This is a genomic window from Gryllotalpicola ginsengisoli DSM 22003 (genome assembly GCF_000419445.1).
In the GTDB taxonomy this organism is placed as follows: Bacteria; Actinomycetota; Actinomycetes; order Actinomycetales; family Microbacteriaceae; genus Gryllotalpicola; species Gryllotalpicola ginsengisoli.
Genome location: NZ_AULK01000002.1, coordinates 341220 through 396993 on the forward strand (window position 1 = coordinate 341220; position 55774 = coordinate 396993).

At 71.5% G+C, this 55774-nt stretch carries 55 protein-coding genes (2 of these 55 only partly in view); 33 read left to right on the plus strand and 22 right to left on the minus strand.

Features of this window, described 5'->3' with window-relative positions:
• A protein-coding gene (locus H563_RS0106115; protein WP_022881721.1) for an NAD-dependent epimerase/dehydratase family protein crosses the window boundary here: on the minus strand, window positions 1-802 show its 5' portion. Its footprint begins 137 nt before the window's first position; 802 of the gene's 939 nt are visible here — the first part of the coding sequence; it begins with the start codon at window positions 800-802; its stop codon lies off the left edge, out of view.
• A gap of 44 nt (window positions 803-846) precedes the next feature.
• The gene (locus H563_RS15310) at window positions 847-1767 is read right to left on the minus strand and encodes a DsbA family protein (RefSeq protein ID WP_022881722.1); all 921 of its coding nucleotides are present in this window, start codon (window positions 1765-1767) and stop codon (window positions 847-849) included.
• Between the two features lie 103 nt (window positions 1768-1870).
• On the opposite strand from H563_RS15310, the gene H563_RS0106125 reads away from it, so the two are divergent.
• Window positions 1871-3169 (plus strand): M50 family metallopeptidase, encoded by a 1299-nt coding sequence (locus H563_RS0106125; protein ID WP_022881723.1) that lies wholly within the window; start codon window positions 1871-1873, stop codon window positions 3167-3169.
• A 63-nt stretch (window positions 3170-3232) separates the two neighbouring features.
• Window positions 3233-4366 (plus strand): flavodoxin-dependent (E)-4-hydroxy-3-methylbut-2-enyl-diphosphate synthase, encoded by a 1134-nt coding sequence (gene ispG, locus H563_RS0106130; protein WP_027479165.1) that lies wholly within the window; start codon window positions 3233-3235, stop codon window positions 4364-4366.
• A 60-nt stretch (window positions 4367-4426) separates the two neighbouring features.
• Here the strand turns inward: ispG and H563_RS0106135 are convergent, their stop codons facing one another.
• Complete coding sequence (locus tag H563_RS0106135; RefSeq protein WP_022881725.1) at window positions 4427-4807, minus strand: type II toxin-antitoxin system death-on-curing family toxin; 381 nt, start codon at window positions 4805-4807, stop codon at window positions 4427-4429.
• Complete coding sequence (locus tag H563_RS0106140) at window positions 4804-5013, minus strand: DUF6290 family protein (protein ID WP_022881726.1); 210 nt, start codon at window positions 5011-5013, stop codon at window positions 4804-4806. The genes H563_RS0106135 and H563_RS0106140 overlap by 4 nt, the downstream gene beginning before the upstream one ends.
• 64 nt (window positions 5014-5077) lie before the next feature.
• On the opposite strand from H563_RS0106140, the gene H563_RS0106145 reads away from it, so the two are divergent.
• From H563_RS0106145 to rbfA, 6 genes are all read left to right on the plus strand, one after another.
• Window positions 5078-6844, plus strand: a complete 1767-nt coding sequence (locus tag H563_RS0106145; RefSeq protein ID WP_022881727.1) for a proline--tRNA ligase — start codon at window positions 5078-5080, stop codon at window positions 6842-6844.
• Between the two features lie 28 nt (window positions 6845-6872).
• Window positions 6873-7895 (plus strand): LLM class flavin-dependent oxidoreductase, encoded by a 1023-nt coding sequence (locus H563_RS0106150; RefSeq protein ID WP_022881728.1) that lies wholly within the window; start codon window positions 6873-6875, stop codon window positions 7893-7895.
• A 166-nt stretch (window positions 7896-8061) separates the two neighbouring features.
• Window positions 8062-9099 carry a transcription termination factor NusA gene (gene nusA, locus H563_RS0106155; protein ID WP_022881729.1) on the plus strand — a complete coding sequence of 346 codons (1038 nt, stop codon included), beginning with the start codon at window positions 8062-8064 and terminating at the stop codon, window positions 9097-9099.
• 51 nt (window positions 9100-9150) lie between these two features.
• The gene (locus H563_RS17620; protein WP_081416162.1) at window positions 9151-9396 is read left to right on the plus strand and encodes a YlxR family protein; all 246 of its coding nucleotides are present in this window, start codon (window positions 9151-9153) and stop codon (window positions 9394-9396) included.
• A 90-nt stretch (window positions 9397-9486) separates the two neighbouring features.
• On the plus strand, window positions 9487-12249 hold the full coding sequence (gene infB, locus H563_RS0106165; RefSeq protein WP_022881731.1) for a translation initiation factor IF-2: 2763 nt from the start codon (window positions 9487-9489) through the stop codon (window positions 12247-12249).
• On the plus strand, window positions 12249-12695 hold the full coding sequence (rbfA, locus tag H563_RS0106170; protein WP_022881732.1) for a 30S ribosome-binding factor RbfA: 447 nt from the start codon (window positions 12249-12251) through the stop codon (window positions 12693-12695). Before infB ends, rbfA begins: the two co-directional genes overlap by 1 nt.
• Window positions 12696-12793: 98 nt before the next feature.
• On the opposite strand, the gene H563_RS0106175 is transcribed toward rbfA, so the two are convergent.
• The 8 genes from H563_RS0106175 to H563_RS0106210 are packed head-to-tail and all read right to left on the minus strand — an operon-like array spanning window position 12794 to window position 20197.
• A complete protein-coding gene (locus tag H563_RS0106175; protein WP_022881733.1) occupies window positions 12794-13825 on the minus strand; it encodes an iron-siderophore ABC transporter substrate-binding protein in 1032 nt (343 codons plus the stop codon).
• Complete coding sequence (locus H563_RS15315; protein ID WP_022881734.1) at window positions 13822-14658, minus strand: ABC transporter ATP-binding protein; 837 nt, start codon at window positions 14656-14658, stop codon at window positions 13822-13824. The genes H563_RS0106175 and H563_RS15315 overlap by 4 nt, the downstream gene beginning before the upstream one ends.
• Window positions 14655-15707 carry a FecCD family ABC transporter permease gene (locus tag H563_RS0106185; protein WP_022881735.1) on the minus strand — a complete coding sequence of 351 codons (1053 nt, stop codon included), beginning with the start codon at window positions 15705-15707 and terminating at the stop codon, window positions 14655-14657. The genes H563_RS15315 and H563_RS0106185 overlap by 4 nt, the downstream gene beginning before the upstream one ends.
• Window positions 15704-16708: a FecCD family ABC transporter permease gene (locus H563_RS0106190; RefSeq protein WP_022881736.1), complete on the minus strand. Its 1005-nt coding sequence runs from the start codon at window positions 16706-16708 to the stop codon at window positions 15704-15706. The genes H563_RS0106185 and H563_RS0106190 overlap by 4 nt, the downstream gene beginning before the upstream one ends.
• Before the next feature lies 1 nt (window position 16709).
• On the minus strand, window positions 16710-17693 hold the full coding sequence (locus tag H563_RS0106195; protein ID WP_033209743.1) for a siderophore-interacting protein: 984 nt from the start codon (window positions 17691-17693) through the stop codon (window positions 16710-16712).
• 53 nt (window positions 17694-17746) lie between these two features.
• Entirely contained in the window at window positions 17747-18685 is a 939-nt protein-coding gene (locus H563_RS0106200) for a J domain-containing protein (RefSeq protein ID WP_022881738.1), read from the minus strand.
• 9 nt (window positions 18686-18694) lie between these two features.
• Window positions 18695-19273 carry a GNAT family N-acetyltransferase gene (locus tag H563_RS0106205; RefSeq protein WP_022881739.1) on the minus strand — a complete coding sequence of 193 codons (579 nt, stop codon included), beginning with the start codon at window positions 19271-19273 and terminating at the stop codon, window positions 18695-18697.
• A gap of 33 nt (window positions 19274-19306) precedes the next feature.
• Window positions 19307-20197 (minus strand): HhH-GPD family protein, encoded by an 891-nt coding sequence (locus H563_RS0106210; RefSeq protein ID WP_022881740.1) that lies wholly within the window; start codon window positions 20195-20197, stop codon window positions 19307-19309.
• A gap of 212 nt (window positions 20198-20409) precedes the next feature.
• On the opposite strand from H563_RS0106210, the gene H563_RS17080 reads away from it, so the two are divergent.
• On the plus strand, window positions 20410-20793 hold the full coding sequence (locus H563_RS17080) for a nucleoside/nucleotide kinase family protein (RefSeq protein WP_022881741.1): 384 nt from the start codon (window positions 20410-20412) through the stop codon (window positions 20791-20793).
• Here the strand turns inward: H563_RS17080 and H563_RS0106220 are convergent.
• Complete coding sequence (locus H563_RS0106220) at window positions 20777-21775, minus strand: ketopantoate reductase family protein (protein WP_022881742.1); 999 nt, start codon at window positions 21773-21775, stop codon at window positions 20777-20779. The two genes, H563_RS17080 and H563_RS0106220, sit on opposite strands and share 17 nt — an antisense overlap.
• Here H563_RS0106220 and truB point away from each other — a divergent pair.
• The 4 genes from truB to H563_RS0106240 are packed head-to-tail and all read left to right on the plus strand — an operon-like array spanning window position 21774 to window position 24564.
• Entirely contained in the window at window positions 21774-22745 is a 972-nt protein-coding gene (gene truB, locus H563_RS15325) for a tRNA pseudouridine(55) synthase TruB (RefSeq protein ID WP_051142671.1), read from the plus strand. The two genes, H563_RS0106220 and truB, sit on opposite strands and share 2 nt — an antisense overlap.
• Complete coding sequence (locus tag H563_RS0106230; RefSeq protein ID WP_022881744.1) at window positions 22742-23110, plus strand: hypothetical protein; 369 nt, start codon at window positions 22742-22744, stop codon at window positions 23108-23110. Before truB ends, H563_RS0106230 begins: the two co-directional genes overlap by 4 nt.
• Before the next feature lie 33 nt (window positions 23111-23143).
• The gene (locus tag H563_RS0106235) at window positions 23144-23602 is read left to right on the plus strand and encodes a hypothetical protein (RefSeq protein WP_022881745.1); all 459 of its coding nucleotides are present in this window, start codon (window positions 23144-23146) and stop codon (window positions 23600-23602) included.
• Window positions 23599-24564, plus strand: a complete 966-nt coding sequence (locus H563_RS0106240) for a bifunctional riboflavin kinase/FAD synthetase (protein ID WP_027479169.1) — start codon at window positions 23599-23601, stop codon at window positions 24562-24564. Before H563_RS0106235 ends, H563_RS0106240 begins: the two co-directional genes overlap by 4 nt.
• A gap of 33 nt (window positions 24565-24597) precedes the next feature.
• On the opposite strand, the gene H563_RS0106245 is transcribed toward H563_RS0106240, so the two are convergent.
• On the minus strand, window positions 24598-25551 hold the full coding sequence (locus H563_RS0106245) for an ROK family protein (protein WP_022881747.1): 954 nt from the start codon (window positions 25549-25551) through the stop codon (window positions 24598-24600).
• Between the two features lie 47 nt (window positions 25552-25598).
• Window positions 25599-26909 (minus strand): MFS transporter, encoded by a 1311-nt coding sequence (locus H563_RS0106250; protein WP_027479170.1) that lies wholly within the window; start codon window positions 26907-26909, stop codon window positions 25599-25601.
• 97 nt (window positions 26910-27006) lie between these two features.
• On the opposite strand from H563_RS0106250, the gene H563_RS0106255 reads away from it, so the two are divergent.
• The 5 genes from H563_RS0106255 to H563_RS0106275 all read left to right on the plus strand — a co-directional run bounded on the left by H563_RS0106255 (window position 27007) and on the right by H563_RS0106275 (window position 31736).
• A complete protein-coding gene (locus H563_RS0106255; protein WP_022881749.1) occupies window positions 27007-27855 on the plus strand; it encodes a LysR substrate-binding domain-containing protein in 849 nt (282 codons plus the stop codon).
• A 26-nt stretch (window positions 27856-27881) separates the two neighbouring features.
• Entirely contained in the window at window positions 27882-28472 is a 591-nt protein-coding gene (locus tag H563_RS0106260; RefSeq protein ID WP_022881750.1) for a GDSL-type esterase/lipase family protein, read from the plus strand.
• 117 nt (window positions 28473-28589) lie between these two features.
• The gene (locus H563_RS0106265; protein ID WP_022881751.1) at window positions 28590-29027 is read left to right on the plus strand and encodes an RbsD or FucU transport; all 438 of its coding nucleotides are present in this window, start codon (window positions 28590-28592) and stop codon (window positions 29025-29027) included.
• 24 nt (window positions 29028-29051) lie between these two features.
• Entirely contained in the window at window positions 29052-29387 is a 336-nt protein-coding gene (locus tag H563_RS0106270; protein ID WP_022881752.1) for a DUF6804 family protein, read from the plus strand.
• Window positions 29388-29567: 180 nt separating this feature from the next.
• Window positions 29568-31736, plus strand: a complete 2169-nt coding sequence (locus H563_RS0106275; RefSeq protein ID WP_022881753.1) for a DEAD/DEAH box helicase — start codon at window positions 29568-29570, stop codon at window positions 31734-31736.
• On the opposite strand, the gene H563_RS15330 is transcribed toward H563_RS0106275, so the two are convergent.
• Window positions 31733-31963, minus strand: a complete 231-nt coding sequence (locus tag H563_RS15330) for a hypothetical protein (protein ID WP_022881754.1) — start codon at window positions 31961-31963, stop codon at window positions 31733-31735. The genes H563_RS0106275 and H563_RS15330 overlap by 4 nt on opposite strands.
• 80 nt (window positions 31964-32043) lie before the next feature.
• Here H563_RS15330 and H563_RS0106285 point away from each other — a divergent pair, with 80 nt between their 5' ends.
• Together H563_RS0106285 and H563_RS0106290 are read left to right on the plus strand one after the other, a co-directional pair.
• A complete protein-coding gene (locus tag H563_RS0106285; protein WP_022881755.1) occupies window positions 32044-32667 on the plus strand; it encodes a CYTH domain-containing protein in 624 nt (207 codons plus the stop codon).
• A 40-nt stretch (window positions 32668-32707) separates the two neighbouring features.
• The gene (locus H563_RS0106290) at window positions 32708-33733 is read left to right on the plus strand and encodes a 6-phosphofructokinase (protein ID WP_022881756.1); all 1026 of its coding nucleotides are present in this window, start codon (window positions 32708-32710) and stop codon (window positions 33731-33733) included.
• 18 nt (window positions 33734-33751) lie between these two features.
• Here H563_RS0106290 and H563_RS0106295 read toward each other — a convergent pair whose 3' ends face one another.
• A complete protein-coding gene (locus H563_RS0106295) occupies window positions 33752-35878 on the minus strand; it encodes a S9 family peptidase (RefSeq protein ID WP_022881757.1) in 2127 nt (708 codons plus the stop codon).
• Window positions 35879-35895: 17 nt separating this feature from the next.
• Between H563_RS0106295 and H563_RS0106300 the strand changes: the two genes are divergently transcribed.
• Window positions 35896-36810, plus strand: a complete 915-nt coding sequence (locus H563_RS0106300; RefSeq protein WP_022881758.1) for an NADP-dependent oxidoreductase — start codon at window positions 35896-35898, stop codon at window positions 36808-36810.
• Window positions 36811-36873: 63 nt separating this feature from the next.
• Here the strand turns inward: H563_RS0106300 and H563_RS0106305 are convergent, their stop codons facing one another.
• Complete coding sequence (locus H563_RS0106305; protein ID WP_027479172.1) at window positions 36874-37380, minus strand: Hsp20/alpha crystallin family protein; 507 nt, start codon at window positions 37378-37380, stop codon at window positions 36874-36876.
• 139 nt (window positions 37381-37519) lie between these two features.
• Here H563_RS0106305 and H563_RS0106310 point away from each other — a divergent pair, with 139 nt between their 5' ends.
• Together H563_RS0106310 and H563_RS0106315 are read left to right on the plus strand one after the other, a co-directional pair.
• Window positions 37520-37936 (plus strand): hypothetical protein, encoded by a 417-nt coding sequence (locus tag H563_RS0106310; protein WP_022881760.1) that lies wholly within the window; start codon window positions 37520-37522, stop codon window positions 37934-37936.
• The gene (locus tag H563_RS0106315) at window positions 37917-38915 is read left to right on the plus strand and encodes an alpha/beta hydrolase (protein WP_245556823.1); all 999 of its coding nucleotides are present in this window, start codon (window positions 37917-37919) and stop codon (window positions 38913-38915) included. The genes H563_RS0106310 and H563_RS0106315 overlap by 20 nt, the downstream gene beginning before the upstream one ends.
• Here H563_RS0106315 and H563_RS0106320 read toward each other — a convergent pair.
• Together H563_RS0106320 and H563_RS0106325 are read right to left on the minus strand one after the other, a co-directional pair.
• Window positions 38884-40878 (minus strand): APC family permease, encoded by a 1995-nt coding sequence (locus H563_RS0106320; protein ID WP_022881762.1) that lies wholly within the window; start codon window positions 40876-40878, stop codon window positions 38884-38886. The two genes, H563_RS0106315 and H563_RS0106320, sit on opposite strands and share 32 nt — an antisense overlap.
• A gap of 6 nt (window positions 40879-40884) precedes the next feature.
• Complete coding sequence (locus H563_RS0106325; protein ID WP_022881763.1) at window positions 40885-42180, minus strand: uracil-xanthine permease family protein; 1296 nt, start codon at window positions 42178-42180, stop codon at window positions 40885-40887.
• Between the two features lie 41 nt (window positions 42181-42221).
• Between H563_RS0106325 and H563_RS15335 the strand changes: the two genes are divergently transcribed.
• The 6 genes from H563_RS15335 (at window position 42222) to H563_RS0106355 (ending at window position 49555) form a co-directional block, all read left to right on the plus strand.
• Window positions 42222-43640: a serine hydrolase domain-containing protein gene (locus H563_RS15335; RefSeq protein ID WP_022881764.1), complete on the plus strand. Its 1419-nt coding sequence runs from the start codon at window positions 42222-42224 to the stop codon at window positions 43638-43640.
• 16 nt (window positions 43641-43656) lie between these two features.
• On the plus strand, window positions 43657-45075 hold the full coding sequence (locus tag H563_RS0106335; RefSeq protein ID WP_027479175.1) for an aldehyde dehydrogenase family protein: 1419 nt from the start codon (window positions 43657-43659) through the stop codon (window positions 45073-45075).
• An 85-nt stretch (window positions 45076-45160) separates the two neighbouring features.
• On the plus strand, window positions 45161-46333 hold the full coding sequence (locus tag H563_RS17285; RefSeq protein ID WP_022881766.1) for an HNH endonuclease signature motif containing protein: 1173 nt from the start codon (window positions 45161-45163) through the stop codon (window positions 46331-46333).
• 9 nt (window positions 46334-46342) lie between these two features.
• Window positions 46343-47737 carry an aspartate ammonia-lyase gene (locus tag H563_RS15345; RefSeq protein ID WP_022881767.1) on the plus strand — a complete coding sequence of 465 codons (1395 nt, stop codon included), beginning with the start codon at window positions 46343-46345 and terminating at the stop codon, window positions 47735-47737.
• 25 nt (window positions 47738-47762) lie between these two features.
• Window positions 47763-48659, plus strand: a complete 897-nt coding sequence (locus H563_RS0106350) for an alpha/beta fold hydrolase (protein WP_022881768.1) — start codon at window positions 47763-47765, stop codon at window positions 48657-48659.
• Complete coding sequence (locus H563_RS0106355) at window positions 48656-49555, plus strand: alpha/beta fold hydrolase (protein WP_022881769.1); 900 nt, start codon at window positions 48656-48658, stop codon at window positions 49553-49555. The genes H563_RS0106350 and H563_RS0106355 overlap by 4 nt, the downstream gene beginning before the upstream one ends.
• Here H563_RS0106355 and H563_RS0106360 read toward each other — a convergent pair.
• Window positions 49552-50316: a glycosyltransferase family 2 protein gene (locus H563_RS0106360; RefSeq protein ID WP_027479178.1), complete on the minus strand. Its 765-nt coding sequence runs from the start codon at window positions 50314-50316 to the stop codon at window positions 49552-49554. The two genes, H563_RS0106355 and H563_RS0106360, sit on opposite strands and share 4 nt — an antisense overlap.
• Before the next feature lie 48 nt (window positions 50317-50364).
• Between H563_RS0106360 and H563_RS0106365 the strand changes: the two genes are divergently transcribed.
• The 4 genes from H563_RS0106365 to H563_RS0106380 all read left to right on the plus strand — a co-directional run bounded on the left by H563_RS0106365 (window position 50365) and on the right by H563_RS0106380 (window position 54652).
• Window positions 50365-51744 carry an FAD-binding oxidoreductase gene (locus H563_RS0106365; protein ID WP_022881771.1) on the plus strand — a complete coding sequence of 460 codons (1380 nt, stop codon included), beginning with the start codon at window positions 50365-50367 and terminating at the stop codon, window positions 51742-51744.
• A complete protein-coding gene (locus H563_RS0106370) occupies window positions 51741-52919 on the plus strand; it encodes a PrsW family intramembrane metalloprotease (protein ID WP_022881772.1) in 1179 nt (392 codons plus the stop codon). Before H563_RS0106365 ends, H563_RS0106370 begins: the two co-directional genes overlap by 4 nt.
• 15 nt (window positions 52920-52934) lie before the next feature.
• Entirely contained in the window at window positions 52935-54107 is a 1173-nt protein-coding gene (locus H563_RS15350; protein WP_022881773.1) for a PrsW family intramembrane metalloprotease, read from the plus strand.
• A 170-nt stretch (window positions 54108-54277) separates the two neighbouring features.
• On the plus strand, window positions 54278-54652 hold the full coding sequence (locus H563_RS0106380; protein WP_022881774.1) for an FKBP-type peptidyl-prolyl cis-trans isomerase: 375 nt from the start codon (window positions 54278-54280) through the stop codon (window positions 54650-54652).
• Between the two features lie 12 nt (window positions 54653-54664).
• Here H563_RS0106380 and H563_RS0106385 read toward each other — a convergent pair whose 3' ends face one another.
• Window positions 54665-55774, minus strand: the 3' portion of a protein-coding gene (locus tag H563_RS0106385; RefSeq protein WP_022881775.1) for an MFS transporter. 222 nt of this gene lie beyond the right edge of the window; only the last 1110 of its 1332 coding nucleotides appear in the window; its start codon lies beyond the right edge, outside the window — the gene reads right to left on this strand; the stop codon is at window positions 54665-54667.

Consider the following 55774-nt stretch of genomic DNA (forward strand, 5'->3'; position numbering starts at 1 on the left):
CGCCCCGCCACTGCGGGCTGAACAGGCCGAGGCCCGCCAGCAGCCACTGCGGCACCCCGGCCGCCTTGCCGTGCGCGTCGAACCAGTCGTTCAGGGTGTCGGCGATCTCGTGCCGCGAGTGCGGCAGGCCCGACGGCACGTGCCACACCCGGCCCCACGGGCCGGTGTGGTCGGCGGCGGCGACGAGCGTCGCGGCGATGTCGGGCAGGTAGCTCCAGCTGTGCGGCATCGCCGGGTCGCCGACGACGTAGGCCGTCTTCGACGCCATGATCGGGCCGAAGAAGCGCTCGCCGAGATGCGCGGTGCCGCCCGCCCCCGGGCCGAAGTAGTCGCTCGCGCGCACCTCGACCGCGCGGATCTCGCCGGCGTCGTGCGCTGCCTTCACCGCCGCCCAGCCCTCCCTGCGCACCACGCCCTTGGCCTCGGTGGTCATCTCGGGCGAGCACTCGGTCATCGGCCCCTCGGGCTTGCCGTACGGGTACAGGTTGCCCATCACGACGAGCCCCGCACCGCTCGACCGGGCCGCCTGGATGGCGGCGCGGAAGATCGGCGGCCACACCCGCTGCCACTCGTCCGCCGCGTACACGGCCGGATTGCTGCACAGGAAGATCGTGTCCGCGCCTTCGGCGGCCCCGATCAGCGCGGCGGCATCGGATGCGTCGGCGGTCACCGCCTCGGCGAGCGGCAGCCGCGTGCCGCTGCGGGTGGCGACGAGCACCTGGTCGCCGCGCTCGGTGAGCTGGTGCACGAGCTCGCGGCCGATCGGGCCCGCGCCGATCACCAGGTGGTTGCCGCCCGTCATGCCTTGAGGCTAACGGGCGGCACCCCCGGTGTCAGCCCGCCGCGTCAGCCCGCGGACGACGCGCTCGGCGTCGGCGTCGCGGTCGCGCTGGTCGTGCCCTTCGCTACCGATTCGACGAAGGACTTGAACGCCGCGGCGTCGGTGATGCTGCCGGTGTACTTCTTCCCGTTGACGAGCACGGTCGGGGTGGCGAAACCGGTGGATGCGACCTTGACGGACGAGTTCGGGAACTTGGTGCCCACGGGCGTGATGCGGTCGGTCGCCTCGGTCACCCAGCCCTTGAACTTCTCGGACTTCACGCACGCGGTCACCTTCGACGAACTCACGCCGCCCGCTTTGATCTTGGCGATGATCTCCTTGTCGGTGGCGCCGCCCGTGTTCTCCTCGGGCTGGTCGTCGTAGAACGCCTTGTTGACGGCCCAGAACTTGCTCGGCTCGTACTGCGCGACGCAGGCGACCGCGTTCGCGGCGCGGGAGGAGTAGCGGTTGCCGCCCGACATGCGGTCGAGGATCGCGATCGGGTGGATCTCGATGGTGGCGGTGCCCGCGTCGAGCCACGACGCGATCTGGTCGTCGTTGGTCTCCTCGAACGACTGGCACGCCGGGCACTGCAGGTCCTCGTAGAGCAGGATGTGCGCCTTGCCGTCGTCGTTGTCCTGCTTGGTGGGGGTCGGCTTTCCGCCGTTCGGGATGGCGGGGGTCGAGACCGCCTTGGTGGTGCTGGTCAGCACGATGCCGTCGCTGGCCATGTTCTTGGGTCCGGCGGTCGAGGCCGGCTTGGCGATCTGCACGATGACGATCGCGGCGACCACGAGCACGACGAGGATGCCGGTTCCGACGCCCACCTGGGTGAAGATGCGCCGCCTGCGGGCCTTCTTCTTGGCCTCTTCGCGAAGCTGGCGGGCGTGCTCTCTGGCGGCGTTCTGCCGCTCCTTCTTGGTGGGGCGGGCGGATCCGTTCGTCATGACCTCAGAGCCTAGATGAGCAGCGGATGCTCGCGCCTCACGCGCGACGACCCGCATAGCCTGCTTACGGCACCTTCAAAGCCGGCGCGGTTATCGTCCCCGCGTGGTCTCCGCGCTCCTCTTCCTGTTCGGCATCGTCGTGATCGTCGCCGGCATCGGCATCTCGATCGGCCTGCACGAGCTCGGGCACCTGACCGCCGCCAAGATCTTCGGCGTCAAGGTCACCCAGTACTTCGTCGGCTTCGGCCCGACGCTGTGGAGCCGGAAGAAGGGCGAGACCGAATACGGGGTGAAGGCGCTGCCGTTCGGCGGCTACATCGCCATGACCGGCATGTTCCCGCCCGGGCCCGACGGCGAGCAGCCGCGCCGCGGCCGCCTCGCGGAGCTGATCGACAGCGCGCGCCAGACCAGCGCCGAGACCGTGCAGCCGGGTGAGGAGCACCGCGCCTTCTACGCCGCGGACCCGTGGAAGCGGATCATCATCATGTTCGCCGGCCCCGTGATGAACCTCGTCATCGCGGTCGTCGTCATCGGCATCATCACGGTGGGCGTCGGCGTTCCGGGGTCCTCGACGACCGTCGCATCCGTCGCCCAGTGCCTCAAACCCGCGACCTCCACCTCGCAGAGCTGCGACTCCTCCGACGCGGCCTCGCCCGCCGCCGCGGCCGGCCTGCGCGCGGGCGACAAGGTGCTGTCCGTCGACGGCACGCCCATCCGCACCTTCGACCAGCTCTCGAGCATGATCGAGAAGGCGGCGGGGCGCCGGCTCACGGTCGTCGTCGAGCGCGACGGCAAGCAGCGCACCCTGCACGTCACCCCGGTGCGCTCGAGTAAGGCCGTCTACGACGCAGAGGGCCACGAATCGATCGTCGAGACCGGCGTCGTGGGCATCACGCCGACCACGGCGTACATCCGCCAGCCGGTCTCCGCCGTGCCCGGCATGGTCGGCGACAACCTCGGCCGCGTCGCCGGCATCTTCCTCAACCTGCCCCAGCGGATGGTGCAGGTGTGGAACGCCGCCTTCGGCGCGGAGGCGCGCGACCCGAACGGCCCGGTCGGCCTGATCGGCGTGGGCCGCTTCGCGGGAGAGGTCGCCAGCGACACCTCGCTCGCGTTCACCGACCGCCTCGAGTGGCTGCTGTCGATCATCGCGGCGCTCAACATGTCGCTGTTCGTGTTCAACATGATCCCGCTGCTCCCGCTCGACGGCGGCCACATCCTCGGCGCCCTGTGGGAGCAGGGCAAGCGATGGTTCTTCGCCATCTTCCGCCGGGGCAAGACCCCGAAGCACGTCGACATGGCGCGGCTCATGCCGATCACCTTCGGCGTCGTCACGGTGCTCATCGCGATGGAGCTGCTGCTCGCCTACGCCGACATCGTGAAGCCCATTTCCGCGGGCTGAACATTCAGGTGCGGTTGCATCCGCATCCGTAGACTGCCCTTCGTGGCAGCAATCAATCTGGGCATGCCCAAGGTGCCCGAGACCCTCGCTCCTCGTCGCAAGTCCCGCCAGATCCGCGTGGGCAGCGTGCTGGTCGGCGGCGACGCCCCCGTCAGCGTGCAGTCGATGACGACGACGCCCACGACGAACATCAACGCCACGCTGCAGCAGATCGCCGAGCTGACCGCCTCGGGCTGCGACATCGTCCGTGTGGCCGTGCCGAGCCGCGACGACGCGGAGGCGCTGCCCATCATCGCGAAGAAGAGCCAGATCCCGGTCATCGCCGACATCCACTTCCAGCCCAACTACGTGTACGCCGCCATCGACGCCGGATGCGCGGGGGTGCGGGTCAACCCGGGCAACATCCGCAAGTTCGACGACCAGGTGGGCGAGATCGCCAAGCGCGCCGCCGCCGCCGGCGTCTCCCTGCGCATCGGCGTGAACGCCGGATCGCTCGAGCCGAGCATCCTGCAGAAGTACGGCAAGCCGACCGCCGAGGCCCTCGTCGAGTCGGCCGTGTGGGAGGCGTCGCTGTTCGAGGAGCACGACTTCCACGACTTCAAGATCTCCGTCAAGCACAACGATCCGGTCGTGATGGTGAAGGCCTACCGCATGCTCGCCGAGCGGGGCGACTGGCCGCTGCACCTCGGCGTGACCGAGGCGGGGCCCGCGTTCCAGGGCACCATCAAGTCGGCGACCGCGTTCGGCATCCTGCTCGGCGAGGGAATCGGAGACACCATCCGCGTCTCGCTCTCCGCCCCGCCCGTTGAGGAGGTCAAGGTCGGCCTGCAGATCCTACAGTCGCTGAACCTGCGCGAGCGCAAGCTCGAGATCGTCTCCTGCCCCTCCTGCGGCCGCGCCCAGGTCGACGTGTACTCGCTGGCGAACAACGTCACCGAGGGCCTGCAGGGCATGAGCGTGCCGCTGCGCGTCGCCGTGATGGGCTGCGTCGTGAACGGCCCCGGCGAGGCGCGCGAGGCCGACCTCGGCGTCGCCTCCGGCAACGGCAAGGGTCAGATCTTCGTGAAGGGCGAGGTCATCAAGACCGTGCCCGAGGCGGAGATCGTCGAGACGCTGATCGCCGAGGCGAACCGCATCGCCGCCGAGATGGGGGCCGACGCACCGCTCGGCGAGCCGACGGTCACCGTCGGCCACTGAGCCGGCGAGTCACAGCGGCTCGAAGTGCGGCGCTCTCGTCGCAACGGCTGCGTGACCCGTTCACCGACGCGATCGGATGTTCGCCTCCATCACCCCTGCGATGGCCTCCGCATCGTCAAGCACGCCCGACGCGACCTGCTTGGTGAAGACGTATGCCTCGTCATTGCTCATCGTCAGCTGGAATCCGTTCATCCAGAGGAACGTGAGCAGCGCCGACAACGCGAGCCGCTTGTTGCCGTCGACAAGCGCACGGTTCTTGGCGATGGAGTGCATCAATGCCGCGGCCTTCAACGGCACGGTCGGATACAGCTCTTCGCCGGCGTAGCTCGCCTGCGGCCTCGCGATCGCGGACTCGAGCAGACCGAGCTCGCGCACGGCCGCATCGCCGCCCAGCGCCACGGAGGCCAGCAAGAGGAGATCGTCGACGTCGTGGTAGATCACTCTTCCTCACCGAGCCGACGCAGAGCCTCGGCGTACCGCGTCAGCTCGCTGTCCATGGCCTGCTGCAGCAGCTCCCGCTTGCTCGTGGTCTCGATGTAGCGGCGCACGGCCTCGCGTGCGACCTCCTGCATGGAACGGCCCTCGAGTTCTGCGCGCTTGCGCAGGGCTTCGGTCTCGTCATCCGTCAAGCGCAGCGTCATGGCCATGGAGGATATGGTATCGCGGATGATACCAGTCAGGCTGCTCGGCGGACTGTGGAAAAATCGTCCCGTGCCCACTCGTCTCTCCACGTACTTCCTGCGCACGCTGCGCGAAGACCCCTCCGACGCCGAAGTCGCGAGCCACCGGCTGCTCGTGAGGGCGGGATACATCCGCCGGCAGGCGCCGGGCATCTTCGCCTGGCTGCCGCTCGGGCTGAAGGTCAAGGAGCGCATCGAGCGGATCATCCGTGAGGAGATGGCCGCGGCCGGCGCGTTCGAAGTGCACTTCCCGGCGCTGCTGCCGCGCGAACCCTACGAGGCCAGCGGCCGCTGGGAGAAGTACGGCGACACCATCTTCCGGCTCAAGGACCGCCGCGGCGCGGACTACCTGCTGGCGCCGACGCACGAGGAGATGTTCACGCTGCTCGTCAAGGACCTGTACTCGAGCTACAAGGACCTGCCGCTGCAGATCTTCCAGATCCAGGACAAGTACCGCGACGAGGCCCGGCCGCGCGCCGGCCTGCTGCGCGGCCGCGAGTTCACGATGAAGGACGCCTACTCCTTCGACTACACCGACGCGGGCCTCGACGCCTCCTACCAGAAGCAGCGCGACGCCTACGAGCGCATCTTCCAGCGCCTCGGCATGGACTACGTCATCGTCAACGCCGACAACGGACTGATGGGCGGCGCGCGCAGCGAGGAGTTCCTGCACCCCACCCCCATCGGCGAGGACACCTTCGTGCAGTCCGCCGGCGGATATGCCGCGAACGTGGAGGCGTTCCGCACCACGGCCCCCGCGCCGCTGCCGGTCGACGGGCTGCCCCCCGCCCAGGTCTTCGACACCCCCGACACCCCGACGATCGCGACGCTGGTGGCCGCCGCGAACCGCGACCACCCGCGCGACGACGGCCGGCAGTGGCAGGCCGCCGACACGCTGAAGAACGTCGTGCTCGCCCTCACCCAGCCCGACGGCACTCGCGAGCTGGTCGTCGTCGGCGTACCCGGCGACCGCGAGGTCGACGACAAGCGCGCTGAGGTGGCGTTCGCCCCGGCCGAGGTCGAGGCCGCGACCGAGGAGGATTTCCGGGCGCACCCCGAGCTCGTGAAGGGCTACATCGGGCCGGTGCGCGGGCAGGCCGCCGTGCTCGGGGAGCACGGCAGCTCCGGCATCCGCTATCTCGTCGACCCGCGCGTCGTCGACGGCACCGCGTGGATCACGGGCGCGAACGAGCCCGGCAAGCACGTCTTCGGCCTCGTCGCCGGCCGCGACTTCACCGCCGACGGCGTGGTCGAAGTGGCCGAGGTGAAGCCGGGCGACCCGGCCCCCGACGGCTCGGGGCCGGTCACGCTCGAGCGCGGCATGGAGATCGGCCACGTGTTCCAGCTCGGCCGCTTCTTCGCCGAGAGGCTCGGCCTCAAGGTGCTCGACGAGAACGGCAAGCTCGTCACCGTCACCATGGGCTCCTACGGCATCGGCGTCACCCGGATCCTGGCCGCCATCGCCGAGGACAACCACGACGAGAAGGGCCTCATCTGGCCGGAATCCGTCGCGCCGTTCGACGTGCACGTCGTCGCCACCGGCAAGGACGACACGGCGTTCACGGTCGCCGAGCAGGTCATCGCGCGGCTCGAGGAGGCCGGCCTCGACGTGCTCTACGACGACCGCCCCAAGGTGAGCCCCGGGGTGAAGTTCGGCGACGCCGAGCTGATCGGCGTGCCGCGCGTGCTCGTGGTCGGCCGCGGTGCCGCCGACGGCCAGGTCGAGCTGTGGGAGCGCCGCAGCGGCTCGCGCGAGACGATGCCCGTCGCCGACGCCGTCGCGGCCCTGTCGGCATAACGGCGCCGGGCGAGGGGTTGCAGGCGCAGTGAAGAAGATCGGATTCCTCTCCTTCGGCCACTGGACGCCGTCGCCCCACTCCCGAGTGCGCTCGGCCTCCGACGCGCTGCTGCAGTCGATCGAGCTGGCGGTCGCCGCCGAGGAGCTCGGCGCCGACGGGGCGTACTTCCGCGTGCACCACTTCGCCAGGCAGCTCGCCTCGCCGTTCCCGCTGCTGGCCGCCGCGGGCGCGCGCACCTCGCGCATCGAGCTCGGCACGGCCGTGATCGACATGCGCTACGAGAACCCGCTCTACATGAGCGAGGACGCGGGCGCCGCCGACCTGATCTCGGGCGGCCGGCTGCAGCTCGGCATCTCCCGCGGCTCGCCCGAGCAGGTGCTCGACGGCTGGCGCTACTTCGGCTATGAGCCCGAGGACGGCCAGACGGATGCCGACATGGCACGCGCCCACGCCGAGGTGTTCCTCAAGGTGATCGAGGGGGAGCCCTTCGCCGCGCCGAGCCCGCGGCCCATGTTCCCGAACCCGCCGGGGCTGCTGCGCCCCGAGCCGCACTCGCCGGGCCTGCGCGAGCGCATCTGGTGGGGCGCCGGCTCGAACAGGACCGCGCAGTGGGCGGCGCGGCTCGGGATGAACCTGCAGAGCTCGACCCTCAAGGACGACGAGGACGGCCGCCCCTTCCACGTGCAGCAGGCCGAGCAGATCCGGCTGTTCCGCGAGGAGTGGAAGGAGCAGGGCTGGGAGCGCGAGCCGCGCGTCTCGGTCAGCCGCAGCATCTTCGCCCTGGTCACCGACGAGGACCGCGCCTACTTCGGCGCCGGCCGCGAGGAGGAGGACCAGATCGGCTACCTCGACCAGAACACCCGGGCGATCTTCGGCCGCAGCTACGCCGCCGAGCCCGACGAGCTCATCGAGCAGCTCGCCGAAGACGAGGCGATCGCCGCCGCCGACACGCTCCTGCTCACCGTTCCGAACCAGCTCGGCGTCGAATACAACGCCCACCTCATCGAGTCGATCCTGACCCACGTCGCCCCCGCGCTCGGCTGGCGCTGACCGGCGGCACGGGCGCGGCTGGGGCCTTCAGCCGCCGCCGATTGTTCCGCTAGACTCGCCGTTTAGCCCGCGGGGCGACGCGGGCACTGTTCAGTGCGCGTTTCCCGCGCCGATTTCGAACTTAACACCGAACTGAATACCGAAGTGAATAGGGGAGGCCGGAGACGTGGACATCGACCTCAGTGTCCTGCGACTGATGGAGCGCGAGCGGGAGATCCCGTTCGACGAGCTCGTGACGATCATCGAGCAGGCGATCCTGACCGCCTACCTCAAGCACACCGGCCAGGCCGACCACCGGCACGGCGCGCCCGCGCACCCCGGGCAGAGCCAGCAGGTGACGGATGCCGCGGCGAAGGCGCCGGCGGCCCGCGTGCACCTCGACCGCAAGACCGGCCACGTCAGTGTCTTCGTGCCCGAGTACGACGAAGACGGCAACGTCATCGGCGAGGCGGAGGACAGCCCCAGCGACTTCGGCCGCATCGCCGCCTTCGCGGCGAAGCAGGTCATCAACCAGCGCCTGCGCGACATCCAGGACGAGTCGGTGCTCGGCGAGTTCAAGGGGCGCGAGGGCGACATCGTCGCCGGCATCATCCAGCAGGGCCCCAACCCGCGCATGGTGCACGTCGACCTCGGAACGGTCGAGGCGATCCTGCCGCCCGAGGAGCAGGTGCCGGGCGAGGAGTACACGCACGGCTCGCGCATCCGCGTCTACGTGACCTCGGTCGCCAAGGGGGCCAAGGGCCCGCAGATCACGGTGAGCCGCACGCACCCGGCTCTGGTCCGCAAGCTGTTCGCGCTCGAGGTGCCCGAGATCGCGGGCGGCCTGGTCGAGATCGTGTCGCTGGCGCGCGAGGCGGGCCACCGCACGAAGATCGCGGTGCGGGCCACCGAGCCGGGCATCAACGCCAAGGGCGCGTGCATCGGAGAGATGGGCTCGCGCGTGCGCGCCGTGACCGCCGAGTTGAACAACGAGAAGATCGACATCGTCGACTACTCGCCCGACCTGGCGGCGTTCGTCGCGAGCGCCCTCAGCCCGGCGAAGGTCACCAGCGCATATGTCGTCGACGAGAGCCTGAAGGCCGTGCGGGCGCTCGTGCCCGACTACCAGCTCTCCCTCGCCATCGGCAAGGAGGGGCAGAACGCGCGCCTCGCCGCGAAGCTGACCGGGGCGAAGATCGACATCCAGCCCGACTCGGCCGAGTAGGCCGCGGGGGAAAACCGCCGGTGGCTCGGCCGTGTGGGTCAGGGGTCTAGAATGGAACCCGTCAGAACGTGCATCGGGTGCCGTTCTCGCGCTCCCCGGTCCTCTCTTCTGAGGGTCGTCGCCCAAGGATCCCAAGTCGTGGTGGATGAATCCGCCGCACTTCCGGGCAGGGGCGCGTGGCTCCACCCGACCACGCAATGTATGCAGAAGGCTCTGCAGCGCAAGGCATTCGGCCGCGCACTGCGGGTGCCGGGCGTGCTGGACACGCAGCAGATAGAGAACAGGCTGAACGGCTGATGGACAACAACTGATGAGCGGCTCGAAATGAGACCCGTCCACCACTAGCGCCTGCCCTGATCCGAGGGCGGGCCTCGGAACAGGAGAGATGTGGCTGCAAAACCACGCGTACACGAGATCGCATCCGAGCTGGGTATCGACAGCAAGGAAGCGGTCAAGATCCTCAATGACGAACTGAAGGAGTTCGTCAAGGGTCCTTCATCGACGATCGAGCCGCCCGCGGTGCGCAAGCTGAAGGCGCACGTCGCGTCGAACCCGGCTCTCGTCACCAAGACGGCCGCGAACGAGTCGGCCAAGCCGGCCGCCAAGCCCGGCCCGGCCAAGCCCGCGGCCCCGCGCCCGGCCCCGGCACCCGCCGCCGAGGCGGCACAGCCGACGACGGCACCCGAGACCCCCACGCAGCAGAAGCCGGAGAAGCCGGCCGCCTCGCGCCCGCAGCAGTCGGGCGGCCAGCCGGCGGCGGCGGATGACTCCCGCGGCGGCTCCGCGCAGACCTCGGCGCCCCGCCCGCAGGCGCCCCGCCCCCAGGGCACCCCGCGCCCCGGCAACAACCCCTTCTCGTCCCAGCAGGGGATGGGTCAGCGCCCGGCGGGCACGCCCCGCCCGGGCAACAACCCGTTCTCCTCGCAGCAGGGGATGGGCCAGCGCCCGAATCCGGGCAACATCCCGCGCCCGCAGGCTCCTCGCCCGGGTGCTCCGCGCCCCGGCGCGCCCCGCCCCGGTGCTCCGCGCCCCGGCGGCGCGCGTCCCGGGCAGGGCTTCCAGCGGCAGGGCGCCGGCGGCGGCGGCAACCGGCCCGGCGGCTTCCAGCGCCCCGGCGGCGGTGGCGGCGCGGGCGGCGGCTTCCAGCGGCCCGGCGGCGGCTTCGGCGGCCCGCGCCCCGGTGGAGGCGGCGGCCGCGGCCGCGGCCCCGGCGGCGGCACGGCCGGCGCGTTCGGTCGCGGCGGCGGCAAGAGCAAGGCCCGCAAGTCGAAGCGCACGAAGCGGCAAGAGTTCGAGATGCGGGAGGCGCCGTCGATCGGCGGCGTCAAGGTTCCGCGCGGCGACGGCAACACCGTCATCCGTCTGCGTCGCGGCGCGTCGATCAGCGACTTCGCCGACAAGATCGACGCGAGCCCTGGCGACCTGGTGACCGTGCTGTTCCACCTCGGTGAGATGGCCACGGCGACCGAGTCGCTCGACGAGGCCACCTTCGAGGTGCTCGGCGACGAGCTGGGCTACAAGATCCAGATCGTCTCGCCCGAGGACGAGGACAAGGAGCTCCTCGAGGGCTTCGACATCGACCTCGACCAGGAGCTCGAGGACGAGTCCGACGAGGACCTGCTGCCCCGGCCCCCGGTGGTCACGGTCGTCGGCCACGTCGATCACGGTAAGACGCGACTGCTCGACGCGATCCGCGAGACGAACGTCATCGCGGGCGAGGCCGGCGGCATCACGCAGCACATCGGTGCGTACCAGGTGCGCACGGAGCACGAGGGCGTCGACCGCGCCATCACCTTCATCGACACCCCGGGTCACGAGGCGTTCACCGCCATGCGTGCCCGCGGTGCTCAGGTCAGCGACATCGCGATCCTCGTGGTCGCGGCGGACGACGGCATCATGCCGCAGACGATCGAGGCGCTGAACCATATGCAGGCGGCGAACGTGCCGATCGTGGTGGCGGTCAACAAGATCGACAAGCCCGACGCCAACCCGGCGAAGGTGCGCCAGCAGCTCACCGAGTTCGGCCTCGTGGCGGAGGAGTACGGCGGCGACACCATGTTCGTCGACGTGTCCGCCCGGGAGAAGATCGGCCTGACCGATCTGCTCGACGCGGTGCTGCTCACCGCCGACGCCGGTCTCGACCTGCGCGCGAACCCGAACAAGGCGGCGCGCGGTGTCGCGATCGAGGCGAAGCTCGACAAGGGCCGCGGCGCGGTGGCCACCGTGCTCATCCAGTCCGGAACGCTGCACGTCGGAGACTCGATCGTGGCGGGCACGGCCTACGGCCGCGTGCGCGCCATGCTCGACGAGAACGGCGACACCGTCGAGGAGGCGCTGCCCTCGCGCCCCGTGCAGGTGCAGGGTCTGTCGACCGTGCCCCGCGCCGGCGACACGTTCATCGTGACCGAGGACGACCGCACGGCCCGTCAGATCGCCGAGAAGCGCGAGGCGGCCGAGCGCAACGCCCAGCTGGCCCGCGCCCGCAAGCGCATCAGCCTCGAGGACTTCACCCGTGCTCTCGAAGAGGGCAAGGTCGAGTCGCTCAACCTCATCATCAAGGGTGACGTCTCCGGTGCCGTCGAGGCGCTCGAGGAGTCGCTGCTCAAGATCGAGGTGGACGATTCGGTCCAGCTGCGCATCCTGCACCGCGGCGTCGGCGCGATCACCGAGTCGGATGTGGACCTCGCCACGATCGACAACGCGATCATCGTCGGCTTCAATGTGCGGCCCGACGTCAAGGCGCGCGAGCGTGCGGCCCGCGAGGGCGTGGACATCCGCTTCTACTCGGTCATCTACAACGCGATCGAGGACATCGAGAACTCGCTCAAGGGCATGCTCAAGCCCGAGTTCGAAGAGGTCCAGTCGGGTCTGGCCGAGATCCGCGAGGTGTTCCGTTCCTCCAAGTTCGGCAACATCGCCGGCGTCTACGTGCGCAGCGGGACCATCACCCGCAACGCCAAGGCGCGGGTCATCCGCGACGGCGTCGTGGTCGGCGACAACCTCGCCATCGAGTCGCTGCGCCGCTTCAAGGACGACGTCACCGAGGTGCGCGCGGACTTCGAAGCCGGTATCGGGCTCGGCAAGTTCAACGACATCCAGGTCGGCGACGAGATCGAGACGATCGAGCTGCGGGAGAAGCCGAGGGTCTGATGGCTGATCCGGAACGCGCGCGGAAGCTGGCCGACCGCATCAAGGTGATCGTCGCGCAGCGGCTCGAGAAGGGGATCCGCGATCCCCGGCTCGGCTTCGTGACGATCACCGACGTGCGGGTGACCGGCGACCTGCAGCACGCGAGCGTCTTCTACACCGTGTACGGCACGGAGGAGGAGCGCCGCGCCTCGGCCGCCGCACTGAAGTCCGCGACCGGCATGCTGCGCAGCGAGGTCGGGCGCAACATCACGGCGCGCCTGACCCCGACCCTCGAGTTCATCGCCGACGCGATCCCCGAGAACGCCGCGCACATCGACGAGCTGCTCAAGCAGGCCGCCGCGCGCGACTCCGAGGTGGCGGCGCTGGCGTCGTCGGCCCGGTACGCGGGCGACCCCGACCCGTACCTCACGCCGCGCGAGGACGACGAGGACGAGGACGACGACTGACGTCGACGACGGATGCGTGAAGGAAAGCGCCCCGGAGCTCCAGGCTCCGGGGCGCTTTCGTGTCTCCGTGACGTCCAGAACCGTCCGGAGGCGTGCGGCTACCCGGCCGCCTTCGCCGCCGCCGATAGCGCCTTGACGTAGTCGTCGAGGCCCCACGACAGCGACAGCGCGGTGGGCGGGGAGACGGCGGAGATGAAGGCCGGGCCGGTCAGCTTCGCGACGGCGCCCTTCTTCACCTGCTGCATTCCCGAGCCCCAGCTCGAGGTGAGGAACTGCTGCTGCGCAGCATCCGTGTCGGCGTAGGAGACCAGCACGTCGCTCGTGAGCTGATCGACCTTCTCATGGCTGAGCGTGTAGTAGAAGCTCTGGTCGCCGTTCGCGAGCTCCTCGACGCTGGGGGCCGAGGTGAAGCCGAGGTCGAGCGCGAACTGCACCCGCGGGTCCTCCTTCTTGTACACGTAGAAGGTGTCGGAGGAGTCCCACACCTCGGCGATCGTCTTGCCCTGGAACTCGGGGTGCTCCTCGGCCGCCTTCGTGATCTTGTCGTCGATCTCGTCGATGACCTGCTCGGCCTTGTCGGGCTCGAACAGCGCCTTGCCGGAGATCGTGATGATGTCCTTCCACGGCGTCGCCCACGGCTGGTCGGGGTACGCGACGGTGGGCGCGATGGCCTTCAGCAGGCGGTCCTGCTTCGCGGTGAGCCCGGAGTACGGGGCGAGGATCAGGTCGGGCTTGGCCGCCGCGATCGCCTCATAGGGCGGGTCGTCGGTGGTGTTCGGCAGCACCGTGGGCATCTTCATGCCCTTCTCCTCGATGGCATCCTTGATCCACGGCAGCACGCCGTTCTTGTCGCCCGCGTACTGCTGGAACGGCATCGCGACCGGGTCTACGCCGAGCGCGATGGCCGCGTCGGTGGAGCCCCAGCCGAGCGTGACCACGCGCTTCGGCTTCTCCTTGATCGTCGTCTCGCCGAAGGCGTCCTTGATCGTCACCGCCGATGAGGAGGTGCTCGATTGGTCGCTCGACCCGGCGGAGGGCGAGGTGCCCCCGCTCGAGGAGCAGCCGGCGAGGGCGAGGGCCGCGGCCACCAGGGCAGCGGCGGCGCCGAGGAGGCGCGCCCGTGTGGTCATCTGTCTTCCTTTCGTTCGAAGGTGCGCCGGTGCGTGATCGGCACCACGAGGGGCGATCCCGTCACCGGGTCTGCGATCACGCGGGCGGTGAGCCCGAACGCCTCCGCGAGGAGGGGCTCGGTGATCACCGCCGCGGGGGAGCCGGAGGCGAGCAGCCGCCCGCCGGACATCACGACGAGCTCGTCGGCGTACCTGGCGGCGAGATTGAGATCGTGCAGCACCATCACGACGGTGGTGCCGAGCCGGGCGTTCAGGTCGGCCAGCAGGTCGAGCACGTCGACCTGGTGCGCGATGTCGAGGAACGTGGTCGGCTCGTCGAGCAGCAGCACGTCGGGGTTCTGCGCGAGCGCCATGGCGATCCACACCCGCTGGCGCTGACCGCCGGAGAGCTCCGCGACACGCATTCCGGCGAGTTCGAGCGCGTCGGTGAGCCGCAGCGCCTCCGCGACGACGGCGTCGTCGGCGCGGTCGCGCACGCCGAACACGCCCTGGTGCGGATGCCGGCCGCGCATCACCAGGTCGGCGACGGTGATGCCGTCGGGCGCCACCGGCTCCTGCGGCAGGATGCCCAGCATGCGGGCGAGCCTGCGCCCGGGGATGCCGCGCACGTCCTCGCCGTCGAGGGTGACGACGCCCGCCTGCGGCTTGAGCAGCCGGGCGAGACCGCGCAGCAGCGTCGACTTGCCCGAGCCGTTGGCGCCGACGATGGCCGTGATCCGGCCGGTGGCGAGCTCCAGGTCGAGCCCGGGCACGACGACGCGGCCGTCGTAGGCGAGGCTGAGCCCCTGCGCGGCGACGGTGCGCGGCGCGGCGGGGGAGAGGATGTCGCTCACGCGGACGCTCCTTCCGTGCGGGTGAGAAGCCAGAGCAGGTACGGCGCGCCGATCACGCCGGTGACGAGGCCGACCGGCGCCTGGAAGTCGCCGAGGTGCGCGGCGATCGCGTCGGCGGCGGTGACGAGCACGACGCCGGTGAGAGCGGATGCCGCCGGCTGCAGCCCGCCCGCACCGACCAGGCGCCGCGCCACCGGCGCGCTGACGAACGCCACGAATGCGACGGGACCCGCGACCGCCGTGGCCGAAGCGGCCAGGGCCACGCCCACCGCGATCGCGCCGATCGTCGTCCGGGCCGGCCGCACCCCCAGCCCGTGCGCGGCATCGTCGCCCAGCGCGAGCACGGAGAGCGGCCGGGCCAGCCAGAAGGCGAGCGGCACGAGCACGACGAGCACGGCGGCGAGCAGCCCGGTCTCAGCCCAGCTGGGATCGTTCACGCTGCCGACCGTCCACACGAGGGCCTGCTGCGCATCGCGCACGTCGGCGCGGGTGAACAGGTAGCCGAGCCCGCCGTTGACGAGGAACGCGACCGCGATGCCGATCAGCACGAAGCGCTGCCCGGCGAAGCCCTCCCGCCAGGAGAGCAGGCCGATCACCGCCGCGACGACCGCGGCGCCGCAGAAGGCCGCGATCGGCACCGCGGGACCGGTGGCATGGAACACCAGCATGGCGGCGACGGCGGCGAGGCTCGCCCCGCCCGAGACCCCGATCACGTCGGGGCTCGCCAGCGGGTTGCGCAGCGTGCTCTGGAACAGCGAGCCGGCCAGCGCCAGCGCGAGCCCCACGAGCGCCCCGGTGACCCAGCGCGGCAGCCGCAGCGTGAACACGACCAGGTTCTCCAGCGGGTCGCCCTGGCCGACGAGGGTCGCGGCGAGCCGGGCCGGGGAGATCCCGACGTCGCCCACGGAGAGGGTCACGGCGGCGACCAGCACGACGGCGGCCGCCAGGGCGGCGAGCACGAGCAGGTGCCGGCGGCGGGCCGCGGCGAGGGCGCGCCGCACGGCCGCGGCGGGCTCGGCCGCGGCATCCGTGATCGTGGTCGCGCTCATGCGGCCACCTGCAGGCGCGGGCGGCGCACCAGCGCGATCATGACGGGCGCCCCGATGATCGCGACGACGATGCCGGCCTCGAGCTCACCGGGCGGTGCGACGAAGCGGCCCACGACGTCGGCGGCGATGAGCAGTGCGGGGCCGACCACGGCCGACAGCACGACGATCCAGCGGTAGTCGGCGCCCGCGGCCCGGCGTGCGGCGTGCGCGGCGACGAGCCCGACGAACACGATCGGCCCCGCGATCGAGGTGGCGGCTCCGGCGAGCAGCACGACGGCGAGGGCGCACACGCCGCGCGCCAGGCGCACGTTCTGGCCGAGGCCGCGGGCGACGTCGTCGCCGAGGCCCAGGATGTTCAGCGAGCGGGCCCCGACGAGGGCGAGCGCCGCGCCGACGGCGGCGAACGGCGCGGCCAGCCCCACGGCGGAGAGCCCGCGGCCGGTGAGCGAGCCGACCTGCCAGAACCGGAACTGCTGGAACACGTCGCTGTGCGACAGCAGCACGAGCGTGACGACCGAGGTGAGGCCGGCGGTGAGCGCGGCGCCGGCCAGTGCGAGCTTCACGGGGGTCGCCCCGCCCGCCCCGGTCGTGCCGACCAGGTAGACCAGTGCGGCCGCGACGGCGGCGCCGGCCAGGGCGAACCAGACGTAGCCCGCGGGAGAGGTGACGCCGAAGAGCGTGATCGCGACGATGACCGCAAGCGACGCGCCGGCGTTCACGCCGAGCAGCCCGGGGTCGGCCAGCGGATTGCGGGTCACGCCCTGCATGACCGCGCCCGCCATGCCGAGGGCGGAGCCGGCGACGAGTCCCACGAGGGTGCGCGGCAGCCGGAGGCCGTTCACGATGCGCTCGGCCTCGTCGGTGCCGTGCGGGTGCACGACGGCGTGCAGCACGGCCGCCGGCGACAGCGGCTGCGCCCCGAGGCCGAGGCTCAGCAGCACGAGCACGGCGAGCGCGATCACCCCGCCCGCGAGCACCGCGGCCGGCCTGCCGGCGGCCACGTCAGGAGAGCTCCGCTCGGCCGCGGCGCCAATACCCCATGAAGGCGACACGGCTGCGGTCCACGCCGACCTCGCGCACCAGGTGGCGGCGCAGCGTCACGACGGTGGAGGTCTCGCCGGCGATCCAGGCGTAGAAGCCGTCGTGGGCGCCGTCCGGGGCGTCCCACACCAGGCCGGCCTCGACGTCCGACTCGTCGAGCGCGACGGATGCGCCCGGGCGTACCGCCGCGGCGGCATCCGGCGTCACGATGTGCCGGTGCTCGGCGACCCACCCCCGCACCTGCTCGACCAGCTCTGCGCCGCGCTCGCGGCCGCCGCGCGGCAACCAGGTGAGTTCGTGCCCGGGGGCGAGCCGCACGTCGAGCACGTCGCCCGGCTCCGGCACCTCGAGGAACGCGGTGGCCCGCACCTCGTCGCCGAGCGACTCGAGGATGCCGCAGACCGCGGGAACGGCGGTCTCGTCACCGACGAGGAGCAGCTCGCCGCAGCCGCCGGGGCGCCAGTCGATGCCGACGAGCCGGCCGGCGGAAAGGTCGTCGGGCCCGACGACCACGAGTTCGTCGCCGGGTCGGGCGCGGTTCGCCCAACGGCTGGCCGGGCCCGCGTCGCCGTGCAGGGCGAAGTCGACGTCGATCTCGCGCTGCTGCTGGCGCACGGCCCGCACCGTGTAGGTGCGGAAGGGGTTGCGCAGCTCCTCCGGCAGGGCGCGCCACCGGTCGTACCAGGCGCCCTGCGCGATGCAGTCGGGGTCGAAGACGCCGAGGTGGTCGAAGCCGCGGGGAGCGTCGTCGGCCTCGTGCGGGAAGATCACCTTGATCCGCTGATCGAGGCACGCGCTGCCGAACACGTCGAGCTCGTCGCCGGTGAAGGTGACGCGGCGGAAGGTCGGTGAGAGCTCGGCGACCGCACGCACCGCCACGCGGTACGGCCGATAGGCGGGGCGCTCGGCCCGCACGCGATCGGGGGCGGTCGGTAAGGTAAGCATTACCTAAATCCTCTGACGCGGACGGGTCCTGCGCAAGTCGGATCCGCAGATTGTCAGATGAAGCGCAGCCCCTGCTGCAGCCGCGTGCGCACCTCGAACAGGTCGACGCCCTGCGCCCGGGGCGCCCCCGGAACCCCGGTACGCAGCAGGTGGCCGAGCACCGAGTGCTGCACCGCCAGGAGTGCGATGCCGCGGCTGCGGCCCGCCTCGACGACCGGCTGCTCGAGCGCGTCGTCGGGCAGCACGACGATCGCGCCGGCGAACTTCACGCCGAGCGCGCGGCCCAGGTGGCGGGCCCGGACGCCGAGGTCGTGCAGCGGCTCGCCGTCCAGTTGCACGCCGTCGGCGGCTGCAACGAGCTCGCCCCGGCGCACCGTCACCGGGCCGCCGTAGTCCTCCGACTGCACGGCGAAGAGCCCGGTCGGCCCGAGCACGATGTGGTCGATCTTGCTCATGCCGTCGACGGCGAGCACGTCGTGCCACACGGTGTAGCCGATGCCGAGCTCGGCGAGCTGCCTGGCCGTCGCCTCCTCGGCGAGCGCGTCGGCCAGCGTGTGGCGGATCTCGTACGGCGCGCTGCGCACCAGCGCAGGGTCGTACGGGTCGGGCAGCTCGACGCCTCGGCCCGCCCACTCGCGCATCAGGGCGAGGTACCGCTCCCGGCGCCATCCGCCGGGATGCCCGTAGCTGCGCGCCCGGGGACGGGTGTCGCGCCGCTCCGCGCCGCGGCCCGCCGCCGAGGCGACGAAATCGCCGTCGTCGGCGCCTCGGGCGTAGCTCGGGCCGCCCCGGTCGAACGCCGCCCGCGCCTCGGGGGTGCGGATGCGCTCCCACGCCTCCTGCACGGCGCGGAACTCCTCGGCCGAGCCGCCGGTGTCCGGGTGCGTCTCGCGCAGCCGGCGCCGGTAGGCGCGCTTCAGCTCGTCGTCGCTCGCACCGGCGTCGACCCCGAGCACCGCGTACGGCGAGGCGGAGAGCGGGGAGTCGGGCATCCCGTCAGGCTACAGCCGCTTCCGCATCACGAGCCGGGGCAGGCGGCCGCTCGTGGCGAGTGTGGAGCCGATCACTTCGAACCCCTCTGCGGCGAAGGTGGAGGCCGTGCCGACGTACAGGAACGCGCTGCTCACCCAACCCCCGGCCGGGTCGATCGGATAGCCCTCGATGGCCGGCGCGCTGTGCGCCCGGGCGAACTCCGTGGCGCCTCGCAGCAGCTCGCGGGTGAGCCCGCGCCCCGTGAAGCCCTTGCGCACGACGAAGCACAGCACGCACCACACCGGCACGTCGTCGACGGGCAGGATCGTGCGCGAGCGCTGCAGCCGCCCGATCGCCGCGCGCGGGCCGGTGTTGACCCAGCCCGCGACCTCGCCGTCGACGTAGGCGAGCAGACCGGGGACGACCGGCTGCCGGGTGAGCTCTCGCACCTTCTCCTCCCGCTGAGGGCCGACGAGCCGCGAGTTCTCACTCGAGGTGAGCCGGCACGACAGGCACCAGCACGCGTCGCCGCCGGGCGTGCTCGGCCCGATGATCGTCGCCAGATCTTCGAAGCGCTCGGCCGTCGCCGGCACCACCTCGACCGTCATGCGGCGACAGTAGCGTCTGCCGCCGACATCCGGTCACGGCAGCGCGTAGCCGTCGCCCTCCCGCACCGCCAGGCCGTCGGCGATGAGCCCGTCGAGGGCCCGGGCGAGCTGCCGCCGGTCGTCCCAGAGCGGCTCGAGCCCGGCATCCGTCACGGGCGCGTGCGCCGCACGCAGCTCGCGCAGGATGAGGCCGCGCACGTGCCGGTCGCTGCCCTCGTACTTCTTCTGCACCGGCCGGCGCGGCCCGTCGTAGGCCGGGTAGCCCGCCGCCCGCCACGCGCACGCGTCGGCGATCGGGCAGTCCACGCAGCGCGGGGCGCGGGCTGTGCAGGCCACGGCGCCGAGCTCCATCGCGGCGGCGTTGAACACGCGCGCGTCGAGCGGATGCTCCGGCAGCAGCGCCTCCATCGCGGCGAGGTCGCGCGCGGTGGACGGCGGACCGGGCTCGGCGTGGCCGTTGACGGCGCGGGCGATGACCCTGCGCACATTGGTGTCGACGACGGGCACCCGCACCCCGTAGGCGAAGGCGGCGACGGCGCGCGCCGTGTACGGGCCGACGCCCGGCAGAGCCAGCAGCGTGTCCACGTCGCGCGGCACCTCACCGCCGTGCATCTCCGTGATCGCCACCGCGCAGGCGTGCAGCCACAGCGCGCGCCGCGGGTAGCCGAGCCGGTTCCACGCGCGCACCGCCTCGCCGGGCGGCACCGCCGCGAGGTCCGCGGGGCGCGGCCAGCGCTCGAGCCACGCCCGCCACTGCGGCAGCACCCGGGCGACGGGGGTCTGCTGCAGCATGAACTCGCTGACGAGGATGCCCCAGGGGGAGCATCCGCTCTCGCGCCAGGGCAGCTCGCGCGCATGCTCGCGGAACCAGCCGTTCACCCGCTCGGCCAGCGCCTCGGGGCCGGCGGAGACGGGGGCGGGCATCACCCCTCCAGCGTAGGCTGGCGGCCATGCAGCTCGTGTCGACTCCGCGCATCTAGTTCCTGCGCGGCCTGCGCGACGAGATCGCCGGAAACTACCCGCGCGGTCGCCGCATCATCGGCGTCGACGGCTTCCCCGGCTCGGGCGCCGACGCCGTCGCCGACGACCTCGCCGCCGTATTCGCCGAGGCCGGCACGCCGGCCTTCCGCGCCTCGATGCGCGACTTCCTGAAACCGCGCGCCGACCGCGGCGCGGGGGAGCGCGCGTACGACGAGATCACCTTCCGGCGGGTGCTGATCGACCCCTGGCGGATGGGCGGCAGCACGGGCTTCCAGACCGCCGCGTTCGACGCCGAGCGCGACCAGCCCGTCATCAGCGAGTGGAAGACCGCGCCGGCCGACGCCGTGCTCCTCGTCGACGGCGCCTACCTGCTGGGCGGCCTGAAGGGCATCTGGCATTACACCGTCTACGTCGACGCGCAGGGCGCTCAGGCCGACGAGCAGTACCTGGCCGACGCCTCGCCGTTCTTCTCCGCCTCCGCCGTCGTGGACACGAGCGACCCGAAGGCGCCGAAGCGCATCCTCAGCGACTCCTGCTGACCCGGGCCACGCGTGCCGCGACGAGCGCGGACAATTCGGCCGGCGTGAAGAAGCGCCCCGAGCGCTCGACCTCATGCACGCCATCCGTGATCGCGGCGTTCACGGGCGCCGCGAGCCCCACCTCTGCGGATTGCGCGACGACGGCGCCGTTCAGGTAGTCGATCTCGGTGCGCCGGCCGCGACGGATGCTCTGCAGGGTCGACCCCAGGTTCGGCACCTCGCCCATGCGCCGCGCCATCAGCCGCGGCACCAGCGCGGCCGCCCACGGCGGCGCGACCGCGACCAGCCGTACGACCGGGTGGCTGAGCCCCTGGATGGCGTCGAAGCGCACGCCGTGCGCGAGCCCCGCCCGCGCCGCCTCGCGGATCAGCCCCGTCACGACCGGTCGCAGCAGCGGGTCGGCGACGGTCTGCTGCACCGACAGTCCCGTGGCGGCCGGGGTGCCGTTGACCATGTTGATCACGAGCTTGGTCCACTGCGCGCCGCGGAACCGGTCGGTGACCCGGGCCGGCATCACCGAGGCGAGCAGCGCGGTCGCCTCGCGCGACCGGTCGACGACGGTCGTTCCGGCGGCGGTGACGGTCACCCGGCCCGGCTCGACGTTCTGCGCGGCGTACAGGGCGAGCGCGCCGAACGCCTCGACGCCGGGCAGAACCCGGTGCACCGTGTCGAGCCCCTCGAGCCCGTTCTGCACCACGACGAGCGGCGTCCCGCGCAGGTGCTCGGCGCTGGCGGTGAGCGCCGCCTCCGCGTCCTGCGCCTTGGTGGTCAGGAACGCGAGCTCGGGGGTTCGCGTGAGCGTCTCGGACGCCGCGAGGCGCGCCGTGTGCTCGCCCCAGGCCCCGTCGAGGCGCAGCCCGTGCTCCCGGATCGCCGCGAGCGTCGCCCCGCGCGCGGTCACCTCGACCTCGTGCCCGGCCCGATCCAGCAGCGAGGCGATGGTGCCGCCGACGGCCCCGGCTCCGATCACTGCCACGCGCATGCCTCCCAGGTTATGGGCTCGCGGCGGTCACTACCCTGGGCCTGTGACCTCCCCGCACGGCATCCTGCTGCTCGACAAGCCGCAGGGTCTCACCAGCCATGATGTGGTCGCCCGGGTGCGGCGCGCGGCGAACACCCGGAAGGTGGGGCACGCCGGGACCCTCGACCCGATGGCCACCGGCCTGCTGATCGTCGGCCTCGGCATGGCCACGCGCCTGCTCACGCACGTGGTCGGCGCCGACAAGGTCTACGAGGCGACGATCCGGCTCGGCGAGGCGACGAACACCGACGACGCCGAGGGCGAGCAGACGGGCAAAGCGGATGCCTCGGCCGTCGCCGCGCTCGCCGACGCGGAGCTCGCCCGCGCCGTCGCCGCGCTGACCGGCGACCTCCTCCAGGTGCCGAGCTCGGTCAGCGCCATCAAGGTCGACGGCGAGCGGGCATACGCGCGCGTCCGCGCCGGCGAGCAGGTGGAGCTCGCCGCACGGCCCGTCACCGTGAGCGCCTTCGAGGTGCGCAGCATCCGCCGGCTGCCCGAGCAGGGCGTGATCGACCTCGACGTGCGCGTCGCCTGCTCCTCGGGCACCTACATCCGGGCGCTCGCCCGCGACCTCGGTGCCGCGCTCGGGGTCGGCGGCCACCTGACCGCCCTGCGCCGTACCGCCGTCGGCCCCTTCGACGTGGCCTCGGCGACGCCGCTCGCGGCGCTCACCGACGGGGCGGTGGCGCCGGCCGACGTGCTGCTGGCGCCGGCCGACGCCGCCACTCGGCTCGTGCCCCGGCTCGATCTCGACGAGCAGCAGGCCGTAGACCTCGGCCACGGCAAGAAGCTGGCGCTCGCGCAGGCCGGCGGCCCCGGCATCCGTGCCGCCATCGCACCCGACGGGCGCCTGGTCGCCCTCGTCTCCGTCTCGAAGACGGGCGTCGTGCGCGTCGAGACGGGTTTCCCGCAGCCGGAGGCGCAGCCGTGATCGAGTGGTTCATGTACGCGCAGATCGCGGTCGCCCTCGCCGCGGGCCTGCTCTGCCTCGTGCTCGGCATCGTCGGCAGGGCGCCGAACGACCTCAGCATGGGGGCGATGGCGCTCGTCGGCCTGCTGCTGCTGGCGCAGGTGGTGGTCGCGATCGTCGCGCCGCTCGCGGGCAACCCGCCCACCGGCAGCCTGCTGGAGTTCTGGATGTACCTGGTCTCGGCCACCCTGCTGCCGTTCCTCGGCATGGCCTGGGCGCTGGTCGAGCGCAGCCGATGGAGCGTCGTCGTGCTCGGCGTGATCGGCCTCGCCGTCGCGGTCATGCTGTACCGGATGGGCGTCATCTGGTGGGTGCAGGGCGCCTGAGGCGCGCATCCGCGCCCCTAGAATCGAGAAGCGATGTCTGAGACCAAGTCCGTCACCGAGCGACTCTCGGCCGCCATGCCGAGGATCGTCGACACGGGCACCCTGGCGGTGCTGGTCGCCGTGTACGGCGTGCTCGTGCTCGCGGCGGCCGGTCGCAGCGTCTACCAGATCATCGACCACTTCTCGAAGGCGCCGGTCGCGATCAGCGTCTCCGCCGCATCCGCCGTCGTCTACATCCTCGCCACGGTCGCGCTGATCGTGCACCGCGGCGTCTGGTACCGCATCGCCTGGATCACCGTCTCGATCGAATTCGCCGGCGTCATCGTGATCGGATGCGTCACCGCGTTCCTCCCCGACGCGCTCGGCCCCGGCTCGGGCAACGCCTTCGGCGACACCGCGACCGTGTGGACGGTGTTCGGCCAGGGCTACTTCTTCGTGCCGCTCGTGCTGCCGCTGGCCGGCATGTGGTGGCTGAGGGCGCACCGCCGGTGAGGGTCTTCCGCGAGCTCATCGAGGTGCCGGCCGACTTCGGGCCGAGCGCCGTGGCCATCGGCAAGTTCGACGGCGTGCACTCGGGGCACCGGGCGGTGCTCGGCAGGCTGGTCGGGCGATCGCGCGAGCAGGGCCTCGTCTCGACCGTGGTCACCTTCGACCGCAACCCGCTCGAGGTGATCGCCCCCGAGCGCTGCCCCGACTCGCTGGTCAGCCTCGACCAGAAGCTCGACCTGCTCGCCGGGACCGGCGTGGACGCGGCGCTCGTGCTGCACTTCGACCGCGAGCTCGCCGACGTCGCCGCAGAGGACTTCGTGGTGCGCTACCTCGTGAACGCGCTGCACGCGAAGCTGGTGCTGGTCGGCTCCGACTTCCGCTTCGGCAAGGGCAACGCGGGCGACCTCGCGCTGCTGAACGGGCTCGGCACCCAGCACGGATTCGACGTCGAGCTGATCGACGACGTGGTCGGCGAGACGGGGGAGCGGGTCTCCTCCACCCGCATCCGCGAGCTGCTCGCCGCGGGAGACATCGCCGAGGCGCAGCGTCTGCTCGGCCACCCGCCGACCGTGCGCGGGGTCGTCGTGCACGGAGCCAAGCGCGGCCGCGAGCTGGGCTTCCCGACCGCGAACCTGTCGCCGCAGTCGGAGGGGCTGATCCCGGCCGACGGCGTGTACGCGGGCTGGCTCGCCGACGGGGGAGTGCGGCACCCTGCCGCGATCTCCGTCGGCAACAACCCGACCTTCGAGGGCGTGCCGCAGAAGCAGGTCGAGGCGCACGTCATCGGCGAGGAGCTCGACCTGTACGACCACGAGGTCGAGGTGAGCTTCGTGGCGCGCATCCGCGGCATGGTCGCCTTCCAGGGCGTGCCCGCGCTGATCGAGCAGATGGGCCGCGACGTGGTCGAGGCGCGGGCGCTGCTCGCCGCCGACGCGGCCTCCCGCCCGGAGCAGCCCGAGGCGTGAGCCCCGTCTTCCTGGACCGCGAGCCCGCGGCGCCTACCTGGGCGGCAGCAGCTCGCTCCTGAAGATCAGCGCCGCGGCGCCGATCAGCGGGCCCTCGCCCGACAGCCCGGAGGGCACCACCTTCACCTTGCGCACGAACTCGAAGTGGTGCGCGGCCACCTGCTCGCGGATGAAGTCGAACAGGTCCGGCGTGGCCTGCGAGAACCCGCCGCCGATGGCGACGACGTCGAGGTCGAGCAGCGCGGCGGCGCTCGCGATCGCCTTGCCGACGGCTCGGCCGGTGCGCTTCATCGCATCGACGGCGACCGGGTCGCCCTCGCGGTACGCGGCGGCGAGCTCCTCCCCGGTCGCGCCGGCGAACCCGTGCCGCCGCGCATAGGCGACGGTGTGCGGGCCGCTCGCGATCGCCTCGAGCACCTCCCGGTTGCCGAAGGTGTCCTCGCCGACGATGCCGGCGACCTCGACGTGCCCGATGTGGCCGGCGTTGCCGGTGCGGCCCGTGATCACCCGGCCGTGCGCGATGATGCCACCGCCGACGCCGGTGGAGACCACCATGCCCATCACGTTGTCGACGCCCTGCGCGGCGCCCACCCAGTGCTCGGCCAGCACGATCGCGACGCCGTCCATCTCGAGCGCGACCGGCACGTCGAAGCCGGCCCGCGCGACCGCGTCGCCGATCAGCTCCCGCATCGGGTAGCCCCGCCAGGACGGCACGTTGAGGGGGGAGATGGTGCCCGCCGTGCGGTCGACCGGCCCCGCGCATCCGATGCCCACGCCGGCCAGCTCGAGATCGCCCCGCGCGCGCAGCATGTCGAGCGCATGCCGCACGACCCCGCGCACCGACGCCTCGAGCGCGGCGACCTCGGCCTCGCGGCCGGTCGCCAGACGGCTGCGCGAGCCGGGGATCAGAACGCCCGCCCCGTTCACCAGGGCGGCTTCGACCTTGGTGCCGCCGAAGTCGACGGCGAGCACGACGGATTCAGGCATGCTTCCCAGCCTATTGGCGACCGATCGGATGCCTGGCGCCGCGGCCCCTACACGCCGAGATGCACGGCGCGCCGGGCCACCCGGACCAGGCTGCCGCCCCGCCGCTTGACCAGCACGGCGCCCGCCACGAGGGAGACCAGCAGCGGCACCGCCCCGGAGACGACCATGCCGGTGTGGGCGCCGAAGCGGTCGACGATCTGACCCATGATCGGTCCGCCGATGGACTGGCCGCCGAGCTGGATGAGCACGAACACGCCCATCACCCGGCCGCGGATGGCGATGTTGCTCGACATCTGCACGAGCGAGTTCGACGCCGTGAAGTAGAGCAGCTGGGCCATTCCCGCGCCGATCAGGAGGATCGCGAACGGCACGATCTGCGGGGCGATGCCGGCGAGGCCCTGCACCAGGCCGAGGATCGCTCCGCCGACGATCACGAGCCGCAGGCTGACGCCGCGCCGGCGGGTGGACAGCAGCGCGCCGCTGAGCGCGCCCACCGCGACCAGCGAGTTGAAGATGCCGTAGCCGCTCGGGCCGACGCGGAAGACGTGGTCGGCGTAGGCGGTGAGCAGGACCGGCATCGTGTAGATGAACAGCGACACGGCGCACAGCACGACGAGGGTGAAGCGGATCTCGTCCTTGCGGGCCGCGTACTCCAGGCCCTCGCGCAGCTGGCCCTTGCGGCGCGTCGCGGGCGGCGCGGCGATCAGCTGCGCCGGGTTCATGCGGCTGAGCGCATACACGGTGCCGAGGCAGGCGAGGGCGTTCAGCGCGAACGACCAGCCGCCGCCCACGGCGGAGAGCAGCACGCCGCCGACCGCCGGCCCGATCAGCGCCCCGAGCTGGAAGGTCGAGGAGTTGAGGCTGAGCGCATTGCGCAACAGGGCGGGCCCGACGACCTCGGAGACGAAGGACTGCCGGGCCGGGTTGTCGAGCACGGTGGCGAAGCCGCCGAGGGTGGCGATGATCCAGATCATCCAGACCTCGATGGATCCGGTCAGGATGAGCACCGACATGGTGGCCGCGAGCAGCGCGGTGACCGACTGAGTGACCTGCAGGATGACCCGCTTCGGGTAGCGGTCGGCGACGACGCCGCCGATGAGGCCGAAGAGCAGCATCGGCGCGAACTGCAGGGCGACCGTGACGCCGACGTCGGCGACGTTGCCCGAGAGCTGCAGCACGATCCAGTCCTGCGCGATGCGCTGCATGCCCTGCGCGGTGGTCGCCACGATCTGTCCGGTGGCGTAGAGGCGGTAGTTCGGCACGCGCAGAGAGGCGAACATGTCGCGCCACCGCGGGCGCTCGTCGAGGGTCAACAGGGGCTCGGTGGGGGGATTCGCGGCGCTCACAACGGATGCCACGCTAGTCGTATCGTTTCGATAAGTCCTTAGAATGGCGTCAATAACTCCCATTACGAACGGCAATGCCCCGCGGGCGGGGCGGAGGACGAGGACGACGATGTTCGACCCGGTGCTGCTGCAGACCTTCCTGGCGGTCGCCGAGACCGGCAGCTTCACCCGCGCCGGCGCGCAGCTGCGGCTCAGCCAGCCGACCGTGAGCCAGCATGTGCGCCGGCTCGAGAGCGCGTGCGGGCGCGTGCTCGTCGACCGCGACACCCGCCAGGTGCGGCTCACCGACAACGGCGACGCGATGGCCGGCTTCGCCCGCAGCATCCTCGCCGCGCACGCGGCGGCGGACGCGTACTTCTCCGGCAAGGCCATGCGCGGACGGCTGCGCTTCGGCGCCGCCGATGACTTCACGATGACGCAACTGCCGCGCATCCTGAGGGAGTTCCGGCAGCGGCATCCGCAGATCAATCTCGAACTCACGGTGGGGCAGTCCGCTTCGCTGCACCGGCGGCTCGCGGCCGGCCAGCTCGACCTGATCTTCATCAAGCAGAACCCGGGCGCGGGCGAGGGCGTGCGGGTCAGCACCGACCAGATGGTGTGGATGGCGCTCGACGGCATCCAGCTCGCGCCCGATGAGCCGGTGCCGCTCGTCTCGTACCAGGACCCGTCGATGAGCCGGCAGATGGCGATCGGCGCCCTCGAGAAGGCCGGGCGCACCTGGCGCATCACCTGCAACACGCGCGAGGTGAACGGGGTGCTGTCGGCCGTGCGCGCGGGTCTCGGCGTCGCCGTCTTCCCCCGCACGCTCATCCCGGCCGACCTGGTCAAGGTCACGAACCGCCTGGGCCTGCCCGAGATCGGCGACATCGACTTCACCCTGATCGCCAACCCGCACGCCGCCGCGGAACCCGTCGACGCCCTGAGCAGCGCCATCATGGGCCGCACGCTCGTGCACTGAACCGGCGACCGGGTACCGTAGGTCGCATGGGCGAGATGCGGGACGACGGTGCTCCCCGCGTGACGGCGTTCGTCGGCGACAGCCTGACCGCCGGCGGCGACTGGCAGGCGTGGCTGCCCGACGAGTCGGTGATCAACTTCGGTGTCGGAGGCAACACGACCGACGACCTGCTCGAGCGGCTCGACGACGTGATCGCCGCGCAGCCCCAGACGGTGGTGCTGCTGATCGGCACCAACGACTTCGCCTGGCGGCAGCCGGTGGAGCACATCGTGCGCAACACCGAGACGATCCTGTTCAAGCTGCGCAAGGCGCTGCCGGATGCGCAGCTGCTGGTGATCGGCATCCTGCCCCGGCAGCCGGAGTACGCGCACGTCATCCGCGAGGTCAACACGCACGTGCGCCAGTACGCCTCCACGGTGCGCGCGCAGTACCTCGACGCGTGGCCGGTGCTCGCCTCCGACGATGGCGGGCTGAAGCACGAGTACACGGAAGACGAGCTGCATTTGACGCCCGCCGGGTACCAGGCGCTGCTGTCCGAATTGAAGCCGGCGCTCGAGACTCTCCGGGGCCAGCCGCCCTCCTCGCGGGCGATCATCCTGCCGCGCAGCACGCGCTGACGAGGGCCGCGACACGCCCCACCCCCGCACGGGGGCGTTGGCGCTCGGGTGCTGCACGGCTTACTGTCTCCTCGGGGTTGAGGGGAGTCATTCACGGCACGACTGAGAGGCAACCCCGTGCTCAAAAACCTCGACCCTCTGCTCACCGGCACGCTCCTGACCGCACTCGACGAGATGGAGCCTGGTCAGTGGCTGACGCTGACCGCCGGCGAGATCGACGTCTCCGATGCGTCTCGACCGTGCCCGGTCATCGACCTCTCCGGAGTGTCGACCGAGGCCGCGGCATCCGCGATCCTCAGCGTTCTTCCGCTGGACCGCTCCGGCGCTCCGATCGTCTACCTCGACGACGTCGCCGACGGCGAGGAGCTGCCCGACGTCGTGTTCGCGATCTGCGGCATCGCCGCCGACGCGGAACTGCGCCGGGTCCCCATGTCCCGGCTCGAGGAGACCGACTTCCGGCTGCTGGCCGGGCAGTCGACCGTCTCGGTGCGCTCGCACTGCGCGGGGGCTCCGTCGGCGTTCCTGCTGCGCAAGGGCGCCTCGGCGATCGACTAGGCCTTCGCCAAGTAAAGTTGCCGGGTGCCCCGCCCCAGCAACGCCCCGCAGCCCGTCCGCATGGCCCTCGCGCCCGGCTTCCTCGGCGCGATCGTCGCCATGGCGGGCCTCGCGCTGATCGGCACGGACGGCTACGTGTGGATCGACTACAGCGTGGCGATCCTCGCCGCCATCACGGGATGGTTCGCCGTCCAGGGGCGGCAGTGGTGGTGGGCGGCCGTCATGGCGGCCGTCGTCGTGCTGTGGAACCCCGTGTTCCCGCTCGCCCTGCCGGGCGTCGTGCTGAGCGGTCTGTCGATCGCCGCGGCCGCGAGCTTCATCGCGTGCGGCGTGCTGGTGCGGGTGACGCCCGGTTCGTGACCGGCGCGGCGGATGCCTGTGCCGCATCTTCCTGTAAACTGGCCCACAGCGACGGATTCCCGCTCCGTCGCGGCCCGTGCAGGTTCTCCAGCACGCTCGTGCCGCGGCCTGGGTCCCGTCCCAGATCGGCCGAAAGCGTCCCTGCGGCGCGTGCGGCCACGAACACGTTCGTGGAGGACCATGTCCCAGACCGGTGAACGCGTCGCGCAGCAGCGGCGCACCGGACGCCGTCATCAGAACAACGACGGCCTCATCCCCGTGCTCGCCCGGCGCGTGCGCGAAGTCGAGGCGAAGGCCCAGGGCGGCAAGAAGCTCGGGCCGACGAACCGCACCAAGTTCCAGGTCATCGCCCTGCTGATGCGCGAGGAGCGCGCGCGGGCGAAGTCCGATCCCGAGCTGAGCGACGCGCAGCGCGCCGAGCAGCTGAAGCGGCTCGACGGCATCGCGCAGATCCTCGCCAAGACGGCGGCGCGCGACACGAGCCTGATCCAGCTGCTCGAGTCCGACTCCGCCCCGTCGGCGGCGGCGCAGAAGCTGCGCCGCGACTGGCTGCTGGAGTCGGGCACGGAGCTCAGCCCCGACGACCTGATCATCACCGTCGAGGAGCCGAAGGTGCTCGACGTGAAGCCCGTGCTCACCGCCGAGCTCGCCGAGAAGCAGGTCATCCCGCAGTCGGTGAAGGCCAAGCAGCTGTCCAACCCGTTCCTGGCCCCCGACTTCTCCCGCTACGCCGCGCAGGCCGCCCCCACACCGCGCCGCCGCCTCGATTCGTGGGAGCTCCTCGGTCCGCTCTTCAAGTCCTTCGAGCAGGGCTCCGGCGGCCGCATCGCGAGCATGGAGCTGCCGCCGGCGCCGCGCATCGACCGCTACGCCCCGCCCGGAATGGAGCTGATGAAGCACCAGGCCGAGTTCGTCGAGGCGGCGCGCCTCGGCCACCGCACCTTCCTGCTCGCCGACGAGCCGGGCCTCGGCAAGACGGCGCAGTCACTGCTCGCCGCATCCGTCGCCGGTGCGTACCCGCTGCTCGCGGTCGTGCCCAACGTCGTCAAGGTGAACTGGGCGCGCGAGGTGGAGCGGTGGACGCCGCACCGCCGGGCGACGGTCATCCACGGCGACGGCGAGGGCCTCGACGCGTTCGCCGACGTCGTCATCGTGAACTACGAGGTGCTCGACCGGCACCTCGCCTGGATCTCCGAACTCGGGTTCCGGGGCATGGTCGTCGACGAGGCGCACTTCATCAAGAACCTGCACTCGCAGCGCTCCCGCTACGTGCTGGGCATCGCCGACACGATCCGCAAGACGGCCCCCGGCGGCGAGCCGCTGCTGATCGCCCTGACCGGAACGCCGCTGATCAACGACATCGACGACTTCCGCGCGATCTGGCAGTTCCTCGGCTGGATCGACGGGGACAAGCCGAACCGCGAGCTGATGGACCGGCTCGAGGAGACCGGCCTGACCCCGGCCGACCACGAGTTCTACCCGGAGGCCCGCGAGGCGGTCATCGACATGGGCATCGTGCGCCGCCGCAAGATCGACGTCGCCGCCGACCTGCCCTCGCGCCGCGTGGTCGACCTGCCCGTCGAACTGGACGACGAGCTGGGCCGCTCCATCCGCGCCGCCGAGCGCGAGCTCGCCGCCCGCCTCGTCTCGCGCTACGAGCGCGCACTCGCCGCCGGCGTCGGCCGCGACTTCGAGGGCGACTCGGAGGCCCGCACCGAGCACCTGATCCGCATGGTCGCCCACGCGGAGCTCGAGGAGTCGAAGAACGCCAAGACCGGCGACAACGTCTTCACCATGGTGCGCCGCATCGGCCAGGCCAAGGCGGGCCTCGCGGCCGACTACGCCGCGCAGCTGGCCCGCTCGGCCGGCAAGGTGGTCTTCTTCGCCAAGCACATCGACGTCATGGACCAGGCGGAGGAGGCGTTCGCCGCCCGCGAGCTGCGCACCGCGTCGATCCGCGGCGACCAGACCTCGCTCGAGCGCCAGCGCCAGATCGACGCGTTCCAGAACGACCCCGACGTCGCCGTCGCGGTGTGCTCGCTCACGGCCGCGGGCGTCGGCCTGAACCTGCAGGTCGCCTCCAACGTGGTGCTCGCCGAGCTGTCCTGGACGGCTGCCGAGCAGACCCAGGCGATCGACCGCGTGCACCGCATCGGTCAGGAGGAGCCGGTGACCGCGTGGCGCATCATCGCCGCGCAGACGATCGACGCGAAGATCGCCGAGCTCATCGACGCGAAGCAGTCGCTCGCGGCGCGGGCGCTCGACGGCTCCGACGTGGACCCGACGTCCGAGGCATCCGTGCAGCTCGACGCGCTGGTCGCGCTGCTGCGCGACGCGCTGGGCCGCTAGTCGTCGTCGAGGTCGTCGAACTCGTCGTCGTCCTCGTACTCGTCGTCGAAGGGCACCGGGCGCTCGTCGTCGGGCAGCGCCTCGTCGTCTTCGTCGTAGTCCTCGACGTCGACGTCATCCGGGTCGTACAGCTCGTCGTCGGGCTCGTAGTCCTCGACGTCTTCGGGCGCCTCGTCCTCAAGGTCGAGGTCGTCGTCGTCGAAATCATCCACGCGACTGTCGCTCATGCGGTCAGAGTAGCCCGAGCCGACAGGGGGAGTCGAGTGCCGATTCGGGATGAATCCGGCCCGTGCCGCAGACTGTTCACATGAGCAGCACGGGCGTCGAGATCGAGCGCAAATACGACGTCGACGAGGGCGCACGGATGCCCGATCTCACGGGCCTGCCGCGGGTCGTCGCCGCCGACGAACCGAACGGATTCGACCTCGACGCGACCTACTTCGACACGCCGGAGCTCACCCTCGCCGACCGGCACGTCGCCGTGCGCCGTCGGGTCGGCGGCCATGACGCCGGCTGGCACATCAAGTGGCCGCCGCAGGCCGAGGGGCGCACCGAGCAGCAGTTCCCGCTGGGGGGCGAGGAAGTCCCGGCCGAGGTGCGTGCCGCGCTCGCCGAGCTGGTCGGCGACGCCGAGCTGGTGCCGATCGCGCGCATCCGCAACCACCGCGTGGCGACGGTGCTGCGCGATGCCGCGGGCGGCGCGCTCGTCGAGCTGGCGGATGACCACGTCGCCGCGACCGATCTGCTGCACGGCGTCGAGCGGCGGTGGCAGGAGTGGGAGGCCGAGCTGCTCGACGCCGGCAGCGCCGGAACCGCCGCCGACCGGGCGGCGCTGCTCGACGCGATCGAGGAGCGCCTGGTGGCGGCCGGGGCGCGGCCGGCGTCGTCCGGGTCGAAGCTCGCCCGCGCCCTCGGGGTATCCGGCCGGTGACGGCACGGAATAGAGTCACTGAGCGAAGGAGCGCAGCGCGATGCGTATCGGAATCCTGACCTCGGGCGGCGACTGCCCCGGTCTCAACGCCGTGATCCGCGGCGCGGTGCTCAAGGGCGACCGCGTGTACGGCCACGAGTTCGTCGGCTTCAAGTGGGGCTGGAAGGGCGTCGTCGAGGGCGACATGATCCCGCTCGACCGGCACCGCGTGCGCGGCCTGTCGAAGGAGGGCGGCACGATCCTCGGCTCGAGCCGCACGAATCCGTATGAATCCGGCGGCGGCCCCGAGAACATCCAGCGGATGCTCGACCGCAACGGCATCGACGCGATCATCGCGATCGGCGGGGAGGGCACGCTCACCGCGGCGCGGCGGCTCAGCGACGACGGGCTGCGGATCGTCGGCGTGCCGAAGACGATCGACAACGACCTGCAGGCGACCGACTACTCGTTCGGCTTCGACACCGCCGTCGGCATCGCCGTGGATGCGATCGACCGGCTGCGCACGACCGCCGAGTCGCACCGGCGCTGCATGGTCGTCGAGGTGATGGGGCGCTACGTCGGCTGGATCGCCCTGCATGCCGGCATGGCCGGAGGAGCGCACGCGATTCTCATCCCGGAGGTGCCGCAGTCGATCGAGCGGGTCTGCGAGTGGGTCGAGTCGGTGCGCGACCGCGGCCGTGCCCCGGTCGTCGTCGTCAGCGAGGGCTTCCACCTCGACGGCATGGACGGCGCGCACTCGCACAAGGGACTCGACCCGTTCGGCCGTCCGCTGCTCGGCGGTATCGCCGACATCATCGCCCCCATGATCGAGGAGCGCACCGGCATCGAGTCGCGCGCGACCGTGATCGGCCACATCCAGCGCGGCGGGGCGCCCAGCGCCTACGACCGCGTGCTCGCCACCCGCTTCGGCTTGGCGGCGATCGACGCGGTGACCGAGGAGAAGTGGGGCACGATGGTCGCCTTGCGCGGCACCGAGGTGGTCAGCGCGAGCATCACGGATGCGACGCGCCGCCTGAACGCCGTCCCCCGCCACCGCTACGACGAGGCCGCCCTCCTGTTCGGCTGAGCGCGCGTCCCGGCCGCCTCAGTTCTCCACAGAGGCGAGGCCGAGGCGGTCGAGGATCCAGGCCAGCTCCCAGGCGCGCTCCTTCCACGCGTTGTAGCGGCCGGAGACCCCGCCGTGGCCGGCGACCATCTCGATCTTGAGCAGCGCGGGGGCGCCGAGGGCGCGCAGCCGCGCCACCCATTTGGCGGGCTCGACGTAGAGCACCCGGGTGTCGTTGAGGCTGGTCACGGCGAGGATCGGCGGGTACGAGGCATCCGTTCGCAGGTTCTCGTACGGGCTGTACGACTTCATGTACGCATACACCGCAGCGTCGTGCAGCGGGTCGCCCCATTCGTCCCACTCGATGACGGTGAGCGGCAGCGACGGGTCGAGGATCGAGGTGAGGGCGTCCACGAACGGCACGCCGGCCAGGATGCCCGCGAACAGCTCCGGGGCGAGGTTCGCGACAGCGCCCATCAGCAGCCCGCCGGCGCTGCGCCCCTCGGCGACCATCCGGTTCGGGGCTGTCCAGGCGGTGTCGATCAGGTGGCGCGCGGCGGCGACGAAGTCGGTGAAGGTGTTCCGCTTGGCGAGCTTCTTGCCGTCCTCGTACCAGTAGCGGCCGAGCTCGCCTCCGCCGCGCACGTGGGCGATCGCGAACACCACGCCGCGGTCGAGCAGCGACAGCCGCGCCGTCGAGAACGACGGGTCGATGCTGTGCTCGTACGAGCCGTAGCCGTACAGCTCGAGCGGCGCGGGCGTGCCGGGCGTGACGAGGTCGCGCCGATACACCAGCGAGATCGGCACCCGCACCCCGTCCTCGGCCGTCGCCCACTCGCGCCGCTGCTCGTATCGACCGGGGTCGTAGCCGCCGAGCACCGGCTGCTGCTTCAGCAGGCGCAGCTCGCCGGTCTCGGGCACGTAGTCGTAGATCGTCTGCGGCGTCACCAGCGAGCCGTAGCCGAGCCGGATCGTCGGCTGCTCCCACTCCGGGTTTCCCGCCGCGCCGACCGTGTACAGCGGCTCGTCGAACCCCACTTCGGCGAGCTCTCCGTAGCCGTCCCCGGTCAGCGGGATCACGCCGAGACGCGACAGCCCGTCGCGGCGGTACTCGACGACGAGCCGGTCGCGGAACGCGTCGACGTCCTCCAGGCGCACGCCCGCGTCGTGCGCGAGCAGCACGCGCGGCGTGGCGCGGGGGTCGGATGCCGGTACGTCGACCAGCTCGAAGTTGAGGGCGCCGTCGTTGTGCAGGATGAGCAGCCGGTCCTCGCCGCCGACCACCGCGTGCTCGACCGAGTACTCGACCCCCTCGCGCCGGGGCCAGACGACCACGGGCTCGCCGGTCGGGTCCGAGGCGTCGATCAGCCAGGACTCGCTCGTGATCGACGAGCCCGCCCCGACCTCGATGTAGCGCCGGCTGCGGGTGAGCCCGGCGCCGACCCAGAACTTCTCGTCCGGCTCGTGGAAGACGGCGACGTCGGCGGAGGCATCCGTGCCCACCTCGTGCCGCCACACCGTGTCGGGACGCCACGCGTCGTCGACGGTGGTGCAAAATACGTATTTTGCGTCCGGGGAGAAGAAGGCGCCCGCGCTGGTGTTCGGCACCTCGTCGGCGAGGTCTTCGCCGCTGGCCAGATCGCGGATGCGCAGCGTGTAGCGCTCGTCGCCCTCGGTGTCGACCGCGTAGGCCAGAAAGCGCCCGTCGGCGGAGACGTCGAACGATCCGAGCGAGAAGAAATCCAGACCTTCGGCCTCTACGTTGGCGTCGTACAGCACCTGCTCGCCCGGCAGTGCCGGAGTGCCCGCATCCACCTGCGCCGGCGTCGGCGGCGTCCAGTCGTCGGGCCCGGAGATCGGCGCCCGGCAGTGCGCGGCGTACTGCTTCCCCTCGAACGAGCGCGAGTAGTACCAGAAGCCGCCCTCGCGCACCGGCACGGAGAGGTCCGTCTCGAGGGTGCGCGACTTGATCTCGTCGAAGATGGTCTGCCGCAGCCCGGCCAGGTGGGCGTTCTGCGCCTCGGTGTAGGCGTTCTCGGCGGTCAGGTGAGCGATCACCTCGGGGTCGTCCTTGTCGCGCAGCCACTCGTACTCGTCGACGACGGTGTCGCCGTGGAAGGTGCGCTCGGTCGGGATCTTCTTGGCCACGGGGGCGGTGTCGGTCACGCCTCCATAATGGCGCTATGGCCAGATTCGCGAGATTCGACCGGTTCGGCGGCACCGAGGTGCTCTACATCGCGGAGCTGGATCCGCCGCATCCGGGCCCGGGGCAGCTGCGGGTGAGGGTGCGCGCGAACGGCCTGAATCCGGCCGACTACAAGATCTTCCACGACGCCGAGCACGCGAAGAACTACGGCGCCGTGCCGCCCACCGGCGTCGGGTTCGACTTCGCCGGCGAGGTCGACGAAGTGGGCGAGGGCGTCACCCGGTACACCGTGGGCGACGCCGTGATCGGCGGCAAGCGCAACGAGGCGATCGGCGATTTCGTGATCGTCGACGAGGACGGCGTCCTCACTCCGAAACCGCAACGGCTCGACTGGCCGACGGCGGGAGCGCTGCCGGTCGCCGGGCGCACCGCGATCGCGGCGGTGGACAGGGTGGGCGTCGGCCCCGGCGACACCCTGCTCGTCAGCGCCGCCGCCGGGGGAGTGGGCGTCATCGCGTGCCAGCTCGCGGTGTTGCGCGGGGCCACCGTGGTCGGCACCGCGAGCGAGCGCAACCACGACTTCCTGCGCTCGCTCGGCGTCATCCCGGTCGCGTACGGCGACGGCCTGGTGGAGCGGCTGAGGGATGCCGCACCCGGCGGCTACACCGCGGCGCTCGACAACCACGGGCCGGAGTCGGTCGACGCGGCCCTCGAACTCGGCGTGCCGCTCGAGCGCATCAACACGATCGCCGCGCGCGGTCATCGCGGCGCGCAGGGCATCGGCAATCCGCAGGCCACCGACGAGCAGTTCGCGGAGGTGGTGCGGCTCGTGGCCGAGGGCCGGGTCGTCGTGCCGATCGAGGCGGTCTACCCGCTGGAGCGCATCCGCGAGGCGTACGACCGGCTCGAGGGCGGCCACGTGCGCGGAAAGCTCGTCGTCGTGCCGGAGTAGAGCAAAAGAAAGTAGAGCAAAAGAAAAGGACCCCGGTGGGAACCGGGGTCCTGTGCTTCGCTGTTACGCCTGCGCCGGCTGCGCCTCGCTCTGGGGCTGGGGCTGAGCCTGCGACTGGGGCTGAGCCTGCGACTGGGGCTGCGACTGGCCGACGGCGGGCTGCTCGTGGCCCTCGTGGGCGGTGACGGCGATCTTGCGCGGCTTGGCCTTCTCGCTCATCGGGATCGTGATCGAGAGCACGCCGTTCGAGTAGTCGGCGGCGATGCGGTCGGTGTCGATGCCCTGGCCGAGGCTCAGCTGGCGCAGGAAGGTGCCGCCCTGGCGCTCACGGGTGAGCCACTTCACACCGTCGCCCGAGGCGAGGGTGCGCTGGGCGCGGATGGTCAGCAGCTGGCCGTCGACGTCGATGTCGACCGAGCCCGGGTCGATGCCGGGGAGGTCGGCGGACAGCACGTAGGTGTCGCCGTCCTTGTACAGGTCCATCGGCATCAGTCGGGGGCCGGCGGGGCGGTCGAAGAACGAGTTCGCCAGGCGGTCGAACTCACGCAGCGGGTCGAAGTTCATTGCCATAACAACCAACTCCTTTTTCGGTCTTCGGAACCTGAGTCTCATCGACTCAACCTGTCCTTACGTTAGCACTCCAACAGGGAGAGTGCCAGAATCATTCCCCGCCCCGGACACCCTGAGGCGGGCGGGCCATAATGGCCGCATGATCGCGAGCTCGCTCGCCCGGCAGCTGCGTGAGGCCGGGCTGAAATGGCATCCGGTCTCGGGTGACGCGTTCCGCATCGAAAGCCCGGAGTTCACCGGCGAGGAGACCTTCACCGTCTCCGACATGACGATCGAGCCGCATGAGTTCGACACCGGGACCATCCTCGGATTCAACGGCACGACCGAGTGGGCGCTCGATTCCGTGGCGATCGAGAAGGCGCTGTGGATCCCCCGCGAAGACCAGCTGCGCACGATGCTGGGCGGCACCTTCCGCACCCTGACCCGGCTCGCCGACGGCACGTGGCGCGTCGAGGTCGAACGCGGCGGCGAGCGCTCGTTCTTCGACGGCGACGACGCCGAGACGGCATACGGATGCGCCCTTCTGGAGTTGATCGATGTCTCGGCGCTCGGGTAGCCGCCGCGCCCCGTTCCCCGTCGGACCGTGGTTGTGGACGGCGATGATGGCGCCGTTCACGCCGGTGCAGTCGAGGTGGCTCAACGCGCAGCCGCTGACCACGGTGCGGTACGAGCTCGACATCGACTACGTGGGTGAGGGTCACCGCGGCCAGCACCTCGACGTGCTGACGCCGCGCTCGGCCGCCGAAGGCGGCGAGAGCCTGCCCGTGTACGTCTACTTCCACGGCGGCGGGTGGACCAGCGGCGACAAGGCGGCGCTGACCAAGTACTGCGCGGTCCAGGCCGACACCGGCATCGTCGTGGTCAACGTGAACTATCGCACTGCCGGGCTCCTGCGCGGCGGCTTCCACATGCGGCACATGCTGCACGACGCGAACGACGCGCTGCGGTGGGTGGCGGCGCACATCGCCGACTTCGGCGGCGATCCGGGCACGATCGTGCTCGGCGGCGACAGCGCGGGTGCGCAGATCGCCGCGCTGTACGCGGCGATGACGACCCGGCCCGAGCTCGCCGATCACTACGGTCTGCGAACGGCGATCACCCGCCGCGAGCTCGGCGGCCTCGTGCTGCACTGCGGCGCCGTCGACTTCTCGGTCGTCTTCGAGCCGGGCTTCATCATGAGCCACGACTTCGTGCGCATGCTGCTGCCCGGCTATCGGCGCGCCCGGATGAAGCCGGTGGCCCTGCAGCGGGCGAGCCGCTGGCTCAGCCCCATCGAGTGGCTCGACGAGAACTACCCGCCCGCGCTCGTGACGACCAGCGAACGCGACATCTTCTATCAAGCCAATCTCAACTTCGTGCGTGCGGCCGAGGCGAAGGGAGTCCCCGTCGAACTGCTCAGTTACGAGTGGAGTTCGAAGAACACCGAGCACACCTGGCAGCAGTACGCCGGCCACCCCGAGTCGCAGGAGGTGTACTCGCGCCTGCAGCGGTTCATCGCCGAGGTCAACTCACGTGCACGATCGGCCGGCGCCTAGGGTTCTTCTCCGCCTCGCGTAGCACCTCGCGGGTCACGGGCGCGATCTCGCCGGTTCCGTCGAGCAGGAACCGGGCCATGTTGGAGACCGGATTGCCCTCGTTCCACTGGAAGTACACGCTGGGCACGACGCCGGTGAGGTCGCGGATCTCGAGGAGCACGGCGGCGATGGCGTTCGGAACCGAGATGCTCTCGAGCTGGAGCACGCGGTATCCGTGCTTCTCGACGCCGCGCACGACGAGGTCCTCGACGAAATCGGAGGCGTCCTCCACGTCGCGGGGCTTCGGCAGCACCTCCAGGAAGATGATGCTGTTGCTTTGCGGGATGTGGCTGTAGAAGCGTTCCGAGCGGCTTTTCTTGCGGTATTCGTCCTCCGTGTCGGGGCCCGGCTCGTGCGCCACGATGCGGATCGTGCCCGACTCGTCGTCGGCCTGCTCCTGCAGCCAGGCGAGCGCGCGGTCGTCGAACTTCACCGAGGTGGCGCGCAGCTCGAAGGAGCGGCGCACGCGGGAGACGAGTGAGACGACGAGGATGCCGAGGATGAACAGCATCGCGATCCGCACGCCGTCGGGGCGTTCGATGACGTTGGCGACGGTGGTGTAGAGGAACACCACCGTGACGAAACCGAACGCGATCGTGCGCCGGCGCTGCCGGCGGCGCCGCGCCGAGACGGTCACGGCGAACGCGGCCGAGCTCATCAGGACCAGCACGCCGGTGGCGTACGCGCCGCCCTGCGCGTCGACGTTCGCCCTGAAGACGAGGGTGACGAGGAACGCGATCGCCGTGAACAGCACCACGAGCGGCCGCACCGCGCTCGCCCACTGCGGAGCCATGCCGTAGCGGGGCAGGTAGCGCGGCACGAGGTTGAGCAGGCCGGCCATGGCCGAGGCGCCGGCGAACCACAGGATCGCGATCGTCGAGAGGTCGTACAGCGAGCCGAACGCGGAGCCGAGGTACTCGTGGGCGAGGTACGCCAGTGCGCGGCCGTTGGCGTGCCCGCCCGGCTGGAACTCGCGCTGCGGGATGAGCAGCGTGGTCGCCACGCTCGAAGTGATCAGGAACACGCTCATGATGAGCGCCGCCACCGTCAGCAGGCGCTTGGCGCCGCGGATCCGGCCCATCGGATGCTTCGGCGTGTCGTTCTTCCCGCCGGTGATCTGCGGCATGACGGCGACGCCGGTCTCGAATCCGGAGAGCCCGAGCGCGAGCTTCGGGAAGACGAGCAGGGAGATGCCGATGATCTGCGGCCAGCCGCCGTGCATCGTCGTCACCGCCCTCCACCAGTCGGTCAGGAGCGGCGGCCGTGCGGCCACATGCCCGAGCGCCACCACGAGCACGATCGCGTTCAGCAGCAGGTAGGAGCCGACCAGCGCGATCGCGATGCCGATGGCCTCGCGGAACCCGCGCAGGAACACCGCGCCGAGCAGTCCGATGAGGAACAGTGTGACGACGATCTGCCAACCGGTGCCGGTGAACCAGTGCGGTGTCAGCGGATTCTCGAGTGCATGGGCCGAGGCATCCGCTGCGGACAGCGTGATGGTGATCATGAAGTCGGTCGCCGCGAAGCCCAGCAGCACGAGTACGAACAGCTTCCCCCACCAGTACGGCAGGGTGCGCTCGAGCATCTGGATCGAGCCCGACCCGCGGAAGCTCTCCCGTGCGACGCGCCGGTACACGGGCAGCGCGCAGCACAGCGTCATGACGAGCAGCACGACCGTGGCGAAGGGGGAGAGCAGGCCGGCGGCGAGCGCGGCGATGGCCGGCTGGTAGCCGAGGGTGGAGAAGTAGTCGACACCGGTCAGGCACATCACCCGCCACCAGGAATGCGTCTTCTCGGTCTCCGCCCCGTGCGGACCCACCTGGGTGCCGCGGATGTCGGTCATGCCGTTCAGGAACCAGTCGCGCAGCCGGCGGCGGGACGAGGCGAGGTCGCTCACCAGGCCGATGGTACGTGAGCCGGTCATGACGCCTCAGGAGGTGCCGCGCACCCTTCCGATCCAGGTCATGGCGTGGTACACGAGGATCGCGGCGATCGCCCCGAACGCGATGCCCGCGATCTGCACCCGGCCGAAGGTGAGGGTGATGTCCGCGATGCCGATCACGAGTGCGATCGCGGCCGTGAACTGGTTGCGCGGCTTGGAGAAGTCGACCTTGTTGTCGATCCAGATCTTGATGCCGATGACGCCGATCAGGCCGTACAGCGCGACGGTCGCGCCGCCCAGCACGCCGGAGGGGATCGAATAGATCACGGCGCCCACCTTGGGGCACAGCCCCAGGAGGATGGCGAAGACGCCCGCGACCCAGTAGGCGGCGGTCGAGTAGACGCGGGTCGCCGCCATCGTGCCGATGTTCTCGCCGTAGGTGGTGGTGCCGCTGCCGCCGAAGAGGCCGGCGAGCGTCGTCGAGAGACCGTCGGCGAACAGGGCCCGCCCCGTCAGGCGGTTCAGCTCCGGCTGCCCCGACATGGCGGCGACGGCACGGATGTGCCCCACGTTCTCGGCGATCAGGGCCAGCACGATCGGCAGGAATGCGGCCAGCAGCGACCAGGTCGGCTTGCTGCCGTCGAACGGGTTCGCCGGCAGGTGGAACTCCGGCAGCCCCACCCAGGCGGCGGAGCCCACGGCCGAGAGGTCGACCTGGCCCTGCAGCGCCGCCGCGATCCAGCCGACGACCACCCCGAGGAAGATCGACAGCCGCCCGATCAGGCCGCGGAACAGGACGGCGATCAGCACGATCGCCGCCAGGGTGATGGCCGCGGTCAGCGGCGCGGTGAGGAAGTTGGAGCCGGCGGTGGGGGCGAGGTTGAAGCCGATCAGCGCGACGATCGCCCCGGCCACCACCGGCGGCATGAGCAGGTCGATCCAGCGCGTGCCGGTCCAGATCACCAGCAGCCCGACGAGGGCGAGCACCACGCCGACCGCGACGATGCCGAACAGCGCGGAGGGCAGGGCCGCGGTGTGGCTGTACTTCGCGCCCATCGCCGCCGCGATCGGCGCGAGGAACGCGAAGGAGGAGCCCAGATAGCTCGGCAGCCGGTTGCCGGTGATCACGAGGAACAGCAGCGTGCCGATTCCGGAGAACAGCAGCGTCGTGGCCGGCGGGAAGTGCGTGATGAGCGGCACGAGGAAGGTCGCGCCGAACATGGCCACGACGTGCTGGGCTCCGATGCCGATGGTGCGCGGCCAGCTGAGGCGCTCGCCGGGCGCGACGATGGCGTCGGGGGCGATCGCCTTGCCGTCGCCGTGTAGCGTCCAGGACAGGGGCATGGCTCCCAGAATGGCGCAGCCCGCCCGGTAGTGTCGAACGCATGGCGATGCAACGCAGCTCGGCGCCCTCCGTCGGCATCGATCCGGCCGCGGTCACGGCATTCGCCGACGCGGTCGATGCGGCGGGGCTCGGGGTGCACGGCCTCGTCATCGCGAGGTTCGGCCGCGTCGCGGCCGAGGCGTGGTGGCATCCGTATGCGCCCGACGAGCCGCACATGATGTTCTCGGTCAGCAAGGCCTTCACCTCGATGGCTGTGGGCCTCGCGATCGCCGAGGGGGCGCTCGGCCTCGACGAGCCGACGCACGCGGTCTTCCCCGAACACCCCGAGGTGCCGGGGCAGACCATCCGGCACCTGCTCACGATGACCACGGGGCACGACCGCGACAGCTTCGCCCTGATGCGGCCGATGCCCGACCGCGACTGGGTGCGGGTGTTCTTCGAGCTCGCGGCGCCGTACCCGCCCGGCGAGCACTTCGTCTACGACACCGGCGCCAGCTACGTGCTCGGCGCCGCGGTGAGCCGGCGCACGGGCCTGTCGCTCACCGACTTCCTGCAGCCGCGGCTGTTCGAGCCGCTCGGCTGGCCGCGCCCGCACTGGGAGCGGGATCCGCGCGGCCAGGAGCACGCGGGCACCGGGCTCAAGCTCACCACGCGCCAGCTCGCCGAGTTCGGTCAGCTGCTGCTGCAGAGAGGCCGCTGGGAGGGCAGGCAGCTCGTGCCCGCCGACTACGTCGAGGCGGCGAGCGCGCATCAGACCCGCAACCCATGGTTCGCGAGCCACGAGTCGCGCATCGGCTACGGCTTCCAGCTCTGGCGCTCGACCCACGGCTTCCGTGCCGACGGGATGTGGGGGCAGTTCGCCGCCGTGATCCCCGAGCTGCAGCTCGTCGTCGCGACGACCTCCGGCTCGTTCGACGCCAACCGCATCCTCGAGACGGCGTGGCGCCACCTGCTTCCCGGCGTCGACCCCGCCTTCGCCCCGCCCACCGGGCACCCCGACGGCGCCGTCTTCACGCCCGGCGGCCGGCGGGTGCCCGACCCGGTCTTCGATGAGGCGGATGCGTCGCGCGAGGCCGCCCTGTCGGGCATCCGCTTCCGCCTCCAGGGCAACCGGCTGGGCGTCGACGAGCTGACGGTCGAGTTCGCGCCGGACCAGGTGGCCCTCGTCCTGTCCGGCTCCGGCATCGTGGCCGAGCGGCTCGTCGCGGGACGCGGCGGATGGGTGCCCGGCCGGACCGCGCTTTGGCCGGAGGAGCAGCTGCCCGAGGTGCCGTACGCGGCGTGGGCGGGGTGGACGGGCGGCGCGCTCGAGGTGCACCAGCAGCTGACCGGCACGCCGCTGCGGCGCATCTGGCGGCTCGAGCCGGACTCGGCGGAGGGCGCGCGGCTCATCGTCACGTTCCTGCCGGACGCCGGTCCCGAGGCGGCGGAGGACCTGCTATTGACCGCGCGTCAATAGCAGTAGCATGGCGGCCATGACCTCCACCGCCGAAGCCGGGGCCGGCGCCGCGGCATCCGTCGCTGCGACCGTGGCGGCCCTGCGGCAGACCTACGACACCGGCCGCACCAAGCCGCTGGCCTGGCGCCTCGCCCAGCTGAAGGCGCTGCGCCGCCTGCTGACCGAGAACGGCGCGGCGATCGAGGACGCGCTGTGGTCGGATCTGCACAAGGCCCCGGCCGAGACCCACTTCATGGAGACGGGCTTCACGGTCGCCGAGATCGACGCGATCTCCGCCAAGCTGCGCAGGTGGCTGAGGCCCCGCCCGGTGCCGACGCCGCCCGCGCTGCTGCCCGCGCGGTCGAGGGTCGTGCTGGAACCTCTCGGCGTCGTCGCCGTGATCGCCCCCTGGAACTACCCGGTGCAACTGCTGCTCGGCCCGGCAGCGGGCGCCCTCGCGGCCGGCAACGCGGTCGTGCTCAAGCCGAGCGAGCTGGCTCCCGCCACCTCGGCGGTGCTCGCCGAACTCGTGCCGCGCTACCTCGACCGCGACGCCGTCGCCGTCGTCGAGGGCGGGGTGCCCGAGACCACCGCGCTGCTCGGCCAGCGCCTGGACCACATCTTCTACACCGGCAACGGCACGGTCGGGAAGATCGTGATGGAGGCCGCGGCGAAGCACCTCACCCCCGTCACCCTCGAGCTCGGCGGCAAATCGCCCACCTACGTCGACGACACCGTCGACCTCGACGCGGCCGCGAGCCGCATCGCCTGGGGGCGGTTCGTGAACGCCGGGCAGACCTGCGTCGCCCCCGACTACGTGCTCGCCACCGCCGCCGTGCAGGCCGAGCTCGGCCCCGCCGTCGCCCGGTGGATCAAGCGCTACTTCGGCGCCGACCCGCAGGCCAGCCCCGACTACGGGCGCATCGTCAACGACCGGCACTTCCAGCGGCTGCGCGGGCTGCTCGGCGCGGGGACCACGGTGGCCGGCGGGCAGGCCGACGCCGCCGAGCGGTACCTCGCGCCGACCGTGCTGGCCGACGTGCCGCGCGAGGCGCCCGTGATGCAGGAGGAGATCTTCGGCCCGATCCTGCCGTTCGTGACCGTCGACGGACTCGACGACGCGATCCGGTTCATCAACACGCACGACAAGCCGCTCGCGCTGTACGTGTTCACAGAGGATGCGCGCACCAAGCGCCGCTTCCTGACCGAGACCAGCTCCGGCGCCGTCGGCTTCGGCATCCCCCTCGCCCACCTCTCCGTGCATTCGCTGCCGTTCGGCGGCGTCGGCGCGAGCGGCATGGGCGCGTATCACGGGCATCGCTCGGTCACCACCTTCAGCCACGAGAAGGCCGTCATCTCGAAACCGCTGAAGCCCGACACGATGCGGCTCGTCGCCCCGCCCTACACACCTGCCCGGCAGAAGCTGATCCGCCGCTGGCTCGGCCGGATCAGCTGACGCCTTTCCCGGGCGTCGGGCTGCCGATCACGGCTTCACGCGCCGCAGTCCGTCGATGTCGGTGGTGGCTGCTTGACTGCCGTGCATGAAGACCGGGACTCCGACGCAGAGCGCGTGGGAGCGCGTGCGCGAGCAGGGTCTCGACGAGGCTCGTGCGGCGCTGCGCGAGCAGGCGATCGCCGAGGCGCGGGTGATCGCGGCCATCTGCGACGTCGTCGACAACGCTGTCGCACATCCGCAGATCGAACTCGAGCCCGGGGTCGAGACGCATCCGGAAGCCGATGGTCTCGCCCAGCGATCGGCCATCCTCGGCCTCGCGCTCGAACTGGGGTTCAGCCAGGGGCAGGTCGCGGCCAAGCTCTCCAGCGGTCGTCGCCTCAGGCGTGACCTGCCGCGCACCTGGGCCGCATTCCGGTCCGGCGAGCTCACCTCGCAGAAGGCGCGCATCATCCTCGACAAAGCCGCCGAACTGCCCGACGACCAGATGGTGCTCGACTGGTTCGACGACGACATCTCACGCATCGCGGCCGGGCTGACCGCGGCCCAGTTGCGCCGCAAAGCAGCCGTCTTGGCCCGCCGCTACGGTGCGGAATCGCTCGATGCTCGGCACGCCCGCGCCGCACGCAAGCGCGGCGTGTGGATCGAGCCCGACGACGAGGGCATGGCGTGGCTGACCGCCTACAGCGAGCGCAGCGTGGACGAGAAACGCGCCGACGTGTTCGCCGACATCCTCCTCGGGCGCGGCACACCCTTCGAGGTGAGGCCGACCGTCAACGTGTACGTGCCCGTGCTGAACCTGATCGACTGCCCGGACTCCAGGCGGCAGGCGACGATCGAGGGTGTTGTGCCGATACCCCGGGGTCGGGCCAAGACCCTGGTCGGCGGCTCGGCCACGCTCACCCGCATCTTCACCGACCCCGTGGACGGGGCGATCCTCGGCGTGGGCCGCAAGAACTACCCTCCCGGCGCCGACCTGAAGCGCTTCGTCCTCGCCCGCGACGAGACCTGCACCGCACCCGGCTGTATCAGACCCGCCTCCAGCTGCGACATCGACCACCGCCTCGACTGGGCCAAGGGCGGCATGACGGATGCGTCGAACCTGCACGCCCTGTGCGCATCCGACCACACCTTGAAGCACAAGACGAAATGGGCCGTCAGCGTCGGCCCGCGCGGCCACGACTACTGGCGCTCACCCGGCGGCCGGGTCTACCGCGACACCTCCGACGACCCCCCGCCGTTGCGACCCCGCGCCCCATAGGGTGGGAGCGTGCGGATCGAAGCGGACTCGCTCGGCGAGCGACAGATTCCCGACGAGGCGTACTGGGGCGTGCACACGGCGCGCGCGGTGGAGAACTTCCCCATCTCGAAACGGCCGATCTCGGTCTACTCTGAGTTGGTGCGCGCCCTCGCCTCGGTGAAGCAGGCCGCCGCCCGGGCCAACGTCGAACTCGGCGTGCTAGCCCCCGAGAAGGCCGCGCTCATCGACGCCGCCTGCCAGGAGATCATCGACGGAGCCCTGCACGACCAGTTCGTCGTCGGCGTGATCCAGGGCGGAGCCGGCACCTCGACGAACATGAACGCCAACGAGGTGATCGCGAACCGCGCGCTGGAGCTGGCCGGCCGGCCCAAGGGCGACTACGGCTTCCTGCATCCGATCGACGACGTCAACCGCAGCCAGTCGACCAACGACGTCTACCCGACCGCGGTCAAGCTCGCGCTGATGTTCTCGCTGACCAGCATGCTCGACGAGATGCGGATGCTGCGCGATGCGTTCGCCGCGAAGGGGGACGAGTTCCGGCACATCCTCAAGATCGGCCGCACCCAGCTGCAGGACGCGGTGCCGCTGACCCTCGGGCAGGAGTTCCACGGCTGGGCGACGACGATGAGCGAGGACGTCGACCGGATCACCGACACGCTGCCGCTGCTGCGCGAGATCAACCTGGGCGCCACGGCGATCGGCACCGGCATCAACGCGGAGCCGGGGTATGCGGCATCCGTGCGCCGTCATCTCTCCGAGATCACGGGCTTCGAACTCGTCACCGCACCCGACCTGATCGAGGCGACCAGCGACACCGGCGTGTTCATGACCTTCTCGAGCGCGCTGAAGCGCGCGGCCGTCAAGCTGTCGAAGATCTGCAACGATCTGCGCCTGCTCTCCTCCGGGCCACAGGCGGGACTGGGCGAGATCAACCTGCCGGCGCGCCAGGCGGGCTCGAGCATCATGCCCGGCAAGGTGAACCCGGTGATCCCCGAGGCGGTGAACCAGGTGGCGTTCTCGGTGGTCGGCGCCGACGTCACCGTCACCATGGCCGTCGAGGCGGGGCAGCTGCAGCTGAACGCGTTCGAGCCGGTCATCGCGCACTCTCTGCTGCAGTCGGTGACCTGGATGCGGCAGGCCTTCCAGACGCTGCGGGTGAACTGCGTCACGGGCATCACCGCCAACGAGCAGCGGCTGGCCGCCATGGTGGGCTCGAGCGTCAGCGTCGTCACCGCCCTCACCCCCGTGATCGGCTACCAGGCCGCCGCCGCGCTCGCCAAGACGGCGCTGCTGACCGGGCGCAGCATCGCCGACCTCGTCGTGGAATCCGGGCTGATGACGCGCGAACAGGTGGAGCGCGAGCTCGCCCCCGAGCGCCTGTCCGGGGCGCCGGCGGAGGCGTGAGCCGAGAAAGCGCAGAATGTCAGATATGGAGACGGCGACCGAGCTGCGCCAGGCGGCGGTGGAACTGGACGCGCGCATCGCCCCCATCGACTGGTCGACGCCGGATCCGCGGGCGGTCGCGTTCCGCTTCGCCGCGCCGAGCGGATCCCTCGCCGCATGGTCCCTCGGCGACCCGGACGACCCGCGCGTGGTGCTCGTCCCCGGGGCGACCGGCTCCAAGGAGGACTTCCTGCTGCTCGCCCCGCCGCTCGTCGACGCCGGCTACTTCGTGCAGTCCTACGACCTGGCCGGCCAGTACGAGTCGCACGGCGCCGGCCCCTCGCCGCTCACCGGCCGCTGGGACTACCCGCTGTACGTCGACGACATGATCGCCTTCCTCGAGTCCGGCGCCCCGGCGCACGTGCTCGGCTACTCGTTCGCCGGCGTCGTCGCCCAGCTCGTCGTCGCCCGCCGGCCGGAGCTGGTGCGCAGCCTCACCCTGCTCACCGCGCCGCCGCTGACCGGCAACGTGTTCCGAGGGATCAAGATCGTCGGCGCGCTGAGCAGGTTCATCCCCCCGCATCAGGCCGCCGGGCTCATGCTCTGGGGCATCACCACCAACAAGAACGGCGTCGACGAGAGTCGTCTGCGGTTCGTGCGCGACCGTCTCGCCCTGACCCGCCGCGAGAGCGTCGACGACATCATGGCGCTCATGATGGACGTGCCCGACGTGACCGCGCAGGTCGCCACCGCCGGCATCCCCCTGCTCATCGCGACCGGCGAGCACGACCTGTGGCCGGTTCGCCTGCACGCCGAGTACGCCGATAGGATCGGCGCCGAGCTCGCGGTGTACCGCACCGGGCACAGCCCGTGCGAGACCACGCCCAATCAACTCGCCCTCGACATGATCCGTACCTTCCAGACCGCGGAGCAGCCTGCATGAGCCTTCCTCTGACCGCCGAGCACGCGTACGGCCTCGACGAGGATCTGCCCGAGATCGACTGGGCGAAGGCGCCCGAGGGCACCCGCGCGTTCCGCTTCGCAGCGCCGAGCGGGGCGCTGGCCGCCTGGGAGATCGGCGACCCATCCGGCGAGCGGGTCGTGCTCGTGCCCGGGGCCACCGGGTCGAAGGAGGACTTCGCGCTGCTCGCCCCGATCCTCGCCGGTCAGGGGTACTTCGTGCAGAGCTACGACCTGGCGGGGCAGTACGAGTCGGCCGAGGCCGGCCCGGCCGGCGCCGAGGGGTGGACGTACGACTTGTTCGAGTCCGACATGATCGCCTTCCTCGAGTCCGGCGCACCCGCACACCTGCTCGGCTTCTCCTTCGCGGGCATCGTTGCCGAGCTCGTCGTGCGCGACCGCCCCGACCTCGTCAAGACCCTCACCCTGCTCGCGAGCCCGCCGCTGGCGGGGCAGGTGTTCCGCGGGGTCAAGATCCTCGGCTGGCTCACCCGGTTCTGGTTCTACACGGCGCGCGTCGGCGCGGCCGCGATGATCTGGAACGTGCGCACCAACTTCAGCAAGGTCACGCCCGAGCGCTTCGCGTTCGCCAACGCCCGGCTCGCGCACCACCGGCGGGAAAGCATCGACGGCATGGTCGGGCTCATGATGCAGGCCCCCGACCTCCGGGCCGAGCTGCGCGCCTCGGGCATCCCGCTCCTCGTCGTCGCCGGCGAGCGCGACCTGTGGCGACCGCGCCGCTACCGTCGCTTCGCCCGTGAGATCGGGGCGGAGGTCGCGATCTACGCGACCGGTCACAGCCCGTGCGAGACCACCCCGCACCAGCTCGCCCTCGACATGGTGCAGCTCTTCCGCCGGGTGCAGCAGCCGGCGGCCTAGCGCGGCTGCGCGATCCGCTCGCGCTCGGCGGGGTCGGCGAACGCCCGCTTCGCCGAGTGCCGCGCCCACGGCGAGGCCTCCGGCCAGTGCTCCGCGAAGGTGTGGTACGCCCAGGCGAGCCGCCGGCCGAAGCCGCGCCAGGTCTCCAGCGGCCGCGCCGAGACGCCCACCCGCAGCGTCTCGTCGTAGCGCACCACGACGTCGGGCGGCAGGTGCAGCACGAGGTCGAGGTCGTCGTGCACGCGCGGATCGTCGCGGTGCACCAGGTCGCTCACCCGGCGCCACACCTCGGCCCGCATGGCGAAGTTGGAGCCGAAGATCGGCGGCGTGCCGAGCCACGGGCCGACGATGTGGAAGTAGGCGGGGATGTACAGGTGCTCGCCGAGCCAGTTGGCGATCGGATGCTCGCCGTAGAACGCTCCCGGACCGGTCAGCACATCGATGGCGGGGGAGGCGTCGAACTCGGCGACGATGCGCTCCAGCCAGTCGGCCGGTGGCCGGGAGTCGGCGTCGATGCGCGCGATGAGATCGGTGCGGGCCGCGTCGTAGCCCGTGGCGGAAGCGGACATGATGCCGCGCACCGGCTGGGTGAGCACCCGGGCGCCGGCGGCGCGGGCGACGTCGGCCGTGGCATCCGTGCTGCCGTTGTCGACGACGATGACCTCATCGGCCGGCCGCGTCTGCGCGGCGAGGGCGGCGAGGGCGTGGCGCAGCATCTCCGCGTCGTTCAGGGCGGGGATCACGACCGTCACCGTGGTCACGCGCACTCCTCTCCGGCTCGATCTTAGGCGCGCCGTAGCATCGGAGGCATGCAGGACATCGTCGCCCGTCTGACCGCCGAACTGGGGGAGGCCGTGACGGTCGATCCCGAGCGCCTGACCGCAGTCCGCACCGACAAGTCGGGCTGGCTCTCGCCCGGCGCGCCGCTCGCGGTGGTGGAGGCGACCTCCGCCTGGCAGGTGCAGGCGACCCTGCGTATCGCGAACGAGCTCGGCGTGGGCGTGGTGCCGCGCGGCGCGGGAACGGGGCTCGCCGCCGGCGCCACCGGCGGCGACGGGGTCGTCGTGCTCTGCCTGGACCGCATGGACCGCATCCTCGAGATCGACCCCGCCGACGGGATCGCCGTCGTGGAGCCCGGCGTCATCAACGCCGACCTCGACGCCGCGCTCGAGCCGTACGGCCTCTGGTACGCCCCCGACCCCGCCAGCAAGGCGATCTCGACGATCGGCGGCAACATCGCCACCAACGCCGGCGGACTGCTGTGCGCCAAGTACGGCGTCACCCGCGAGGCCGTGCTCGCGCTCAAGGTCGTGCTCGCCGACGGCCGGCTGATCAGCGTGGGGCACCGCACCGTGAAGGGCGTGACCGGCTACGACCTGACCGCGCTGTTCGTGGGCAGCGAGGGCACCCTCGGCGTCGTGGTCGAGGCGACGGTGCGGGTGCTGCCGCGCCCGGTGGGCGACGTGGTCACGATCGGCGCGTTCTTCCCCGCGGTGCGGCAGGCGGCCCAGGCGGCGTCCGCGATCGTCGGCGCGCAGCTGCGGCCGGCCGTCATGGAGCTGCTGGACGGCCAGTCCCTCGACGCCGTCCGCGCCTACCTCGGCGCGGCGGTCATCCGCGATGCGATGGGCCCGGCGGCCGGCGACGGCTTCCTGCTCGTGCAGTTCGACCAGTCCCCGGCGCCCGAGACCGTGCTGCGCGCGGTCGAGCTGATCGAGGCCGACGGCGGGCAGACGAGGGTGTCGACGGATGCCGCGACGGGGGAGCAGCTGCTCGCCATCCGGCGAGCCATGCACCCCGCGCTGGAGGCGAGCGGCGAGGTGCTCATCGAAGACCTGTCGGTGCCCCGCTCCCGGCTCGCCGACGCCTTCGACGCGATCGCCGAGGTGTCGGCGCGGCACGGTGTGCGCATCCCCACGGCGGCGCACGCCGGCGACGGGAACCTGCACCCGAACTTCGTGCTCGAGAACGGCATGGAGCAGAAGATCTGGGACGCGGCCGACGATCTGTTCCGGGCGGCGCTGGACCTCGGGGGCACGCTCACGGGCGAGCACGGGGTGGGCGTGCTGAAGCGCCACCACCTCGTGGACGAGCTGGGGGCCGACGTGTACCGTCTTCAGCAGCAGCTGAAGGCGGTGTTCGACCCGCAGGGCATCCTCAATCCAGGAAAGGTGTTCACGACGTCATGAGCGACGCCTCGCCGCAGCCGGCCGCCGCACCGGCATCCGTCGCCCCCACGCTGACCGCCTGGACCCCGCCGCCGCGCCCGCGCGCGGGTCTCGGGGTGCGGGTCCTCGGCGCCGCCGGCATCGTCGTCGCCGCCATGGCGGTGGTGCTCGCCTTCGCCTACCTCGGCCTCGCCTTCGGGCCGGCCGGCGTGATCCTCGACCTCGTCGTCGCCCTGATCCCGCTCACCGGCGTGCTGCTCGTGGTGTGGTGGCTCGACCGGTGGGAGCCGGAGCCGCTCGGCGTGCGCGTCTTCGCCTTCCTCTGGGGAGCAGGGGTGTCGATCGTCATCGCCCTGCTCGTCGACCTCACCGTACAGGTGTACGACTATGCGGCGCACGTGAAGCCCGACGCGGCGCTGCAGGCGACCGTGCAGGCGCCGCTCGTCGAGGAGGGGGCGAAGGGGCTGGGGGTGCTGCTCGTGTTCCTCGTCATGCGCCGCACCTTCGACGGGCCCGTCGACGGCATCGTGTACGGCGCGACCGTCGCGGCCGGCTTCGCCTTCGTGGAGAACATCCAGTACTTCGCCGAGTCGCTGCACGACGACGGCGGCTACGGTCTGGCCGTCACCTTCTTCCTGCGCGGCCTGCTGATGCCGTTCGGGCACCTCGTCTTCACCGCGTGCACGGGCGCCGCGCTGGGCCTCGCCAGCCGCCGGCGACACCCGCTGCAGATCGCGGGGCTGTTCCTGCTCGGCTACGCCGGTGCGGCGATCCTGCACAGCGCGTTCAACTCGGTGAGCCTGTTCACGACCACGGTCGGCGGGTTGTTCACGACGTACCTCTTCGTCGAGGTGCCGCTGTTCGGCGTCGTCGTGTGGCTCGTGCTGCTCGCCCGCCGCTCCGAGGAGACCGACACGCGCGCCGCTCTCACGGTGTACCAGGAGGCCGGCTGGTTCACGCCGGAGGAGGTGGTCATGCTCGGCACCGGGGCCGGCCGCAAGCAGGCCAAGCGCTGGGCGGCGGCCCACGGCGTGCAGGCGCCGATGAAGGCGCTCATCGCCGACGCGACGAAGCTCGCGCAGACGAGGCAGCGCATCGCGGCCGGGTACGACACGGCGCAGGCGCAGAACGACGAGCGGATGCTTCTGGACGCGGTCGTCGCCGACCGCGGCGCCCTGCGCCCGCGAACGGGCTGATCACCGACCTTCGCCATGCCCGCCACCGACCCGCTCGCCCCGCCGGCGTCGACGACGGGGCCGATCCCGACGGCCCTGCCCGCCTACGCCCGGCCGCGGGCACCCGTGGGATCCCTCGTGGCCGTGGTGGTGGGCATCTGCGCCGCGGCCATGGCCGTCATGTGGGTGGTCTCCTACCTCGTCACCGTGCTCGGCGTGGTGGGGGTCGCCGTCAACGGGCTGGTCGCCCTCGTGCCGCTCGTGGCCGTGCTCGCGGTCGTGCGCTGGGTGGACCGGTGGGAGCCCGAGCCGTTCATCGCGCGCGCCTTCGCGTTCCTCTGGGGCGCGGGCGTGTCGATCTTCGCGGCGCTCGTGGTCGACCAGACGCTCAACGAATACGGCAACCGCATCGGCGTCACCCGCGACCAGCTGTTCACCATCACCGTGCAGTCGCCGATCGTGGAGGAGATCGCCAAGGGCGTCGGCGTGCTCATCATCTTCCTCCTGGCGCAGCGCACCTTCGACGGCCCGGTCGACGGGGTCGTCTACGCGGCGACCATCGCCGCGGGCTTCGCCTTCGTCGAGAACATCCAGTACTTCGGGCTTGCGCTCGTGGGCGGGGGAGAGGCGGATCTGGCGTACACCTTCTACGTCCGCGGCATCCTGTCGCCCTTCGCCCACCTCGTCTTCACCTCGTGCACGGGCATCGCGCTGGGCATCGCCGTGCGAACCCGGCGCAGCCGCCTCGGCACGGCGGCGCTGTTCGCCGCCGGCCTCGTCGCGGCGATCCTGCTGCACGCCGGGTTCAATCTCGGCTCGGCCTTCGACGAGAGCGGGGCGTTCTTCTTCTACCTCATCGTCGAGCTGCCGATCTTCGCCGTGTTCACCGTCTTCGTGCTGTTCGCCAGGCGTCGCGACGCGGCCCTCACCTACGAGAACCTGTCGCTGTACGCGCGGGCGGGCTGGTTCACGGCGGCCGAAGTCGACATGCTCGGCACGGTGGCCGGGCGCAGGCAGGCGCGGCGCTGGGCGAAGCGGCGGGGCGGCGCAGCCCGGAAGGCGGTGCGCCGGTTCATCCGGGACGCCACGGCGCTCGCCTACGCGCGGCGCCGCATCGTCACCGGCCGAGGGCGCGAGCGCGCCCGGCAGGACGAGCGGCGGCTGCTGCGCGCCGTGACGGCCGACCGCGAGGCGGTGCTGCGCTCGTAGCGGCTGGAGACAGAAAACTCGCCGACGTCGGTGCGGCCCGGCCTGCAACTCGATGAACGTCGGCGAGTTCCTGGCGGCATTGTCGCGCGGCCGCCGCGCGGCGGCAAGTCCCCTGCGGATCGGCTGCAGGATTTTGCGCCCGCCGCCGCGAAGGCGGTTGGATGGACCCCATGGCAGACACCGAGAAGACCAAGCCCGAGATCGACGCGCCGGAGGGTCCCGCCCCCACCGAGCTGGAGATCGTGGACCTGATCGAAGGCGACGGCGCCGAGGCCAAGCCCGGCGCGACCGTCGACGTGCACTACGTCGGCGTGGGCTACGACTCGGGCGAGGAGTTCGACTCGTCGTGGAACCGCGGGCAGTCCATCCAGTTCCCGCTGCGCGGCCTGATCGCCGGCTGGCAGGAGGGCATCCCCGGCATGAAGGTGGGCGGCCGCCGCAAGCTCACCATCCCGCCGCACCTGGCGTACGGGCCGGCCGGCAGCGGCCACCCGCTCGGCGGGCAGACGCTGATCTTCGTGATCGACCTTCTGGACGTCAAGTAAGTCGAAAAGCCCCTAGGGCGACGGATGCAGGGCGTCGTAGTCGCGGAAGGAGCGCTGCACCCGCACCAGCGTGAAGATCAGCACGACGATCAACGCGCCGCCGAGTGCGGGGCCGAGCCACAGGACGGCGAGGCTCATCGCGCCGATGTACAGGTCGCCGAGCCGCGGCCCCGCGGTGACGACCACGACGAACACGCCTTGGATGCGGCCGCGCATGGCGTCGGGCGCCGAGGCCTGCAGGATCGTGTTGCGGAAGATCGAGCTGACGTTGTCGGCCCCGCCCGCGAGCGCCAGGGTGATGGCGGCCAGGGCGACGCCGCCGAGGTGCACGTGCGCCCAGCCGGCGGAGGTGGCCCCGAAGTCGTGGAAGGTCCACACCGCGAGCACGGCGCCGAAGGCGAGGATCGCCGCGCCGTACGCCTCGACGGCGCGCTCCACGGCGCGGCCGTGCATCCGCACGTGTCCCAGCGGGCCGGAGAACACGCTCGACAGCAGCCCGCCGATGGCGTAGGCGGCCGTGAGCACCCCGACGGTGATCGACCCGCCGCCGAGCACCAGAGCCCCGGCGGCCGGGAACAGCACGCGCGGCTGGCCGAAGGTCATCGCGATGATGTCGACGACGAACGACATGCGGATGTTCGGCGCGCGGCGCAGGAACCGCGCCCCCTCGAGCAGCGACTCGAGGCCCGGCCTGGCCGCATCGCCCTCGGGCAGGATCTTCGGCAGCGACAGGATCCCGAGGAACGCGAAGGTGAAGGTGACGACGTCGATCGTGTAGGTCGGCCCGAATCCGACAGCGGCGACGAGCACCCCGGCGACAGCCGGCCCGACCGTGATCATGATCCCCATCGAGATGCCCTGCAGCGCGCTCGCCGCGGGCAGCAGCTCTTTGCGCAGCAGCCGGGGGAGGATGGCCGACCGTGCGCTGCCGAGCACCGTCGCCGCGACGGTGTTGACGGTGGTGAGCACGTAGAGCAGCCAGACCACGTCGGCGTGCAGCCAGGCGAGTGCGCAGATGCCCGCCGTCGAGCACCATGCGACGACCGCGGACACGAGGGCGACCAGCCGCCGGTCGAACACGTCGGAGAGCATCCCCCCGTAGATGCCGAAGACAACCATCGG

What these genes read in the sequence shown, in the direction of transcription:
- H563_RS15350 (WP_022881773.1), top strand. Translation starts at nt 52,935, where the DNA reads ATGCCCGCCACCGACCCGCTCGCCCCGCCGGCGTCGACGACGGGGCCG.
- H563_RS0106310 (WP_022881760.1), top strand. Translation starts at nt 37,520, where the DNA reads ATGATCGCGAGCTCGCTCGCCCGGCAGCTGCGTGAGGCCGGGCTGAAA.
- H563_RS0106325 (WP_022881763.1), bottom strand. Translation starts at nt 42,180, where the DNA reads ATGCCCCTGTCCTGGACGCTACACGGCGACGGCAAGGCGATCGCCCCC.
- H563_RS0106285 (WP_022881755.1), top strand. Translation starts at nt 32,044, where the DNA reads ATGAGCAGCACGGGCGTCGAGATCGAGCGCAAATACGACGTCGACGAG.
- H563_RS0106305 (WP_027479172.1), bottom strand. Translation starts at nt 37,380, where the DNA reads ATGGCAATGAACTTCGACCCGCTGCGTGAGTTCGACCGCCTGGCGAAC.
- H563_RS0106175 (WP_022881733.1), bottom strand. Translation starts at nt 13,825, where the DNA reads ATGACCACACGGGCGCGCCTCCTCGGCGCCGCCGCTGCCCTGGTGGCC.
- H563_RS17080 (WP_022881741.1), top strand. Translation starts at nt 20,410, where the DNA reads ATGCGCGACTTCCTGAAACCGCGCGCCGACCGCGGCGCGGGGGAGCGC.
- H563_RS0106370 (WP_022881772.1), top strand. Translation starts at nt 51,741, where the DNA reads ATGAGCGACGCCTCGCCGCAGCCGGCCGCCGCACCGGCATCCGTCGCC.
- H563_RS0106315 (WP_245556823.1), top strand. Translation starts at nt 37,917, where the DNA reads ATGTCTCGGCGCTCGGGTAGCCGCCGCGCCCCGTTCCCCGTCGGACCG.
- H563_RS0106380 (WP_022881774.1), top strand. Translation starts at nt 54,278, where the DNA reads ATGGCAGACACCGAGAAGACCAAGCCCGAGATCGACGCGCCGGAGGGT.
- H563_RS0106245 (WP_022881747.1), bottom strand. Translation starts at nt 25,551, where the DNA reads ATGCCTGAATCCGTCGTGCTCGCCGTCGACTTCGGCGGCACCAAGGTC.
- truB (WP_051142671.1), top strand. Translation starts at nt 21,774, where the DNA reads ATGCCTCCCAGGTTATGGGCTCGCGGCGGTCACTACCCTGGGCCTGTG.
- H563_RS0106260 (WP_022881750.1), top strand. Translation starts at nt 27,882, where the DNA reads ATGGGCGAGATGCGGGACGACGGTGCTCCCCGCGTGACGGCGTTCGTC.
- H563_RS0106205 (WP_022881739.1), bottom strand. Translation starts at nt 19,273, where the DNA reads ATGACGGTCGAGGTGGTGCCGGCGACGGCCGAGCGCTTCGAAGATCTG.
- H563_RS0106195 (WP_033209743.1), bottom strand. Translation starts at nt 17,693, where the DNA reads ATGCTTACCTTACCGACCGCCCCCGATCGCGTGCGGGCCGAGCGCCCC.
- H563_RS0106200 (WP_022881738.1), bottom strand. Translation starts at nt 18,685, where the DNA reads ATGCCCGACTCCCCGCTCTCCGCCTCGCCGTACGCGGTGCTCGGGGTC.
- H563_RS0106220 (WP_022881742.1), bottom strand. Translation starts at nt 21,775, where the DNA reads ATGCGCGTGGCAGTGATCGGAGCCGGGGCCGTCGGCGGCACCATCGCC.
- H563_RS15335 (WP_022881764.1), top strand. Translation starts at nt 42,222, where the DNA reads ATGGCGATGCAACGCAGCTCGGCGCCCTCCGTCGGCATCGATCCGGCC.
- H563_RS0106350 (WP_022881768.1), top strand. Translation starts at nt 47,763, where the DNA reads ATGGAGACGGCGACCGAGCTGCGCCAGGCGGCGGTGGAACTGGACGCG.
- H563_RS0106320 (WP_022881762.1), bottom strand. Translation starts at nt 40,878, where the DNA reads ATGACCGGCTCACGTACCATCGGCCTGGTGAGCGACCTCGCCTCGTCC.
- H563_RS0106355 (WP_022881769.1), top strand. Translation starts at nt 48,656, where the DNA reads ATGAGCCTTCCTCTGACCGCCGAGCACGCGTACGGCCTCGACGAGGAT.
- H563_RS0106255 (WP_022881749.1), top strand. Translation starts at nt 27,007, where the DNA reads ATGTTCGACCCGGTGCTGCTGCAGACCTTCCTGGCGGTCGCCGAGACC.
- H563_RS15330 (WP_022881754.1), bottom strand. Translation starts at nt 31,963, where the DNA reads ATGAGCGACAGTCGCGTGGATGATTTCGACGACGACGACCTCGACCTT.
- H563_RS0106140 (WP_022881726.1), bottom strand. Translation starts at nt 5,013, where the DNA reads ATGGCCATGACGCTGCGCTTGACGGATGACGAGACCGAAGCCCTGCGC.
- H563_RS0106335 (WP_027479175.1), top strand. Translation starts at nt 43,657, where the DNA reads ATGACCTCCACCGCCGAAGCCGGGGCCGGCGCCGCGGCATCCGTCGCT.
- H563_RS17620 (WP_081416162.1), top strand. Translation starts at nt 9,151, where the DNA reads ATGGAACCCGTCAGAACGTGCATCGGGTGCCGTTCTCGCGCTCCCCGG.
- H563_RS0106365 (WP_022881771.1), top strand. Translation starts at nt 50,365, where the DNA reads ATGCAGGACATCGTCGCCCGTCTGACCGCCGAACTGGGGGAGGCCGTG.
- H563_RS0106275 (WP_022881753.1), top strand. Translation starts at nt 29,568, where the DNA reads ATGTCCCAGACCGGTGAACGCGTCGCGCAGCAGCGGCGCACCGGACGC.
- H563_RS0106290 (WP_022881756.1), top strand. Translation starts at nt 32,708, where the DNA reads ATGCGTATCGGAATCCTGACCTCGGGCGGCGACTGCCCCGGTCTCAAC.
- H563_RS0106210 (WP_022881740.1), bottom strand. Translation starts at nt 20,197, where the DNA reads ATGCCCGCCCCCGTCTCCGCCGGCCCCGAGGCGCTGGCCGAGCGGGTG.
- H563_RS15310 (WP_022881722.1), bottom strand. Translation starts at nt 1,767, where the DNA reads ATGACGAACGGATCCGCCCGCCCCACCAAGAAGGAGCGGCAGAACGCC.
- H563_RS17285 (WP_022881766.1), top strand. Translation starts at nt 45,161, where the DNA reads ATGAAGACCGGGACTCCGACGCAGAGCGCGTGGGAGCGCGTGCGCGAG.
- H563_RS0106300 (WP_022881758.1), top strand. Translation starts at nt 35,896, where the DNA reads ATGGCCAGATTCGCGAGATTCGACCGGTTCGGCGGCACCGAGGTGCTC.
- rbfA (WP_022881732.1), top strand. Translation starts at nt 12,249, where the DNA reads ATGGCTGATCCGGAACGCGCGCGGAAGCTGGCCGACCGCATCAAGGTG.
- H563_RS0106235 (WP_022881745.1), top strand. Translation starts at nt 23,144, where the DNA reads ATGTCTGAGACCAAGTCCGTCACCGAGCGACTCTCGGCCGCCATGCCG.
- ispG (WP_027479165.1), top strand. Translation starts at nt 3,233, where the DNA reads ATGCCCAAGGTGCCCGAGACCCTCGCTCCTCGTCGCAAGTCCCGCCAG.
- H563_RS0106185 (WP_022881735.1), bottom strand. Translation starts at nt 15,707, where the DNA reads ATGAGCGCGACCACGATCACGGATGCCGCGGCCGAGCCCGCCGCGGCC.